This window comes from Serratia sp. NCCP-200 (assembly GCF_059697885.1).
The window spans coordinates 284711-342381 of sequence record NZ_BAAKUJ010000003.1 but is presented as its reverse complement, the minus strand read 5'-3'; the positions used below and the strand labels follow the sequence as shown (position 1 = coordinate 342381).

The 57671-nt window shown below is 54.1% G+C and carries 56 protein-coding genes and 1 other annotated feature (1 of these 57 cut by a window edge); of the genes, 26 read left to right on the top strand and 30 right to left on the bottom strand.

Features of this window, described 5'->3' with window-relative positions; translation table 11 throughout:
• The first annotated feature begins 400 nt into the window (after positions 1-400).
• The 9 genes from ppsR (at position 401) to AC6HVW_RS11705 (ending at position 9898) form a co-directional block, all read left to right on the top strand.
• Positions 401-1222 (top strand): posphoenolpyruvate synthetase regulatory kinase/phosphorylase PpsR, encoded by an 822-nt coding sequence (gene ppsR, locus AC6HVW_RS11745; RefSeq protein ID WP_021804571.1) that lies wholly within the window; start codon positions 401-403, stop codon positions 1220-1222.
• A 169-nt stretch (positions 1223-1391) separates the two neighbouring features.
• Positions 1392-2438, top strand: a complete 1047-nt coding sequence (locus AC6HVW_RS11740) for a 3-deoxy-7-phosphoheptulonate synthase (RefSeq protein WP_497569440.1) — start codon at positions 1392-1394, stop codon at positions 2436-2438.
• Between the two features lie 745 nt (positions 2439-3183).
• The gene (locus AC6HVW_RS11735) at positions 3184-3669 is read left to right on the top strand and encodes a glutathione peroxidase (protein WP_071683664.1); all 486 of its coding nucleotides are present in this window, start codon (positions 3184-3186) and stop codon (positions 3667-3669) included.
• 155 nt (positions 3670-3824) lie between these two features.
• A complete protein-coding gene (gene hemP / locus AC6HVW_RS11730; RefSeq protein ID WP_081367109.1) occupies positions 3825-4019 on the top strand; it encodes a hemin uptake protein HemP in 195 nt (64 codons plus the stop codon).
• Positions 4020-4114: 95 nt separating this feature from the next.
• Positions 4115-6187: a TonB-dependent hemoglobin/transferrin/lactoferrin family receptor gene (locus AC6HVW_RS11725; RefSeq protein WP_071683665.1), complete on the top strand. Its 2073-nt coding sequence runs from the start codon at positions 4115-4117 to the stop codon at positions 6185-6187.
• Positions 6188-6254: 67 nt separating this feature from the next.
• Positions 6255-7289, top strand: coding sequence for a hemin-degrading factor (locus tag AC6HVW_RS11720; RefSeq protein ID WP_071683666.1), 1035 nt, complete (start codon positions 6255-6257; stop codon positions 7287-7289).
• Positions 7286-8116: a heme/hemin ABC transporter substrate-binding protein gene (locus AC6HVW_RS11715; RefSeq protein WP_071683667.1), complete on the top strand. Its 831-nt coding sequence runs from the start codon at positions 7286-7288 to the stop codon at positions 8114-8116. Before AC6HVW_RS11720 ends, AC6HVW_RS11715 begins: the two co-directional genes overlap by 4 nt.
• Complete coding sequence (locus tag AC6HVW_RS11710) at positions 8116-9120, top strand: FecCD family ABC transporter permease (RefSeq protein WP_071683668.1); 1005 nt, start codon at positions 8116-8118, stop codon at positions 9118-9120. The genes AC6HVW_RS11715 and AC6HVW_RS11710 overlap by 1 nt, the downstream gene beginning before the upstream one ends.
• A gap of 7 nt (positions 9121-9127) precedes the next feature.
• Positions 9128-9898, top strand: coding sequence for a heme ABC transporter ATP-binding protein (locus AC6HVW_RS11705; RefSeq protein WP_175415658.1), 771 nt, complete (start codon positions 9128-9130; stop codon positions 9896-9898).
• A 27-nt stretch (positions 9899-9925) separates the two neighbouring features.
• On the opposite strand, the gene AC6HVW_RS11700 is transcribed toward AC6HVW_RS11705, so the two are convergent.
• The 22 genes from AC6HVW_RS11700 to thrS form a co-directional block, all read right to left on the bottom strand.
• Positions 9926-11368, bottom strand: a complete 1443-nt coding sequence (locus tag AC6HVW_RS11700) for a protein adenylyltransferase SelO (protein WP_497569439.1) — start codon at positions 11366-11368, stop codon at positions 9926-9928.
• Positions 11369-11652: 284 nt separating this feature from the next.
• A complete protein-coding gene (locus AC6HVW_RS11695; RefSeq protein ID WP_021804581.1) occupies positions 11653-12390 on the bottom strand; it encodes an EAL domain-containing protein in 738 nt (245 codons plus the stop codon).
• A gap of 301 nt (positions 12391-12691) precedes the next feature.
• The gene (gene lplA / locus AC6HVW_RS11690; protein ID WP_071683717.1) at positions 12692-13705 is read right to left on the bottom strand and encodes a lipoate--protein ligase; all 1014 of its coding nucleotides are present in this window, start codon (positions 13703-13705) and stop codon (positions 12692-12694) included.
• 57 nt (positions 13706-13762) lie between these two features.
• Entirely contained in the window at positions 13763-14221 is a 459-nt protein-coding gene (locus tag AC6HVW_RS11685) for an NlpC/P60 family protein (RefSeq protein ID WP_021178133.1), read from the bottom strand.
• Positions 14222-14388: 167 nt separating this feature from the next.
• The gene (arnF, locus tag AC6HVW_RS11680) at positions 14389-14778 is read right to left on the bottom strand and encodes a 4-amino-4-deoxy-L-arabinose-phosphoundecaprenol flippase subunit ArnF (protein ID WP_024486712.1); all 390 of its coding nucleotides are present in this window, start codon (positions 14776-14778) and stop codon (positions 14389-14391) included.
• Positions 14775-15119, bottom strand: a complete 345-nt coding sequence (arnE, locus tag AC6HVW_RS11675; RefSeq protein WP_071683671.1) for a 4-amino-4-deoxy-L-arabinose-phosphoundecaprenol flippase subunit ArnE — start codon at positions 15117-15119, stop codon at positions 14775-14777. Before arnE ends, arnF begins: the two co-directional genes overlap by 4 nt.
• Positions 15116-16780 carry a lipid IV(A) 4-amino-4-deoxy-L-arabinosyltransferase gene (gene arnT / locus AC6HVW_RS11670; protein WP_071683672.1) on the bottom strand — a complete coding sequence of 555 codons (1665 nt, stop codon included), beginning with the start codon at positions 16778-16780 and terminating at the stop codon, positions 15116-15118. The genes arnE and arnT overlap by 4 nt, the downstream gene beginning before the upstream one ends.
• Positions 16777-17688, bottom strand: coding sequence for a 4-deoxy-4-formamido-L-arabinose-phosphoundecaprenol deformylase (gene arnD, locus AC6HVW_RS11665; RefSeq protein WP_497569438.1), 912 nt, complete (start codon positions 17686-17688; stop codon positions 16777-16779). Before arnD ends, arnT begins: the two co-directional genes overlap by 4 nt.
• Entirely contained in the window at positions 17685-19667 is a 1983-nt protein-coding gene (gene arnA / locus AC6HVW_RS11660) for a bifunctional UDP-4-amino-4-deoxy-L-arabinose formyltransferase/UDP-glucuronic acid oxidase ArnA (RefSeq protein ID WP_071683718.1), read from the bottom strand. The genes arnD and arnA overlap by 4 nt, the downstream gene beginning before the upstream one ends.
• On the bottom strand, positions 19667-20647 hold the full coding sequence (arnC, locus tag AC6HVW_RS11655; RefSeq protein WP_071683674.1) for an undecaprenyl-phosphate 4-deoxy-4-formamido-L-arabinose transferase: 981 nt from the start codon (positions 20645-20647) through the stop codon (positions 19667-19669). The genes arnA and arnC overlap by 1 nt, the downstream gene beginning before the upstream one ends.
• A complete protein-coding gene (gene arnB, locus AC6HVW_RS11650; RefSeq protein WP_021804589.1) occupies positions 20634-21788 on the bottom strand; it encodes a UDP-4-amino-4-deoxy-L-arabinose aminotransferase in 1155 nt (384 codons plus the stop codon). Before arnB ends, arnC begins: the two co-directional genes overlap by 14 nt.
• A gap of 396 nt (positions 21789-22184) precedes the next feature.
• Positions 22185-22940: a vitamin B12 ABC transporter ATP-binding protein BtuD gene (btuD, locus tag AC6HVW_RS11645; protein WP_059200702.1), complete on the bottom strand. Its 756-nt coding sequence runs from the start codon at positions 22938-22940 to the stop codon at positions 22185-22187.
• Positions 22941-22956: 16 nt separating this feature from the next.
• Positions 22957-23508, bottom strand: a complete 552-nt coding sequence (locus tag AC6HVW_RS11640) for a glutathione peroxidase (RefSeq protein WP_071683675.1) — start codon at positions 23506-23508, stop codon at positions 22957-22959.
• Positions 23509-23578: 70 nt separating this feature from the next.
• Positions 23579-24586, bottom strand: coding sequence for a vitamin B12 ABC transporter permease BtuC (gene btuC, locus AC6HVW_RS11635; RefSeq protein WP_071683676.1), 1008 nt, complete (start codon positions 24584-24586; stop codon positions 23579-23581).
• Positions 24587-24834: 248 nt separating this feature from the next.
• The gene (gene ihfA, locus AC6HVW_RS11630; protein WP_004943604.1) at positions 24835-25131 is read right to left on the bottom strand and encodes an integration host factor subunit alpha; all 297 of its coding nucleotides are present in this window, start codon (positions 25129-25131) and stop codon (positions 24835-24837) included.
• Positions 25132-25135: 4 nt separating this feature from the next.
• Positions 25136-27523 carry a phenylalanine--tRNA ligase subunit beta gene (gene pheT / locus AC6HVW_RS11625; protein WP_186486048.1) on the bottom strand — a complete coding sequence of 796 codons (2388 nt, stop codon included), beginning with the start codon at positions 27521-27523 and terminating at the stop codon, positions 25136-25138.
• Between the two features lie 14 nt (positions 27524-27537).
• Positions 27538-28521: a phenylalanine--tRNA ligase subunit alpha gene (gene pheS, locus AC6HVW_RS11620; RefSeq protein ID WP_021804595.1), complete on the bottom strand. Its 984-nt coding sequence runs from the start codon at positions 28519-28521 to the stop codon at positions 27538-27540.
• 138 nt (positions 28522-28659) lie between these two features.
• Positions 28660-28784 (bottom strand) — a sequence feature (Phe leader region).
• On the bottom strand, positions 28734-28778 hold the full coding sequence (gene pheM / locus AC6HVW_RS11615; RefSeq protein ID WP_121608962.1) for a pheST operon leader peptide PheM: 45 nt from the start codon (positions 28776-28778) through the stop codon (positions 28734-28736). Its footprint overlaps the feature before it by 45 nt.
• 113 nt (positions 28785-28897) lie before the next feature.
• Positions 28898-29254 (bottom strand): 50S ribosomal protein L20, encoded by a 357-nt coding sequence (gene rplT, locus AC6HVW_RS11610; RefSeq protein ID WP_004963673.1) that lies wholly within the window; start codon positions 29252-29254, stop codon positions 28898-28900.
• 43 nt (positions 29255-29297) lie between these two features.
• Entirely contained in the window at positions 29298-29495 is a 198-nt protein-coding gene (gene rpmI, locus AC6HVW_RS11605; protein ID WP_004931418.1) for a 50S ribosomal protein L35, read from the bottom strand.
• Between the two features lie 97 nt (positions 29496-29592).
• Positions 29593-30144 carry a translation initiation factor IF-3 gene (infC, locus tag AC6HVW_RS11600; RefSeq protein WP_071683678.1) on the bottom strand — a complete coding sequence of 184 codons (552 nt, stop codon included), beginning with the start codon at positions 30142-30144 and terminating at the stop codon, positions 29593-29595.
• Between the two features lie 3 nt (positions 30145-30147).
• Complete coding sequence (gene thrS, locus AC6HVW_RS11595; RefSeq protein ID WP_024530019.1) at positions 30148-32076, bottom strand: threonine--tRNA ligase; 1929 nt, start codon at positions 32074-32076, stop codon at positions 30148-30150.
• A 305-nt stretch (positions 32077-32381) separates the two neighbouring features.
• Here thrS and AC6HVW_RS11590 point away from each other — a divergent pair, with 305 nt between their 5' ends.
• The 3 genes from AC6HVW_RS11590 (at position 32382) to AC6HVW_RS11580 (ending at position 35187) form a co-directional block, all read left to right on the top strand.
• Positions 32382-32972, top strand: coding sequence for a DUF2239 family protein (locus AC6HVW_RS11590; RefSeq protein WP_071683679.1), 591 nt, complete (start codon positions 32382-32384; stop codon positions 32970-32972).
• Positions 32973-33063: 91 nt separating this feature from the next.
• On the top strand, positions 33064-34428 hold the full coding sequence (locus tag AC6HVW_RS11585) for an MATE family efflux transporter (RefSeq protein WP_071683680.1): 1365 nt from the start codon (positions 33064-33066) through the stop codon (positions 34426-34428).
• Positions 34429-34500: 72 nt separating this feature from the next.
• Positions 34501-35187, top strand: coding sequence for a MarC family NAAT transporter (locus tag AC6HVW_RS11580; RefSeq protein WP_021178152.1), 687 nt, complete (start codon positions 34501-34503; stop codon positions 35185-35187).
• Between the two features lie 34 nt (positions 35188-35221).
• On the opposite strand, the gene AC6HVW_RS11575 is transcribed toward AC6HVW_RS11580, so the two are convergent.
• From AC6HVW_RS11575 to AC6HVW_RS11550, 6 genes are all read right to left on the bottom strand, one after another.
• Positions 35222-36505, bottom strand: coding sequence for an SLC5/6 family protein (locus AC6HVW_RS11575; protein ID WP_071683681.1), 1284 nt, complete (start codon positions 36503-36505; stop codon positions 35222-35224).
• A gap of 230 nt (positions 36506-36735) precedes the next feature.
• Positions 36736-37620, bottom strand: a complete 885-nt coding sequence (locus tag AC6HVW_RS11570) for a PHP domain-containing protein (protein WP_497569437.1) — start codon at positions 37618-37620, stop codon at positions 36736-36738.
• A 753-nt stretch (positions 37621-38373) separates the two neighbouring features.
• Positions 38374-39714, bottom strand: a complete 1341-nt coding sequence (locus tag AC6HVW_RS11565; RefSeq protein WP_368436646.1) for a c-type cytochrome — start codon at positions 39712-39714, stop codon at positions 38374-38376.
• Between the two features lie 11 nt (positions 39715-39725).
• A complete protein-coding gene (locus AC6HVW_RS11560) occupies positions 39726-41510 on the bottom strand; it encodes a GMC family oxidoreductase (RefSeq protein ID WP_071680431.1) in 1785 nt (594 codons plus the stop codon).
• A 2-nt stretch (positions 41511-41512) separates the two neighbouring features.
• Positions 41513-42238, bottom strand: a complete 726-nt coding sequence (locus tag AC6HVW_RS11555) for a gluconate 2-dehydrogenase subunit 3 family protein (RefSeq protein WP_071680432.1) — start codon at positions 42236-42238, stop codon at positions 41513-41515.
• 307 nt (positions 42239-42545) lie between these two features.
• Positions 42546-43208, bottom strand: coding sequence for a transglycosylase SLT domain-containing protein (locus AC6HVW_RS11550; protein WP_021178197.1), 663 nt, complete (start codon positions 43206-43208; stop codon positions 42546-42548).
• A gap of 109 nt (positions 43209-43317) precedes the next feature.
• Here AC6HVW_RS11550 and ghoS point away from each other — a divergent pair, with 109 nt between their 5' ends.
• From ghoS to AC6HVW_RS11520, 6 genes are all read left to right on the top strand, one after another.
• The gene (gene ghoS / locus AC6HVW_RS11545; RefSeq protein ID WP_071680433.1) at positions 43318-43617 is read left to right on the top strand and encodes a type V toxin-antitoxin system endoribonuclease antitoxin GhoS; all 300 of its coding nucleotides are present in this window, start codon (positions 43318-43320) and stop codon (positions 43615-43617) included.
• A gap of 129 nt (positions 43618-43746) precedes the next feature.
• Positions 43747-44685 carry a metal ABC transporter substrate-binding protein gene (locus AC6HVW_RS11540; RefSeq protein ID WP_071680434.1) on the top strand — a complete coding sequence of 313 codons (939 nt, stop codon included), beginning with the start codon at positions 43747-43749 and terminating at the stop codon, positions 44683-44685.
• Positions 44682-45572, top strand: coding sequence for a manganese/iron ABC transporter ATP-binding protein (locus AC6HVW_RS11535; protein ID WP_021178200.1), 891 nt, complete (start codon positions 44682-44684; stop codon positions 45570-45572). The genes AC6HVW_RS11540 and AC6HVW_RS11535 overlap by 4 nt, the downstream gene beginning before the upstream one ends.
• Positions 45572-46435 (top strand): iron/manganese ABC transporter permease subunit YfeC, encoded by an 864-nt coding sequence (gene yfeC / locus AC6HVW_RS11530; protein WP_071680435.1) that lies wholly within the window; start codon positions 45572-45574, stop codon positions 46433-46435. Before AC6HVW_RS11535 ends, yfeC begins: the two co-directional genes overlap by 1 nt.
• Positions 46435-47292 carry a metal ABC transporter permease gene (locus tag AC6HVW_RS11525; RefSeq protein ID WP_071680436.1) on the top strand — a complete coding sequence of 286 codons (858 nt, stop codon included), beginning with the start codon at positions 46435-46437 and terminating at the stop codon, positions 47290-47292. The genes yfeC and AC6HVW_RS11525 overlap by 1 nt, the downstream gene beginning before the upstream one ends.
• A 438-nt stretch (positions 47293-47730) precedes the next feature.
• Entirely contained in the window at positions 47731-48600 is an 870-nt protein-coding gene (locus tag AC6HVW_RS11520) for a fructosamine kinase family protein (RefSeq protein WP_071680437.1), read from the top strand.
• Between the two features lie 39 nt (positions 48601-48639).
• Here AC6HVW_RS11520 and AC6HVW_RS11515 read toward each other — a convergent pair whose 3' ends face one another.
• Entirely contained in the window at positions 48640-49200 is a 561-nt protein-coding gene (locus AC6HVW_RS11515; protein WP_021178205.1) for a YniB family protein, read from the bottom strand.
• Positions 49201-49413: 213 nt separating this feature from the next.
• On the opposite strand from AC6HVW_RS11515, the gene hxpB reads away from it, so the two are divergent.
• From hxpB to AC6HVW_RS11480, 7 genes are all read left to right on the top strand, one after another.
• Complete coding sequence (gene hxpB, locus AC6HVW_RS11510; RefSeq protein ID WP_021804612.1) at positions 49414-50079, top strand: hexitol phosphatase HxpB; 666 nt, start codon at positions 49414-49416, stop codon at positions 50077-50079.
• 211 nt (positions 50080-50290) lie between these two features.
• Positions 50291-51052 (top strand): 2-dehydro-3-deoxy-D-gluconate 5-dehydrogenase KduD, encoded by a 762-nt coding sequence (kduD, locus tag AC6HVW_RS11505; protein WP_071680438.1) that lies wholly within the window; start codon positions 50291-50293, stop codon positions 51050-51052.
• Positions 51053-51276: 224 nt separating this feature from the next.
• Entirely contained in the window at positions 51277-51825 is a 549-nt protein-coding gene (locus AC6HVW_RS11500; RefSeq protein WP_071680439.1) for a metal-dependent hydrolase, read from the top strand.
• Between the two features lie 184 nt (positions 51826-52009).
• On the top strand, positions 52010-53401 hold the full coding sequence (locus AC6HVW_RS11495; RefSeq protein WP_071680440.1) for an L-cystine transporter: 1392 nt from the start codon (positions 52010-52012) through the stop codon (positions 53399-53401).
• Positions 53402-53516: 115 nt separating this feature from the next.
• Complete coding sequence (locus AC6HVW_RS11490; protein ID WP_071680441.1) at positions 53517-54431, top strand: LysR substrate-binding domain-containing protein; 915 nt, start codon at positions 53517-53519, stop codon at positions 54429-54431.
• A gap of 89 nt (positions 54432-54520) precedes the next feature.
• Positions 54521-55399 (top strand): SDR family NAD(P)-dependent oxidoreductase, encoded by an 879-nt coding sequence (locus tag AC6HVW_RS11485; RefSeq protein ID WP_217497047.1) that lies wholly within the window; start codon positions 54521-54523, stop codon positions 55397-55399.
• The gene (locus AC6HVW_RS11480; protein ID WP_071680443.1) at positions 55392-56285 is read left to right on the top strand and encodes an SMP-30/gluconolactonase/LRE family protein; all 894 of its coding nucleotides are present in this window, start codon (positions 55392-55394) and stop codon (positions 56283-56285) included. Before AC6HVW_RS11485 ends, AC6HVW_RS11480 begins: the two co-directional genes overlap by 8 nt.
• A gap of 99 nt (positions 56286-56384) precedes the next feature.
• Here the strand turns inward: AC6HVW_RS11480 and kdgR are convergent, their stop codons facing one another.
• Positions 56385-57176, bottom strand: a complete 792-nt coding sequence (gene kdgR / locus AC6HVW_RS11475) for a DNA-binding transcriptional regulator KdgR (protein WP_059200604.1) — start codon at positions 57174-57176, stop codon at positions 56385-56387.
• Between the two features lie 228 nt (positions 57177-57404).
• On the opposite strand from kdgR, the gene AC6HVW_RS11470 reads away from it, so the two are divergent.
• Positions 57405-57671: the start of an MFS transporter gene (locus AC6HVW_RS11470; protein WP_071680444.1), read on the top strand. 1125 nt of this gene lie beyond the right edge of the window; the window shows 267 of its 1392 coding nt (coding positions 1-267); it begins with the start codon at positions 57405-57407; its stop codon lies beyond the right edge, outside the window.

Here is a 57671-nt window from a genome sequence, read left to right as displayed (position 1 = left end):
CACACTAGCACAATGATCCATAGACAATGGACAGGTGAATCGATCAAGCCAATGAAGAAAATAGCAATTAAGAGAATTCCAGCGAACGCAATTTTATTAGGGATCGTTCCCTAACTGGCTAAAAGCTTACAATTCAACAAATTATGTATTATTTAAACTTTCGCTTAAATACCCGTATTTTTAGTGTTTAATTTGACGAAAATAGCGCCAATTTACGTCGGAGCAGGTAGTTAAAATAGCACCATTCATTTTATTAAAAATGAAATCTAGTTTTATTAAATATATTCAATTGCCGCGAATGATCCCCAGCGTCACAAAATTTCTGTCCTCCTCTTTACCGTATGTGGGTATGCAGACCATGATGTTGCTATCAGTCGTTTCAGGCATTAAGGAGTTCTGGGTGGAAAGAAGCGTTTTTTATATCTCGGATGGCACGGCCATTACCGCCGAAGTTTTGGGGCACGCGGTGCTGTCACAGTTTCCCGTCAAGGCCACCACTTTCACTCTGCCCTTTGTGGAAACCGAAGCGCGTGCGCGGGGCGTATGCCAGCAGATCAATGATATTTACCAGCAGACCGGGGTGCGCCCACTGGTGTTCTATTCGATTATCTCGCCGGAAGTACGCCAAGTGATCACTCAAAGTGAAGGATTCTGCCAGGATATCGTGCAAGCCCTGGTCGGCCCGCTACAGGGGGAATTAGCGGTGGATCCAACGCCGGTACCTAATCGCACCCACGGACTGACGGAAAACAACCTGGGCAAATATGACGCCCGGATCGCGGCTATTGAATACACTCTGGCCCATGATGACGGCATATCGCTGCGCAATCTTGATCAGGCGCAGGTGATCCTGCTCGGCGTATCCCGCTGCGGTAAAACCCCCACCAGCCTTTATCTGGCGATGCAATTTGGTATCCGCGCGGCCAATTATCCGTTTACTGCCGATGATATGGATAATTTGCAACTACCCGCCGCGCTAAAACCGTTTCAACATAAATTATTTGGGTTGACCATCAACCCAGAGCGGTTAACGGCGATCCGCGAAGAACGGCGCGAAAACAGCCGTTACTCTTCCCCGCGCCAATGCAGGATGGAAGTTGCCGAGGTGGAAGCGCTGTTTCGCAAAAACCAGATCCGCTATCTCAATACCACCAACTATTCGGTGGAGGAGATCTCCACCAAAATCCTCGATATCCTCGGTATGAGCCGGAGGATGTTCTGATACTAGGGGCTGGCGGATAGTCGTCTATGCCCCCTCTTTTGTGCTTTTTTACCGGTTTTAATCAGCCGATCACAATCTCTACGGTTGAAATCAGCCGTTTTTGCGTTATTGTGATCGCCATCACTTCCCGGTATTCCTGCCGTCGCGAAGAACAGTTTTAGAGACAATCATGCACAAAACAGATGAACTGCGGACCGCGCGCATCGACAGCTTGGTCACGCCTCAGGCGTTGGCAGAAAAGTTGCCGATCTCAGCATCGGTAGCCGATAACGTGACAGCGTCACGTAAACGTATTGAAAAAATCCTCACCGGCGAAGACAAGCGCCTGTTGGTAGTGATTGGCCCCTGCTCCATTCACGATCTGGATGCGGCAATGGACTATGCCACCCGTCTTAACGTACTGCGCGAGCGCTATCAGGATCGCCTGGAAATCGTGATGCGCACCTATTTTGAAAAACCGCGCACCGTAGTGGGCTGGAAAGGCTTGATTTCCGATCCCGATCTGGATGGCAGCTATCAGGTCAACCGTGGTATTGAGATGGCGCGCAAGCTGCTATTGTCAGTAAACCAGCTTGGCCTGCCAACGGCGACCGAGTTTCTGGATATGGTGATCGGCCAGTATATTGCCGACCTGATCAGCTGGGGCGCGATTGGCGCTCGCACCACCGAAAGCCAGATCCACCGTGAAATGGCCTCGGCGCTCTCCTGCCCGGTCGGTTTCAAAAATGGTACCGACGGCAACACCCGCATCGCCATTGATGCCATCCGTGCCGCGCGCGCTGGTCATATGTTCCTGTCACCAGACAAAACTGGCCAGATGACCATTTACCAGACCAGCGGTAATCCTTATGGCCATATCATCATGCGCGGCGGCAAGACGCCAAACTATCACGCGACCGATGTGGTAGCCGCCTGTGATAGCCTGCGTGAGTTCGATTTACCTGAACAACTGGTGATCGACTTCAGCCACGGCAACTGCCAGAAATTGCATCGCCGCCAGTTGGAAGTGGCAGAAAACGTCTGCCAACAGATCCGTGCAGGCTCGGTGGCCGTGGCTGGCGTGATGGCTGAAAGCTTCCTGGTGGAAGGTACGCAGAAAATCGTGGCTGGCCAATCGCTAGCCTACGGCCAATCCATTACCGACCCTTGCCTGAGCTGGTCGGACAGCGAGCAGTTGCTGGCTATGCTGGCCGATGCGGTAGATACCCGTTTCTGATTATTTTAGCCAGCATGCTTTTGGCCTGCTGGCTCTCATTTATCCGTTCACGCAGTATCACTTTCGTGATGGGATTGAAAACTCAATAATTCATCCACTCAATCATAAAAACCCAAAAAGGTATGAAAGAAAGCGTTACGTACAACATACCTATGTTATCAATTTCTTTTAGACGTTTCTTTCCTTTAACCCACCGTATTGCACAAGCCAATAGCATGAGAATAATGCAAAAATTTGCAGTAAAAATCTTATAGCCACTAGATACCCCTGCAAAAAAAAGCATCAAAGAGGCAAGTATCATTGTATTCATCTTAACGTCTGGAAATACTCTCGAACCCACAAGGAAGTGGCAACACACTGATAATATAAGAAAAATAACACTTAACACATTCATATCATCTCCCTATGCAACAACTAGCTCATACTTCCCTATTTACGTAGATACCACAAAAAAAAATAATATTACACATTCAAAAACCCAAGCGTCAATACCTGTAAAATAAAAGCTGAACACCTATTATTACTCACTTAATTAAATATTTTAAATATAAAATGACATTTGCATATGATGCTGGCTTTAATTTAATTATTGCTTTCCAACGAGTAAGTGGGGCTCTTAAACACTGTATTATCGGATCTTCATCACCTAAATCAGGTTATTGATGCCATATTCTACGAAGTATTCTTACGTCATTCCGCTATACTTGCCAAACATCTGAACTAAACCGATCTGGAGCCCTCTTCCGTGAACCATTCACTGCTGTCCATTCCCTGTATCACCCTGAAAGGGGAACATAAAACGCTGGCCGACTTCCCGGCGCGAGCCTACCTGGTGGTCAATACCGCCAGCAAGTGTGGCTTTACCCCGCAGTATGCAGGCTTGGAAAAGCTGTGGCAGTATTATCGCTCACGCGGGTTGATGGTGCTGGGCTTCCCCTGCAATCAGTTTGGCGGGCAAGAGCCGGGTAACCCACTGGAGATTGCCAACTTCTGCACCCTCAACTATGGCGTCAGCTTTCCGCTGTTCAGCAAGATCGACGTCAATGGCGCGCAGGCGCATCCCCTGTTCAGCGAGTTAAAACGCCGTGCTCCCGGTCTGTTAGGCAGCCAACGCATCAAGTGGAACTTCACCAAATTCCTGCTCACCGCCGATGGCGAGCGCATCACACGCTTTGCCCCCATCACCAAACCTGAGCGCCTGTTCAACCGTATCGAAACCCTGTTGAAATAGTCGTTTTATCAGCAAATTGATTGCAATCAATCTAGCCCCGGTAAGCATGACGACAAAAAGGTTCCATCGGTAAGAAAATTTCCCTTGATGTAACCTTTCGTTCACATGATAATGATTATCAATTTGATATTAATTACCATTTACCGGTTGAATTTATGGACAATCTCAATAATTACCAACAGTCCAACAACGCTTTGGTTACTCCTGACGGCAGTGCTCCTGCCGCTTTACCGCCCTGCTTCGACAGTGCCGAGCTGCTGGGCACCGATGGGCTGGCGGTGATCATCCATCAAGGGCAACGCTATCAACTTCGCCAAACCAAAGCGGGAAAATTGATCTTAACCAAATAACGTCTTAGTTCCTTTTAACGCCAGCCACCCCGATCTTGCGATCCAGGCAGCCAGCAAATCTATTGATATGTTTAAAACATACGGAGAGTTGCCACATGCCTGCCATTTTTGCCTCCCGGCTGCGTTTATCCGCATTAAGCCTGGCCATTGCCTGCGCTTTGCCTACGGTGGTTTTTGCCCAGACCGACACCAGTGTTTCCGCTGCCACCAAGGCACAAGAAAAAAACAAAGATGAGACTATGACCGTGGTCGCCACCGGTAATCAGCGCAGCAGTTTTGAAGCGCCGATGATGGTGACGGTGATCGACGGCAACAGCCCTCAGAGCCAAACCGCCACCACCGCCGGCGATATGCTGCGTCATGTGCCTGGGGTTACTGTGACCGGTACTGGCCGGAGCAATGGGCAAGACATTATGATGCGGGGTTACGATCGCCGTGGCGTGTTGATCCTGGTTGATGGTATTCGTCAGGGAACCGATACCGGCCATATCAATGGCACCTTCCTGGATCCTGGCTTGGTAAAACGGATTGAAGTAGTGCGTGGCCCATCGGCACTGTTGTACGGCAGTGGCGCATTAGGTGGGGTTATCTCCTATGAAACGGTGGATGCCGCCGATCTGCTGTTGCCCGGCCATAACACCGGCTATCGCGTGTTCGGCACAGCGGCTACCGGCGATCATAGCCTGGGCATGGGCGCCAGCGCTTACGGTAAAACTGACGTTCTCGATGGTCTGATCTCTTTCGGCACCCGCGATATTGGCGATATTCGCCAGGGCGATGGCTTTAATGCACCGAACGACGAGACCATCAGCAACGTTCTGGCCAAAGGCACCTGGGCCATCGATGACAACCAGTCCCTGAGCGGTAATCTGCGTTATTACAACAACCGGGCGCAAGAACCTAAGAATCCGCAAACGCCTGATGTTTCCAGCAGCAATGTGTTAACCGACCGTTCCACCATTCAGCGTGACGCACAGCTCGGCTATAAGCTCAAGCCCACAGGCCAGGATTGGCTGGATGCCGATGCCAAGCTCTATTACTCCGAAGTAGAGATCAATGCGCATACCGACGGCAGCACGGATGAAGCTCGCAAACAAACTACCAAAGGTGGCAAGCTGGAAAACCGTACCCGCCTGTTTGCTGACAGCTTCGCTTCGCACCTGTTTACCTATGGTAGCGAAGCCTACCGACAGGAACAGACGCCAGGGGGGGCAACAGAGAGCTTCCCGCAGGCCAAAATCAACTTCGCTTCCGGCTGGTTGCAGGATGAGATCACTCTGCGTGACCTGCCCGTCTCTTTCCTGGCCGGGACGCGTTATGACAACTACAAAGGCTCTAGCGACGGTTATGACGACGTCAATGCCAACAAGTGGTCATCCCGTGGTGCGATGAGCGTTACCCCTACCGATTGGCTGATGATGTTCGCCTCCTATGCTCAGGCGTTCCGCGCACCAACCATGGGCGAGATGTACAACGACTCCAAGCACTTCTCGATCCCGATGGGCCCGACCACCATCACCAACTATTGGGTGCCTAACCCGAATCTAAAGCCGGAAACCAACGCTACGCAGGAATACGGCTTCGGCTTGCGCTTTGACGATCTGCTAATGGCCGATGACAGCCTGCAATTCAAGGCCAGCTACTTCGATACCAAAGCCAGAGATTATATTACTACCGGTGTCACCATGGAGTTAGGCCGTGGCCCACGCGGTATGTACTGCATCAGCTGTACCACCTTCTCAACCAACATCGATCGCGCCAAGATTTGGGGATGGGATGCCTCGCTGAACTATAAAACCCAGTGGTTCGGTTTGGATCTGGCCTACAACCGCACACGTGGTAAAGATGAAGCGACGGGTGACTGGCTCTCCAGTATCAACCCGGATACGGTCACCAGCGTGTTGGATATTCCTATTGCCGAGACCGGCTTATCCACCGGCTGGGTGGGAACCTTTGCCCAGAGTGCGCACCACGTGGCTACCGGCTACAGCAAGCAAGCCGGGTATGGCGTGAACGATTTCTACCTCAGCTATAAAGGCCGCGAAGACCTGCAGGGCGTCACCACTACCGTGGTACTGGGGAACGCTTTCGATAAAGAATATTACTCACCACAGGGCATTCCGCAGGATGGTCGTAACGCCAAACTGCTGGTCAGCTATCAGTGGTAACCCTTTGAACCACAGCGGGCAGACCGTTTTTGCCCGCTCCTCACCCACCAGCACAGGAAACAAATTAATGAGCGAGACCCTATACCAACGTTATGAGCAGGCGAAAATTGATCACCCAGGTAAATATGCCCGCGATCTGGCCGAGCTGTTGGGTATCAGCGAAGGCGAACTGACCCATGCCCGCGTCGGCCACGATGCTCGTCGCCTGCAGGCCGATGCCCGTACGCTGCTGACCGAACTGGAACAGGTTGGTGTCACCAAGTCCATCACGCGTAACAGCTATGCGGTACACGAGCAGGTTGGGCGTTATCAGAATCAGCACCTCAATGGCCATGCTGGGCTGATCCTCAATCCGCGCGAGCTGGATCTGCGCCTGTTCCTCAACCAATGGGCCAACGTTTTTGCCTTGAGTGAAACCAACAAGCGTGGCGTGCGCCACAGCATTCAGTTCTTTGATCATCAAGGCGACGCGCTGCATAAGGTCTACACCACAGACGAAACCGATCTCGCCGCCTGGTTCGCCCTGGTCGAGCGCCATCAAAGTGCGGAAAACCCGACACTGGAGCTGCAACCGGCCGAAATTAAAGAGAGCAACAGCGCGCCAGATGCCGCCAAAATCGATGCCGACTGGCGAGCCATGACCGACGTCCACCAGTTCTTCCAACTGCTGAGCCGCAATAATCTGACCCGCCAACAGGCCTTCCGCGCCGTGGGTAACGATCTGGCCTATCGTGTGGACAACAGCGCGCTGACGGCGCTCCTGGAAGCCGCCAAGTCTGCGCAGAACGAAATCATGATCTTCGTCGGCAACCGGGGCTGTGTGCAAATCTTTACCGGCCAGATTGAGCGCCTGATGCCGCAGGACGGCTGGGTCAACATCTTCAACCGCCACTTTACCCTGCACCTGATTGAAGGGGCGATCGCCGAAAGCTGGATCACACGTAAACCAACTAAAGATGGCATGGTCACCAGCCTGGAGCTGTTTGCTGCCGATGGCACCCAGATCGCGCAACTCTACGGGCAGCGTACCGAAGGCCAACCGGAGCAGCTGCAGTGGCGTGAGCAGGTTGCTGCCCTTGAATCGAAGGAAGTTGCCGCATGATAGCTTCATTGCCCCGTCGCCTGGCGCTTTGCATTGCGCTGGCGTTTCCATTAGCCACCGTGGCGGCCGAGAGGATTGTTTCGATAGGTGGTGACGTGACCGAAATTGCCTTCGCGCTGGGCGCGGGCGATGAAGTTGTGGCACGAGACAGTACCAGTTTGCACCCTGCTGCGGTGCAGAAATTGCCCGACGTAGGCTATATGCGCCAGCTGAATGCCGAAGGTATTCTGGCGCTGAAACCCACCCTGATCCTGACTACCGAGTTGGCTGAGCCAGCATTGGTGCTCAAGCAATTGGAAGACAGTGGCGTCAAGGTGGTGCGTATCCCCGGGGATACCACCGTGCAGGCGGTGCCCAAAAAAATCAGCGTGATAGCCGATGCCATCCATCGCAGTAGCCAAGGCAAGCAGTTGGCCGAACGCTATCAGCAACAGTTGGCAGCGGTAGCCAATACGCCGCTACCGGTGAAAGTGCTGTTCGTGATGAGTCACGGAGGTATCACCCCCATGGCCGCGGGCCAGCAAACCGCGTCAGATGCCATTATCAGAGCGGCTGGGTTGAAAAACGCGATGCAAGGTTTCAGCCGATACCGCCCGCTCTCGCAAGAGGGCGTGATTGCCAGCGCACCAGACTTGCTGTTGGTGACTACCGATGGCGTCCGCTCCATCGGTGGCCAGGAAAACCTGTGGCTGTTGCCCGGCATGGCTCTGACACCGGCGGGGAAAAATCGCCGCGTGCTGATCGTTGATGATATGGCGCTGCTCGGTTTTGGTCTGGAAACGCCGCAGGCGCTGGGCCTGTTGCGTAAAGCGGCGGAGCAAAAGTAATGCGTTGCCGAACCTCACCCCGCCTGGCGATCGGCAGCCTGCTGATCCTACTGACGATCCTGGCGCTTGGGGCCGCTAACCTTGGGGCGTTGACACTGTCATTTCGCACCCTGTGGCAGGCTCCTTTCAGCGATGCCTCCTGGCATATCTGGCTGAATATTCGCCTGCCACGCGTGCTATTGGCCGTGGTGATCGGCTGCGCGTTGGCGGTTTCCGGGGCGGTGATGCAGGGATTGTTCCGCAACCCCTTGGCCGATCCCAGCCTGTTGGGGATCAGCAGCGGCGGCGCACTGTTCGTCGCCCTGGTGATCGTCATGCCGCTGGCCCTGCCCCCGCTCATCGCTCTGTATAGCCATATGCTGGCGGCGTTTCTTGGCAGCCTGCTGGTTTCAATACTGATTTACGGCATCAGCCGCAGCGGACACGGCAGCCTGTCGCGGCTGTTGCTGGCCGGTATCGCCATCAATGCGCTGTGCATGGCAGCGATTGGCGTGCTGTCGTACCTCAGTAGCGACCAGCAATTACGTCAGTTTTCGCTGTGGATGATGGGCAGCCTTAGCCAGTCACAGTGGCCTACCCTGGTGGTATCCGCTTCGCTGATCCTGCCAGCCGCATTGCTGACGCTGTTACAGGCTCGTCGTTTGAATCTGCTACAGCTGGGCGATGAAGAGGCGCATTACCTTGGGGTCAATGTGCAACGCGCCAAGCTGCAGTTGCTATTACTCAGCGCCCTGCTGATTGGGGCCGCCGTAGCGATGAGTGGCGTGATCGGCTTTATTGGCCTGGTGGTCCCCCACCTGGTGCGTATGCGGCTTGGGGGCGATCACCGCTGGTTGTTGCCAGCCTCTGCCCTCGGCGGTGCCTGCCTGCTGTTGGTGAGCGATACGCTGGCACGTACGCTGGTCGCTCCGGCAGAAATGCCGGTAGGCCTGATGACCAGCCTGATCGGTGGTCCCTATTTTCTGTGGCTGGTGATGCGCCAGCGGGAGCGCTCCGGTGGATGATTCATCAATGCTGACAGCACGGCAGTTGCGTTACAACCTGGGTGATCGCCGGCTGATCACCGATGTCTCCCTCAGCATCGCCAGCGGTGAGATGGTGGCGATTATTGGCCCCAACGGCGCGGGGAAGTCGACCCTGCTTCGCTTACTTACCGGTTATCTGGCCGCAGACTGTGGCGAGTGCCGTCTGCAAGGTAAACCGCTTGAGCAGTGGCAACCTCAGCAGTTGGCCAAGGTCCGGGCGGTAATGCGTCAACACAGCGAGCTGGCCTTTCCGTTTACCGTGGAAGAAGTGGTTGCCATGGGACGCTCTCCGCATAGCGGGCGCGATGCCAAAAGGGCGATCCAACAGGTGATGGAGCAGACCGATTGCACCAGCCTGGCCCAACGTGATTACCGCCAGCTTTCCGGCGGGGAACAGCAGCGGGTGCAACTGGCCAGAGTATTGGTGCAGTTGTGGCAGCCACAACCCGCACCATCCTGGTTATTCCTTGACGAACCCACCTCGGCGCTTGATCTGTATCATCAACAACATACCTTACGCCTGCTGCGCTCCCTGACGCGTCAGCAGCCGTTGGCGGTCTGTTGCGTATTGCACGATCTTAATCTGGCCGCGCTGTACGCCGATCGCATTCTGCTGTTGCATCAGGGCCGCCTGGTCGCTTCCGGTACCCCGCAGCAGGTATTACAGACGGATATCCTGACGCGTTGGTATCAGGCAGATCTCGGTGTCGCCGCCCACCCAGAGACCGCACTGCCGCAGGTGTTTTTACGTCAGTAACGGTAAGCCATGGAGGGCTTGCTGCATTCAGCTCGAACAGGAAATTTCCAGATGCTTGCCCCAATCCGGTGGCAAGGCCGCCAGATCGTCATACTGGGCATCATCGGCAAAAGGTTGCAGCAATGCCTGGTGCAAACGTGCCAGCTTAGTGACATCGTCCTGCTCTGCCGCTTCGATGGCCTGCTGCGCCAGATAATTACGCAAGATCAGTTTAGGATTCGCCAGCTTCATCGCTTGCTGGCGCTCGGTATCACTCACCTGTTCAAGCTGTAAGCGCTGGCGATATTTTTGATACCAGCCGTCAAACGCCTCGCGATCGATAAATTCGTCGCGCATTGACGTTTGCGACCGCTGCTGCTCAACATCGCTTAATAAACGGAAGGTACGGGTATAATCACGCCCCTCTTGCGCCATCAGGCTCAATAAACCGGTCAGCAGATCGTTATCCTGTTTTGACTGGGTGAAAAAGCCCAGTTTGGCACGCATTTGCTCGCCATAAGCCTGCATCAGCGCCGGTTCATAGGCGGCTAGCGCCTGCTGTAACTGCTCGGCACTCAGCAAACCGGACAGCGTTTGCGCCAATCGATGCAGATTCCATAGCCCCACGGCTGGCTGGTTATCGAACGCATAACGGCCCTGATGATCGGAGTGATTGCAGATATAGTCTGGCTGGTAGTCATCAAGGAACCCATAAGGCCCATAATCCATCGTCAGGCCGAGGATCGACATATTGTCGGTATTCATCACCCCGTGGGCAAACCCCACGCACTGCCAGTGAGCAATCATACGTGCGGTACGTTCCACCACATCGGTAAACCACAGCAGATAGCGATCTTGTTCATCAACCCATTGCGACCAATGGCGCGCAATAACGAAGTCCGCCAGTTGCCTGACCTGTTCCGACTGTTTGCGGTAATAGAAATGTTCGAAATGACCAAAGCGAACATGGCTTTCCGCCACTCGCAGCAGCATTGCTCCGCGCTCCGGTTGTTCACGGAACACCGGATGCTCGCTGGTGACAATCGTCAGGGCCCGCGTCGTCGGGATCCCCAAATGGTATAGCGCCTCGGAGGCCAGGAATTCACGGATCACCGAGCGCAGCACCGCCCGCCCATCGCCCATGCGGGAATACGGCGTTAACCCAGCGCCTTTCAGATGCCAGTCCATACTACGGCCGTCCGCGAGCCGCTGTTCCCCCAGCAGGATCCCCCGGCCATCTCCCAACTGCCCCGCCCAGGAACCAAACTGATGGCCGCTGTAAACCTGCGCCAAAGGCTGCATGCCGGGTAACAGGGTTTCACCTGCCCAGATAGGCATTTTCTCTGGAGTAAACCAGCTAGCGTCCAACCCCAGTTCCTCAGCCAGCGGCTGGCTGTAATACAGCAAACGGGCCGCTTTAAGCGGTGTCGGCTGCAGTGCGGTATAAAAACCGGGCAGCTGTTGGTAATAAGCGTTTTCAAATTGCGGCATAGGCCCTCCGTAACGCTTAGTGTAGAGCCTGGAGGAGCGGATTAACACGGAGGATTTACAAGGGATTCGCCCCTGGCCGGAAACCAGCAGGGGCGTGGTAGACTAAAAAGCGGTGGTGAACCCTGTTAGCTTGGTTATTTAGCGCCGGCGACGTGAGTCTTTTAATGACCTACTACGCGCATGGCTAAAGTGCTTTATCAAAGATAAAGCGACAATAATTATCAGTACTGGGATCACGGTAAAAATCATCCAGTCCACTATTTACCCCGGTGTGCAAGCAAAAATCAGTTATTATTATCGAACTCTTCAGCAATCCTGCGTAGAGACCGCAGATTATCCACACTGATGGCAGGCCATAAAAATCCCTGTAGCCCTAAAACACCGGTGTTGGTCAGTTTATTGAAATACTCATGTTTCTCAATGCCGCAAACAATAACTCCCTTACAAAGTTGATTGATATTCTTAAGCAGTGAATCGATAACCAGGTCATATCCCTGTTGGGTAACCAATTGCCAATAAAAACGTTTGTCGATCTTCACAACATCAAATAAACCATCGTACAACGCGGTCAACGTCGCTTTGCCCGAACCGAAGCCATCGAGCCACAGCGAAAAGTAAGCACTTAACAAGCGGATTTTCCCGTTGTCTTTCCCCGCGGAAAGGTTGGGGAAACTCTCATTGATTTCAAAGGCAATAAACGGCAACTGCTGAACTCGTTGACGACGCTCTTCGCTGCCAAGCAGCCAATCGACAACTGTTTCTTCGATATTAATGGTCAACAGCACCTTGTTGGCAACAAACCACGAGGCCTGCTTTTCGGCCAGCATTAACTGGTCGTTGAATAACTCAATCCTTTGTTCCGGGGTTAATAACCGCAGGCCGATTTCCGTAGGCATCGCCAGGTTATCGCCCGAGCCAGTAAAACGGGTGAGAAGTTCCACCGCCAGTAATCTTCCCGTCATGGCGTAAATCGGCAGGAAGACATACTGACTAATAAAATCAACGTCAGATTGAATATTCATTTTAATGCCAGAGGCTTAATGGCGTGCAAAACATCCTATAACAATAAGTTATACCGATCAATCCCTGGGAGATAGTTCAGAAATAGTAATGCGATTAGCCAGGCATTGCCAAGTAATTGATAGTTTTAGCGATGTTTTTTTGTGCAGGCAGTCAGATGCGTTAATTTACTTTGCGGCAGCTATCGTTACAAATTAATAGCCTTATGCAAGGTGTGAATTCATTTTTGATGTTCAACGATCAGGTGATGCGGCGACCACCTGATTTTATTAATAAAATTCCTAATTTATTTACCACACAGCACTACTTGATGGTTTCCAACAGCCAACGCCGCAACTCACTAAGCTCGCTCTCCTGCTGTGGATATTGCTCCACCAGCTGTGCACAGCAGTCTGCCAACGCCTCGCTGCGATAGGCACAGCCCACCAGCTTTTCGGCCAAAGTCTGTAAGGGGGCAGGGTTGAGGCTGTCGGTGAAGATCTGCGCGCGTACAATCGCGCCCTTCTCCACGTCAAAGAAGATATCCACCCCACCCCAGGTAAAGCGCTCATTCAGCAAGTGGCTAAACGCTGGCGCTTTGCCAAAATTCCATTCCCAACTGCTCTGCTTGGCAAATTGCTGGGCAAAATCAGGCAGGTCTGGGAAGACATCCGGGGAGATCACTTCCGGCTGTGCCGTTTCACCATAATGGGCGAAGAAAGCCTGAATGACGGCGTCACAAACCTGCTGATGGTCGATTTCTGGCACAAACTCGGCCAGGTTGGCGACCCTGGAACGCACGGAAGTGATGCCTTTCGCCTGCAATTTTTTCGGATCGGGATTGAGATAGTCTGCCAGGCGATTGAGATCGGCATTCAACAGCAGCGTACCGTGATGAAAACCGCGATCCTGAGTTTCGCGGTAGGCTGAGCCGGAGATCTTGCGCACTCCGTCGGCCGTTTCGACCACCAAATCGTTACGTCCGGAAGCCGAAGCATCAACACCCAGCTGTTTCAGCGCCGCCAGAATAATGCCGGTAGAGACGGTTTTATCATAACCGGGCTTACCGGCCATAAAGGTAAAGCAGGTATTGCCCAGATCGTGAAACACCGCCCCGCCGCCGCTGCTGCGCCGTGCCAGACGAATGCCATCCTGCTCCATCCGCCGGGTATTGCACTCTTTCCACGGGTTCTGCGACTGGCCGATCACCACGGTTTCGGCATTACGCCACAGGAAGAGGATTTTTTGCGTGGTCATTTCGCGGAAGATGCACTCTTCTACCGCCAGATTAAACCAGGGATCGTAGGAGTCGGAAATCAATAAACGTAAGGAATTCATGGCAGTCACCTCATCATGCAGTGCTGCCATAATACACCAGATAGCGGGTTTGGGGCGTTAAATCCGGCGCGCCTGCCAGTACACCTTGCGCCAGTAAACGTTGTTGAGTGAGGAGCGCGTCACGCCTTTGCTGGTAGAAGCATGAATAAACTCGTCGTTGGTATCGTAGATCCCCACATGCAGGCCATTCTCTCCGCTGCCGGTTTTAAAGAACACCAGATCGCCCGGCATCAGCTCGTCGCGCGAGACTTTGGTCCCCAGCCCGGTTTGCTGCGCCGTGGATCGCGGTAATTGCATATCAAAACGATCGCTGAAGGTGCGATAGACAAAGCCGGAACAGTCGACACCGCCGCGATCTAGCCCACCATAGCGATACGGGGTGCCATACCATTGACGCAGTTGCTCGTTCAATTGCGCTACCACCACGATGGAATCGGACAAACGGCCACTCGGCGGCGGCGCATGGCTGCTGCAACCGGCGAGAATTAAACTGGCTAATAGAAACCACACACGCATCGCATTTTACCTTTCACTTGAACACCGAAGCGGATCAACCGCCTGCGATATTTCACCACGCCACCCCAGGTAAGGAGAATGCTGTTTGGCATTAATTTATCGCTCAAGATAATAAAAAGGCAAGTTTTGTCCATGAGATATTCGAATCGACTGCGTTTTTTTCGCTATTAACGATTTTTTGCCGCCCGATGGCTGTTAATCAACCAGACGCCAAACAGAATAAACAGCGTCCCCAGCGTTTTGAGCAAGGTGGCCGATTCATTAAACCAGGGCAGGATCACCGCCGCCAGGTAAACCAGCGCGTAGCTGACGCTCAATAGCGGATAAGCCCGGTTCAGCGGCAGATAATGTAGCGCGAAGAACCAGCACAGCATTGATAATGCATAGCCGAAGATGCCAACGGCCACCGCTATCAAGGCCATTCCGTACTGGTTGAGTAACGGCCAGGTAACATCGGCAAAGGACAACAGCGGGATTTGCCCCATGCCCCATTTCATCAGCAACTGGGCCAACGTCACTAACAGAACGCTGCCCGCCCCCCAAAGATAACCTTTCATGATTGCAGACTCATCAGCAAGATCCCCAGCATGATCGACGCCACGCCGCACCAATGACGCACCGTAGTCGGCTCGTTAAACAACCAGCGTGCCGCCAGCGTCACCAGGACAAAATTGAGGCTCAGCATCGGATAGGCCAGGCTGAGCGGCAGGCGCTGCAACACATTTAGCCACACCAGCATACCCAGCCCTAATAGCAGCACCGCCAGCGCCAACCAGCGCAGCGTTAAAGCCCGCCGCCGATCGCCAGCCTGTTGCCAGGTAAGGGCAGCCTGTTTCTGACACAGCTGCCCCACACAGGTGAACAGGCTAACCAGGATCACCAATAAATACGCCATCATGGTTGCTGCTTATACCATACCAATGCCATGCGATGCATCTCGACCACGCTGTCTGGCGGTGGCAAATCTGTCGGTACGTGCTCACCACGTGAGAGTTGCATTACCAGTGACACATCCCCCTGTTTGCGAGCCTGAGCCAACCAGTCAGCAAAATCTTCTTCGCCGATATAGTGGCCACGTGCATCGGGATACGCCAAGCCATAACTGAGCTCTCCTTTTTCACCGTACATCAGCACATCGCTGCGTTTCAGTTCCCAAGCCAGGCCAGCGGCGATACCCACACGATCGGCCAGCACAAACTGGCTCTGGCTGAGCGTGGCGATATTGTCACGAATGAAGTTTTGCGGCTGCTTGGAGTCGATCACCTGCTGCGGAATAGCGTAGCCGATCAACAGACAAAGCAGCAGCGGGCAGGCGGCCGCCCAGGTCCAGCGTTTTGCGTTATCACGAGCGGAAATCACGGCAAACAACAGCCAACCACCAAAGGCAATCAGGCCGAGCACGATTTTTGGCCACTCATCGGCGGTAAACAGATGCACTTTATGTAACACACCAGAGCCGATGAGCAACAACGCGATAATGCCAATCAGACCAAACAGGCCATTCAGTAGGGCATTCACCTTAAAGACCCGAGTACGTAACTGCCCCGCGCAATCCTCGGCGTAAGCCGCCATCAGCAGTGCCAACGGCGCCATGCAAGGCAGAATATAGGTCGGCAGCTTGCCTTTGGCGATGCTGAAGAAGATCAGCGGCATCACCACCCAGCTCAACAGGAAAAACAGCTCCGGGCGCTGCACACGCTCACGCCATCCCTTAAGCAGGGAACCTGGCAACAACCCCAACCACGGCAGTACCGCAGCAATCAGGATCGGGATGTAATACCAGAAAGGTGCCTTATGCTGGGCATTCTCTTCGGCAAAGCGCTGAATATGCTCCACCCAGAAGAAGTAGTTCCAATAATCCGGCTCTCGTTGGGCCACTGCCAGCGCCCACGGTAGGCTGAGCAGTACCGCCACCACGATCGCCACTGGCCCATAGCAGAACAGATCTTTGACCTTACGCTGCTGAATAACAATGGGGATAACGGCAATCACCGGCACTGCCAGCGCCAGAAAGCCTTTGGTCATAAAACCCATGCCACAGGCCAGCCCGAGCAACACATAGCCACCCAGCTTACCTTTGGCTGTGGTGGCTTTCAGCGTCAGGTAATAGCTGACCATAGCTGCCGTCAGCCACAGCGAGATCATCGGATCGAGCACGCTATAAGTACCGATACTGAAAACCAGCACCATTGACAGGAAAATCAGCACCGCCAGGTAGGCACGACGCGCATTTTTCCACATCAGCCAGGCCAGAGCAAAGACCAGCAAGGCGGTCAGGCCAGTGCTGAATATCGAGCCAAAGCGCACGGCAAAGTTGCTATCGCCGAACAACCACTGGCTAATGTTGTTAAACCAGTAACCGGCGACCGGCTTTTCAAAATAGCGCAGGCCGAGTAGATTAGGCACAACCCAATCTCCGCGCGCCAGCATTTCACGGCTGATTTCGGCGTAGCGGGTTTCATCCGGCTGCCACAGCAGCCGCCCATTCACCGGCAGCAGATACACCAGGGCAAAAAAAATGGCCAATACGATGGCCCAGGATCCTTTCAACGCTTTCATGAAACCTTTTCTCCCCCAACTTCGGTTTGATAACCCAACCAGCCTTCTCGGCCAGGAAATGGTGCGCGTATAATGCGGCCTAACGGCAATGATGACAGGTCTCGGGGCAGCAATGCGCTCAGCGGGCAGAACTCGATGCCTTGCTGTTTTGCGCGCTGTAACAGCTGTTCGAACATGGCCGACTGCGACATACCTTCCACCTCGGTATGTATGGTGTACACCGGCACCCCACCATCGTTTTCTATCGCTCGCAGAATATAATCATTGAAATCCGCCATGCTGGTTTCACGGCCAATCACCTCATCAAAGGTGGGGAGCGTTACGGGGATTTGCACCGTGCCCGGCTGGCCGTTCTCTAATAGCGGACGGAACGGGTGGGTGCCACGGCAATCGCTATTATACTCGAAACCAAAACCTTGCTTAACCTCCACGACGCGCTGATCGGCACGCCACCCCGCCACCGCCGAAAATCGGACCGGCTGGCCGATCGCATTGGCCAGCGCATCAACGCCCAACTGAACCTGACGCGTCAACTCGGATTTGGACCACTGCCCCACCTTGGCCTGCCACCCTTGATGATCCCAGGCATGCAACCCCACTTCGTGGCCCATCTCCAACGTGCGCTTCATCAACGGCCCCAAAGGTCGGGAAATATTCCGCCCAGGCCACGCGGTCCCCGCCAGCAGGATATCCCAACCGTACAGAGACGCCGCCTTGGAACGCAGCATTTTCAGCAGGAATTGGGGACGAAGCAGGCGCCACAAGTGGCGCCCCATGTTGTCCGGCCCGACGCTGAAGAAGAAGCTGGCCTGAATATCGTATTTGGCAAACAGTTCCAGCAGGCGCGGCACCCCTTCACGGGTACCGCTAAAGGTGTCTACATCAACTCGCAGGCCGACCTTCTTCATGCACCATCACCTTCCTTTACCGTGGTACGCAGGAAGTAGTCCAGCGTCTCGGCAACGGTTTGCTGCATGGCGATGGTCGGCTGCCAGCCCAGCAGGCGGCGTGCATTCTTGATGCTTGGCGTACGGTGCTCAACGTCCTGATACCCTTTGCCATAATAGCTGCTGCTTTCCACGTCCTTGAAACCGGCAAACGGCGGGAAATTGCCGCGCAGTGGATGCTCATTGAAGCTGGCCAGCAGCATTTCCGCCAGCTCACGAATACTGGCTTCGTTGGTCGGGTTACCGATGTTGACGATCTGACCATCGCATTGACCATCACGGTTTTCAATAATGCGGTACAGCGCTTCAATACCGTCGTTGATATCGGTAAAGCAACGTTTCTGCGCCCCACCGTCCACCAGCTTGATCGGTGAACCTTCAACCAGGTTCAGGATCAACTGAGTGATCGCGCGCGATGAGCCGATACGCGCCGCGTCCAGGTTGTCCAGGCGTGGCCCCATCCAGTTAAACGGACGGAACAACGTGAACTTCAGGCCTTCTTTGGCCCCATAGGCCCAGATCACCCGATCCAACAGCTGTTTGGAAACCGAATAGATCCAGCGTTGTTTATTGATTGGCCCGACGATCAGACGCGAGGTGTCCTCATCAAACTCTTTATCATCGCACATGCCATACACTTCTGAAGTGGACGGGAAGATGATGCGTTTGTTGTATTTCACGCAGTCGCGAACGATTTTCAGGTTTTCTTCGAAATCCAGCTCGAATACGCGCAGCGGATTACGGGTGTATTCGATCGGTGTGGCGATCGCCACCAGCGGCAGTACCACGTCGCACTTCTTGATGTGATATTCGATCCATTCGGAATGAATGCTGATATCCCCTTCCACAAAGTGGAAGCGTGGGTTATCCAGGAAACGGCTGATAGCATCGGAACCGATATCTAGGCCATAGATATCGTAACGATCTTCGCGCAGCAGGCGCTCGGTGAGATGGTTACCGATAAAGCCGTTAACGCCCAGGATCAGCACACGGGTCCGGCGCTTCATCACAGCGTTTGGCTTGGCAGCCAGACGTACGTCACTCACCATGCCCATTTCCGCTGCCAGGCGGCTGCCTTGCACATACAAACCAGACTCGCTCTGGCCAGCCACGATTTCCAGCGCGCCTTCACCACAGGCAATCACCAATGGGGTGGTGCTCAGCACCGTGCCAGGCTGCTTGTCATGCGCGGTATCCAGCACGCGTGCGCGCCAAACGATTACTTTGCGCTGGCCCAGATAGCTGAAAGCACCGGGATAAGGTTCGGTGACAGCACGTATCAGGTTGTTGATTTCATGAGCAGACTTGTGCCATTGGATCTCACCGTCGGCAGCGGTACGGCGGCCAAAATAGCTGGCCTCCGCTTCGTTTTGCTCCGTCAGGCTGGCCGTACCGTGTTTCAGTTTCGGCAACTGTTCTTTCAAGACAATCTGCGCCGCTTCCAACACTTTTTTGTGCAGCGTCAGTGCGGTGTCCTGTTCCGAAATCGCCACTTTATGCTGACCAACGATAGCGCCGGCATCCGGGCGTTTGACCATCTTGTGCAGCGTAGCGCCGGTTTCGGTTTCGCCGTTCACCAGCGCCCAGTTGATCGGGGCGCGGCCACGGTAGCGTGGCAACAGTGAACCATGCAGGTTAAACCCGCCTTTAGGAGCCAGAGAAAGGATCTCATCGCTCAACATATTGCGGTAGTAGAAAGAGAAAATGATATCCGGCTGCAGCTCGCGGATACGCTCCACCCACAGCGGATGATTGACATCTTCCGGCGCGTACACCGGTAGCTCCAGTTCGGCACCCTGGCGAGCAACGGAAGAGAAGAAGTTGTTTTCACCTGGATCATCGGTATGGGTAAATACGGCCTGTACGTCATAGCCCGCTTCTGTCAGCGCTTTCAAGCCTGCGCAGCCGATATCATGGTAAGCAAATACTATAGCTTTCATCATTCTTCTTCCTGAGTATTTTGGGTTGGTTTGGCACCGACCACTTTCTGGACAAAATAGCGGGGACGAGCGCGGACGTCGTTATAAATCCGGCCGATGTACTCCCCTAACAATCCCATACCGACAAACTGTGCACCGATAAAGGTGAATAACACCGCAAACAGCGTGAACACGCCGCCTGCCGCCCATTCCGGCCCCAGAACCAAGCGCAGCACGATCAACAACACCGCCAGCACGAAGCCTGACAGCGCAATCACGCTGCCTACCACGCTGAGCAGACGCAGCGGCGTGGTGGTCAGGCAGGTGATCAGGTCATACATCAGGTTGATCAGCTTCATCAGGCTATATTTGGAGTCACCGAACTCGCGTTCAGCGTGACGCACCTCAATCTCCGTGGTACGGCGAGCAAAGGTATTGGCCAGGATCGGAATAAAGGTACTGCGCTCATGGCAGTGCAGCATCGCCTCAATGATATGGCGGCGATAGGCACGCAGCATGCATCCATAGTCGCCCATGGATTTACCGGTCGCGCGCTGGATCATCATATTGATCATGCGGGAGGCCGTCTTGCGGAACCAGGAGTCCTGACGGTTGGCACGCACGGTACCCACCACGTCATAACCCTCTTCCGCAACGCTAACCAGACGAGGGATTTCCTCCGGCGGGTTTTGCAGATCGGCATCCAAGGTGATCACCAGATCGCCGCTAACCTGATTGAAACCCGCCATGATGGCGGAGTGCTGGCCGTAGTTACGGTTCAGCAGCACGGCAATAATGCAACTGCCTGGCTGTTCCGCGGCGGCTGTCAGCATGGCGGCAGAGTTGTCGCTGCTGCCATCGTCAATCAGAATAATTTCATAAGGTTGCAATAGTTGTTTACAGGCGGCGGTGGTGCGCTCCAACAAGGCAGGTAAACTCTCCTGCTCGTTGTACACCGGGATCACCACCGAAACTTTGCTAATAGGTTCAGCGCGAGACACGGGAAGACTCCAATACGGAAGACAAGGCATTGACCACGCGATCGACATCGGCTTCGGTCATATCTGGGAACAGCGGTAAAGTGCACAGGCGTGCCGAGTTCCATTCGGTATTGGGCAGTGACAGCTGTGGGTAACGTTCGCGGTAGAATTTTTGCGTATGGGCGGCGCGGAAATGCAGACCGGTGCCGACCCCAACTTCTTTCAGCCGTTCCATCAGTTGATCGCGCCCAATGCCGCAACGTTGTTCATCAACACGCACCATAAACAGGTGCCAGGCGTGATCGTGCGGATAATCTGGTAACCCCAACGGCTGGAAAGGCGAATCTTGCAGCGCGGCCAGGTAACGTTCCGCCAGCACCTTGCGCCGGGCGTTCAACTCTGGCAAACGCGCCAGCTGCACCACAGCAATCGCCGCATGAATATCTGACAGGTTGTATTTGTAGCCAGGTTCAACCACTTCTGCCTGCGGCTTACGCCCCTGCAGTTGGCGGTCAAAAGCGTCAACGCCCAGGCCGTGGAACTTCAGGCAGCGGACGCGATCGGCCAGTTCATCGTCATCGGTCGCGATCAGGCCGCCTTCAGCACAGGTCAGGTTTTTGATGGCGTGGAAAGAGAAAATGGCAGTACCCCGCGCGCCCACCCATTCACCATCGAAACGGGTGCCTACGGCGTGAGCCGCATCTTCAATCAGGGGGAGGTTGTGGCGTTCAGCCACTGCGCGCAGTTCATCCATCGGTAATGGTGCGCCCGCATAGTGAACGGGAATAATCGCTTTGGTACGTGGGGTGATGGCCGCCTCAACATCGGCTGCACTGACCATCAAAGTGTCCCGGTCAACATCGATCATCACCGGCGTAGCGCCAAGCAATTCGATCATGTTGAGGGTGGAAACCCAGGTTTGTGAAGGGGTAATGACTTCATCCCCTGGCCCGATATCCAGAGCCATCAGAGTGATGTGCATCCCCGCCGTTGCAGAGCAGACGGCAACCGCATGCTTGCAGCCGAAAGTTCGGCAAAACTCGCTTTCCAACTGCTGATTTTGCGGCCCGGTGGTGATCCAGCCAGAACGCAACACCTTTTCTACCGCCGCAATTTCTTCATCCCCAATGGCCGGGCGTGAAAAAGGCAGGAATTGATCCATAATTAAACCCCAAACGTCTCGATTTTCTTTAAACTACTGTAAGACTTTTACATTTAACGAATAGTAAACGTCGCAAAGAATGATCACTGGTGGATTAACTGCCAATGTACTTGAGCAAGCTTAACTAAACCTTAAGGGAGAAATTATTATCAGGAAACCTTCTGTAAAACTTCTTCATCAAAGAACTTATAATTAGTTGAATAATCATTGAGTTATGCAGTTATATTTTTTTACTTATTTTTTTCAACCCGATTAGCGTAGCAGGTAATCGTGGATTATCCATCTTATTTTGTGAGCTTAACCAGAGAATTTGTCCCCATGCAGGGGAATTATATCGAGCACGTTTACTTTCCGTTTAACTTCTAATTAATCGATTAAAATAGCAGCTAAACATCGCTAGGCCGTTTTGGTCATAATCCAGCGCTGTTCCCCTACCGCCTGCAGATGAAAATCCACGTCATAAACCTTGGATAATAACTCCGGCTCCATGACCTCGTGGGTTCCCCCCTCGGCGACCAACCTTCCGGCTTGCAGCAACCAGACCCGATCGGCCTGTTGCAAGGTATGATTGAGATCGTGAGCGCAAACCAGGGCGCTGCGGCCACTTTGGCAAAATTCGCGCAACAGGCGATCGAGCGCCACCTTTTGCGCCACATCCAGGCTGTTGGTCGGTTCATCCAGCAGCAGTAATTGGCTTAGCGGGTTAACCGTTGGCCAAACCTGTAACAATACTGCGGCCAGCCGCACCCGTTGCCATTCCCCCCCAGAGAGTTGAGTCAACATGCGGGATAATTTATCTGCCAGCTTTAGGCTACGTGCCAAATACAGGATGGCTTTTTCCAGGTCACCTTCGTCCGCCCCGGCGGGCTGATGTAAGGCGAGATATTGAAATACCGGCATCAGCGCAACCGGAGGCTGCTGCTGGCACAGATAAGCCCGGTGTTTTGCCAGTTCATTCCCCGTATACGCTTCCAGCAAACGCCCAGACAGCCGAACTTCGCCAAGCCCTGGCAGCATACCCGCCAATCTGGCCAACAGAGTACTCTTACCCGCTCCGTTTGGGCCGATCAGGTGCACCTGCAACCCAGCGGCGATCTGCCCAGAAAACGGCATCAATCGCCCTTCTACCCCTACCTCACTGAGCTGCAGCATGGTTCTGATCGCTCCTTTACTTGGCCAAAGCCTGTTTGATGGCCTCGGACACCAGTGGATCTTCCGGCGTCATATCCGGCGAGAAGCGTTGGATCACCTGACCATCGCGGCCAATCAAGAATTTCTCAAAGTTCCACAGGATATCGCCGGTGTGCTTCGGCGCACGGCCTTTGCTGCTCATCCGCTCCAGGAAACCACTGCCTTCTGGTGCGACGGCCTGTGGCTGTGCGGCAATCAGTTCCCGATACAGCGGATGACGGCCCTCACCATTGACTTCAATTTTGGCAAACATCGGGAACTGGACGCCAAAGGTGCCACGGCAGAACGCCAGGATCTCCTCATTACTGCTCGGTTCCTGGCCAAGAAACTCATTGGAAGGGAAGCCCAACACCGCAAAACCCTGCTCACGCCAGGTTTCATAAAGCTTTTCCAGACCTTCATATTGCTTGGTCAGGCCGCATTCCGACGCTACGTTGACCACCAGCAGTACTTTGCCGGCATAGGCGTTCAGCGTGGTAGATTGGTTCTCAATGGTTTGCAGGGGAATGGCATAAATGGGGTTGCTCATCAGATGTTTTCCTTTGGTTTTATTTGCAGGTGAGACAGAAAAACGCCGCCGAACATTACCGGCAGCCGGTTTACCTTACGCTTTTTGTCCGCGCCAGTAACCAGATAAAAAGAGGCGCTCCCAGCGTTGCAGTGACCACGCCGATGGGTAATTCCGCCGAAAACAGCGCAATTCGCGCCACCACGTCCGCCACTAACAATACGCCCGCGCCTGCCAAGGCGCAGCCAGGCAGCAGGTAACGTTGGTTGGTCAAACCGCTGAGGCGCAAAATATGCGGGATCACCAGGCCGATAAAGCCAATCACGCCCGCCAAGGCCACACTGGTGCCCACCAGCCAGCCGATGGCCAGCACCAGCAGATTACGCCATACGTGCAGGGAAAGACCCAACTGCCGGGCCTGCATTTCGCCAAGCGCCATCAAGTTCAGCACCTTGCCTTGCGCGCATAGCCACAGCAGCATCGGCAACAGGGCTAGCAGCAGCCATTTCTGCCGCCAATCCACCCCGCCGAAACCACCCATCATCCAATACATCAGTTGCCTCAGGTCGAGGCTCGAACTGAAATACACGGCCCAAGTCATGATCGCGCTGCACACAATCCCCAGCGCTACCCCCACCAGCAGCAAACGTGCGTTGCTCAAGCGGCGACGGCGGGCAAACATCAGCAACAGGAAGGTCATCACCAGGGCGCCTGCGATGGCGTTCATGCTCATCAGCGCCACCGGCAGCAGGCCGTTGCCGAAAAGAACCGTCAGCACCAGCGCTACCCCAGCACCGTTGGATACGCCAAGCAGTCCAGGCTCCGCCAATGGGTTCTCAAACAGAGCCTGCATCGCCGCCCCGGCCACCGCCAGGCTTGCCCCCACCAGCATCACCGCCAGCGCTCGTGGCAGGCGCAGTTGCCAGACAAACAGCTGTGCAGGCTCCCCCAACCACTGCGCAGGCCAGATCCACAGATCTCCGGCGCTCAGGCTGAAGGCAAACGCCAGTACGACGCCCAGCGTCAGCCAGGTCAAATAGCGTTTATCACGGCGGTGTTGATGCTGTTGTAACAAAGTGAAGGTCTGACTGCTCGGCATAACTACACAACTTCCCTACTGGCCGATAGCGGCCTGAAAATAACGTCTTGCAGCAAATAGTAGGAGGTTCGGACGTTTAGGGGAAGGACTGAGTGAACGAATGATGGGGAAAGCAGCGGCTGGCACGGCCAGTCATCGAGGCGATAATGGTAATAGATGGGAACAGCATGCAGTGCTGACCAGTTGAGGTTTGTAAACCGCTTCAAAAGAAAAAGGCCGCTTGCGCGGCCTTTTTGGCGTTGTGTAACCTACTCTTTCGGGCTGGCGTTCTCCACCCGGCTTTTCAGTTTCTGTCCCGGACGGAAAGTGACCACGCGGCGCGCCGTAATCGGAATGTCCTCACCGGTTTTCGGGTTGCGTCCCGGACGTTGGTTCTTGTCTCGCAAATCAAAATTGCCAAAACCAGACAGCTTGACCTGTTCTCCGTTCTCCAAAGCTCGACGGACCTCTTCAAAGAACAGTTCTACCAGGTCTTTGGCATCCCGTTTGCTAAGCCCTAGCTTCTCAAACAGATGTTCTGACATTTCAGCTTTAGTAAGCGCCATAGGTTCAATCCCTCAAGGATGCTTGGAATCGCTGTTTTAGAGCCTCTACACATTTTGCAACGGTAGCGGCAATCTCCTCTTCTTCCAGTGTACGGGCGGTATCCTGCAACACCAGACTGATAGCCAGGCTCTTATAACCCTCAGCTACGCCCTTGCCACGGTACACATCAAACAAGTTTACGCCAACTACCTGATTTGCGCCAACTTTCTTACACTCTGCCAAAATATCTTCTGCGGCGACGTTTTCAGCCACTACAACGGCGATATCGCGGCGGTTTGCAGGGAAGCGAGAAACCTCACGGGCCTGAGGCACGGCGCGGCTTGCGAGCTTGTTCCACTCCAATTCAAATACCACAGTACGGCCGTTAAGATCCAGTTTACGTTCAAGTTCTGGGTGAACCACACCGATGAAACCGACACGTTCGCCGTGTAAATAAATGGCCGCACTTTGCCCAGGATGCAGGGCGGGATTGGACTCTGCCTTGAACTGAATTTCGGATAATTTACCGGTCAGCTCCAATACCGACTCCAGATCCCCTTTCAAATCATAGAAGTCCACCGGCTTTCTTGCCAGATCCCAATGCTCATCATGGGTATGCCCGGCAATCACGCCAGCCAGCATGACATCCTGACGGATACCCAGATTTGCCGCAGTATCAGGCACAAAGCGCAGTCCGCTCTCAAACAGGCGCACCCGAGTTTGCTGGCGATTCTGGTTGTAAACCACCGCCGAAAGCAGGCCTGTCCACAGTGACAGACGCATTGCAGACATCTCTACCGAGATAGGGCTTGGCAGGATCAGGGCTTCTTCACCTGCGTGCAGCAACGCTTGCACTTTCGGGTCGACAAAACTGTAAGTAATTGCTTCCTGATAGCCATGATCGACCAACATGGTCTTCACACGCTTGAGGGTCAGATCGGATTCGCGGTGTTTGGTCATCACCAGGTCGGCGCGCACTGGCACATCCGGGATGTTGTTGTAGCCATAGACACGGGCCACCTCTTCCACCAAATCCTCTTCGATCTCCATATCGAAACGCCAGCTTGGCGCCACCGCCAGCCAGTTGTCGCCCTGCTCGGTAACCTGGCAACCCAAGCGACGCAGAATATCGCTCACCTGCTCGCTTGGCACCACGTGGCCAATCAGTCGGTCCAGCTTTTCACGGCGCAGCGCAATGGTGGCACGTTTCGGTAAGGTGCTCTCATCGCTAACGTCAATGATTGGACCAGCCTGACCACCGCAGATGTCGATCAGCAGGCGTGTGGCACGCTCCATCGCTTTATGTTGCAGTGCCGGATCTACGCCACGCTCGTAACGATGTGAAGCATCGGTATGCAGGCCATGACGGCGAGCACGGCCAGTAATCGACAGTGGGCTGAAGAAAGCACACTCCAGCAGCACATCCTGGGTTTCGTCATTCACGCCAGAGTGTTCACCGCCAAAGATGCCGCCCATGGCCAGCGCTTTTTGCTGATCGGCAATCACCAGGGTGTCTGCCTGCAGTTTGGCTTCGTTGCCATCCAGCAGACGCAGGGTTTCACCTTCGCGAGCCATACGCACCACGATACCGCCCTCAATGCGATTGAGGTCAAAGGCGTGCATTGGCTGGCCCAGTTCCATCAGCACGTAGTTGGTCACATCAACCACGGCATCAATCGAGCGAATACCCGCGCGGCGCAGCTTCTCGCGCATCCACAGCGGTGAAGGTGCCTTCACGTTGATGCCTTTCACTACGCGGCCAAGGTAACGTGGGCACGCCTGAGGGGCTTCGACACGGATTGGCAGGGTATCGGGGATAGTGGCAGCTACCGGGCTCATATCCGGCTCGGTCAGCGGCAGTTGGTTCAGCACGGCAACGTCGCGCGCGACGCCAATGATGCCCAGGCAATCGGCACGGTTCGGCGTGACGCTGATTTCAATCGCGCTATCGTTCAGTTGCAGATAGTCACGGATATCGGTGCCGATCGGTGCATCTACCGGCAGCTCAATGATGCCATCATGATCGTCTGAAATCGCCAGTTCGGAGAACGAACACAGCATGCCTTCAGAAGGCTCGCCACGCAGCTTGGCAGCCTTGATTTTAAAGTCACCAGGCAACACGGCACCGACGGTAGCAACGGCTACTTTCAGGCCAGCACGGCAGTTTGGCGCACCACAAACGATATCTAACAGGCGTTCACCGCCCACATCGACTTTGGTTACGCGCAGTTTGTCGGCGTTCGGGTGCTGACCGCACTCCACCACATGGCCCACGACCACGCCGTTGAACACGCCAGCCACCGGCTCAACGCCGTCTACTTCCAGGCCGGCCATGGTGATTTGATCGGATAATGCTTCGCTGCTGATGGCCGGGTTTACCCACTCGCGCAACCAGAGTTCACTGAATTTCATGTGATATTCCCGCCTTACTTAAACTGTTTGAGGAAACGCAGATCGTTTTCGAAGAACGCACGCAGGTCGGTGACGCCGTAACGCAGCATCGTCAGACGCTCCATACCCATACCGAAGGCAAAACCGGAATAGATTTCCGGATCGATGCCCACGTTGCGCAGTACGTTCGGGTGCACCATGCCGCAACCCAACACTTCCAGCCACTTGCCGTTTTTGCCCATGACATCCACTTCGGCAGAAGGTTCGGTGAACGGGAAATAGGAAGGACGGAAACGAACCTGCAGGTCTTCTTCAAAGAAGTTGTTCAGGAAATCGTGCAGCGTCCCTTTCAGGTTGGTGAAGCTGATGTCCTTGTCGACGATCAACCCTTCCATCTGGTGGAACATCGGGGTATGCGTCTGATCGTAGTCGTTACGATACACGCGGCCCGGCGCGATGATGCGGATCGGTGGCTGCTGGTTCTTCATGGTGCGGATCTGTACGCCAGAGGTTTGGGTACGCAGCAGGCGCGTCGCGTCAAACCAGAAGGTATCGTGATCTGCACGGGCCGGGTGATGTCCTGGGATATTCAGCGCGTCGAAGTTATGGTAATCATCTTCGATTTCCGGGCCGGTCTCTACCGAGAAGCCCAGTTCGCCAAAGAAGGTTTCGATACGATCGATGGTGCGAGTAACCGGGTGCAGGCCACCGTTCTCCAGGCGACGCCCCGGCAGCGAGACGTCGATGGTCTCCGCCGCCAGACGAGCGTTCAGCACCGCAGACTCCAATGCGTTCTTACGCGCGTTCAGCGCATCCTGAACTTCCTGTTTTGCCTGGTTGATCACCGCCCCGGCTGCCGGGCGATCTTCCGCTGGCACTTCACGCAGGGACTGCATCTGTAAGGTAAAATGACCTTTCTTGCCAAAATATTCGACGCGTACCAAATCCAACGCGGCAACATCTTGGGCATCTTCTACGGCTGCCTTGGCGTTGGCAACCAGCTCTGCGAGATGTGACATTGCTTTCCTCTTCCTCTGGCCTTGTGGCCCTAAGTAATTGTTATCTATTATTCCAACACGCCTTTGGTTGATCTTCAAAGAATTTCAAGCCGAAGCCAAGCAAGTGCCGTGGGCCTGAAGGCGCAGAAGGTGGCCAAAAACAAAAAAGCCTCCACTTGGGAGGCTTGGGCGCTACTTTCCGTTTCTTTTCTTACGCGCAAAGCCTCCTAAAATCAGGCGCTAAAGTAAAAAAAGAAGCGGAAAATAACAGCGTGCATGTTGGTAGTACCTTGTCGATGGATTGGCAACCAGTGTGATAGCGCCAGCCGATAAATGTCAATATCCGTATTGGGAACAAACAGTAAAAGAGGGAGCAAGCTCCCTCTTTTCAACTAGCTTACGCCAGTGCTGCTTTCGCTTTTTCAACCAGTGCGCCAAAGGCCACTTTGTCGAATACTGCGATGTCAGCCAGGATCTTACGGTCAATTTCAATAGAAGCTTTTTTCAAGCCGTTAATGAATTTGCTGTAAGACAAGCCGTTCTGACGAGCAGCTGCGTTGATACGTGCAATCCACAGCTGACGGAACTGACGCTTACGTTGACGACGGTCACGGTAAGCATACTGACCTGCTTTGATTACTGCCTGGAAGGCAACACGATAAACGCGCGAACGGGCACCGTAGTAACCTTTCGCTTGTTTCAGTATTTTCTTGTGACGTGCGCGTGCAATTACACCACGTTTTACGCGAGCCATATGCTCTCTCCTAAAGTCTTATTCTAGATTCAAAAAATATGGCTTATGCGTACGGCAGGCACGCAGTAACCAGGACCAGATCGTTTTTAGACACCATGCCTTTCGGACGCAGATGACGTTTACGCTTGGTTGCTTTTTTGGTCAGAATATGACGCAGGTTAGCATGTTTGCGCTTAAAACCACCGCTGCCGGTCTTTTTGAAGCGCTTGGCTGCACCACGTACAGTTTTAATCTTTGGCATGTTAATTAAATCCACTTCGCATTGTTAAACAACGAATCAGTGAGGCGAATAAAACCCACGCACGCTTGCACGGCGTGGGTTCGATTACTTGGAAGCCTTACTGTTTCTTCTTGGGTGCGAGCACCATAATCATCTGACGGCCTTCGATCCTTGTTGGGAAGGATTCGACCACTGCCAGATCAATATCTTCACACAGGTCTTTACGGACGCGGTTAAGCACTTCCATACCGATCTGCTGGTGCGCCATTTCACGCCCGCGGAAACGCAGGGTGATCTTGGCTTTATCGCCGTCTTCCAGAAAGCGAATCAGGTTGCGTAGTTTGACCTGATAGTCGCCATCATCGGTGCCAGGACGGAATTTGATTTCCTTAACCTGGATAACTTTTTGCTTCTTCTTTTGTTCTTTGGTCGACTTGCTCTTCTCGTAGAGGAATTTGCCGTAATCCATGATCCGGCAAACTGGCGGTTCGGCATTTGGGCTGATCTCTACTAAATCAACACCCGCTTCCTCAGCTTTTTCAAGAGCTTCATTCAGACTGACAATACCAATCTGCTCGCCATCGACGCCGGTTAGGCGAACTTCTTGCGCGCGAATTTCTTTGTTAATGCGATTTGGACGCGCCGGTTGAACTCGTTTTCCGCCTTTAATACTTTATTCCTCCAGTTGATGAAGACTTCGGCTGCGTATCTCATGTAGCAGCTTGTCTACGACTTCTTGTACGTCCAGGCTCCCCAGGTCTTTGCCACGGCGGGTACGAACGGCAACTTTGCCTGATTCGACCTCTTTATCACCGCACACCAACATGTATGGAACCCGTCGTAAAGTATGTTCGCGAATTTTAAAGCCAATCTTCTCGTTTCTCAAGTCCGCTTTTGCCCGAATGCCTGCATCTTGCAGTTTTTTGGTCAATTGCTGGACGTAATCAGACTGGCTGTCGGTGATATTCATCACCACTACCTGCACTGGAGCAATCCAGGTCGGGTAGAAACCGGCATATTCTTCGGTAAGGATACCGATGAAGCGCTCCATGGAGCCAAGAATAGCACGGTGTATCATTACCGGGACCACGCGTTCGTTGTTTTCGCCAACATACGACGCGCCTAAACGGCCCGGTAAGAAGAAATCGAGTTGCACGGTACCACATTGCCATGCGCGATCCAAACAATCATGCAAGGTAAATTCAATTTTTGGTCCGTAGAAAGCGCCCTCACCCGGCTGATATTCAAACGGAATCCCGTTTTCAGTCAGCGCAGCGGCCAGATCGTTTTCGGCTCGAGTCCACATTTCGTCAGTCCCGATGCGCTTCTCTGGACGGGTGGACAGTTTCACCACAATCTTTTCGAAGCCAAAGACACCGTACATATCGTAGACCATTTTGATGCAGTCGTTCACTTCGGAACGCACCTGATCTTCGGTACAGAAGATATGGGCATCGTCCTGGGTGAAGCCACGCACACGCATCAGGCCATGCAGCGAACCTGATGGCTCGTTACGGTGGCAGCTACCGAACTCGCCCATACGCAGCGGCAGGTCACGGTAAGACTTCAGGCCCTGGTTGAAGATCTGCACGTGGCCCGGGCAGTTCATCGGCTTGATGCAATATTCACGGTTCTCTGAAGACGTGGTGAACATGGCGTCTTTGTAGTTTTCCCAGTGGCCGGTTTTTTCCCACAGCACACGGTCCATCATAAACGGCCCTTTCACTTCCTGATACTGGTGCTCTTTGAGCTTCATGCGCACAAAGGCTTCCAGTTCGCGGAAGATGGTCCAGCCGTCGTTATGCCAGAACACCATGCCAGGGGCTTCTTCCTGCATATGATACAGGTCGAGCTGCTTGCCGATCTTGCGGTGGTCACGCTTGGCCGCTTCTTCCAGGCGTTGCAGATAGGCATTCAGCTGCTTCTTGTCTGCCCAGGCAGTGCCGTAGATACGTTGCAGCATTTTGTTTTTGCTGTCGCCACGCCAGTAGGCACCGGAGGTTTTCTGCAGTTTGAAATGGTGGCAGAAACGCATATTCGGCACGTGCGGGCCACGGCACATATCTACGTATTCTTCGTGATGATACAGGCCTGGGCGATCGTCATGGCTGATATTTTCATCCAGAATCGCCACCTTGTAGCTTTCGCCACGGGCTGCGAAGGTGTCGCGGGCTTCCTGCCAGCTCACTGTTTTCTTGATGACGTCATAATCTTTGTCGGCCAATTCATGCATCCGCTTCTCCAGCAGATCCAGATCTTCCTGCGTCAGGGTATGGTCGAGGTCAACATCATAGTAGAAACCGTTGTCGATCACCGGACCAATGGCCATTTTGGTATCGGGCCAGAGCTGTTTGATCGCATGACCCAGCAGGTGCGCACAGGAGTGGCGCATGATTTCCAGGCCTTCGGCATCTTTGATGGTAATGATGGCCAGTTGTGCATCGGATTCGATAGCATCGTTGGCATCGACCAGCTCACCGTTAACGCGGCCGGCGATACAGGCTTTGGCAAGGCCAGGGCCGATATCACGGGCAACATCCATCGGGGAAACGGCGTGGTCGTATTGACGCTGACTTCCGTCAGGAAGAGTAATAACAGGCATTCATAATTCCTTATCTACAGTGGTGACCCACACGACAGATCACATGCAGTACAGATATTTTGGTTAGTGTTGAGTCAGTTATGCGTCATATCTCGCCCACAATTGCCAGATTGACGCACAACTTGGTCCGTTAATCACACCCGAACCTCCAGCGGCTGTTCACAGCCTCGCGAATAGTAACATTAAAACTGTGGAGGATAAATAAAGTGCAGTTTACTCTGCAGCAGAATCGAACTGAACTTGACTTACCACGATGAACCGGTCAAATTACCCGGGTAAAATAATTTAACCCGGATATAAAACACATGAAAACCGTCAATACGCCAAGCTGTACCGCCTTCTTGCAGCATCAACGGGTAGCCACCGGGTCTTATGCCGAAGTTGCACAAGCACTGGCTGCGCTGGATCTCACTGCCGGGGGGCTGTTAGTGTTTGATGATGCTACCGGCTCCCAAGTGGATTACCCTTGGCCAGCAGGCTACGTTTGGCCTCAGCCTGATGGCGATGTCGCTGAGCTTGATGGCGAACCGGCAGCTCAGCCCTCGGTTGGGAGGCCCAAGCTCGGCGTGGTAGCCCGCGAAGTGACGCTTCTTCCCCGTCACTGGAAATGGCTGGCACAACAGCGTGGTGGAGCCTCTGCGGCACTACGTCGCCTGGTTGATGAAGCCCGGCGCACCACGGTCGAGCAGGATAATGAACGCCGTATCAAAGAGAACAGCTATCGCTTTATGAGCGCCATCGCCGGCTCTTTACCAGGCTATGAAGAAGCCACGCGCGCACTTTTTGGCCACGACGGCAAGCTGTTTGCCGAGCGAATTACGCACTGGCCTGCCGATATCCAGGCGCATCTGGCCTGGATGACTCGCGATGCGTTCCCCGTTCCCCCGGTGAGATAACCCGGCGGGCGCAGCATGTGCGCCCCTACATATGAGTTTCAGTAACACTAGAGCTCTCTACACGCCCTTTAGGCGCAGGAAAAACGATTAAATGCAAACCCGTCCGCAGCACAAGCAGCCACCGCTTTGGCGCATCTATCTGATCTTTTTGGTGCCCATGGTGCTGTCCAACTTCCTGCAAGGATTTTCCGGCACGCTGAACGGCATCTATATCGGCCAGATGCTCGGCACCCATGCGCTGGCCGCCATCTCCGGCATGTTCCCGGTGGTGTTCTTCTTTATCTCACTGGTGATTGGCGTTGGTGCCGGTGCCTCGGTGCTGATTGGGCAGGCATGGGGCGCGAATGAAGCAGAAAAAGTCAAAACCATTGCCGGTACGGCCTTGATGCTGGGCGTAACGCTTGGCTTACTGGCGGCAGTATTTGGCAGTCTATTCGCCCGGCAAGCGCTACAAGCCCTAGGCACGCCAGCGGACGTGCTGGAAGAGGCGGTCTCTTACGCCCGCATCATGATGCTGATTATGCCCTTGCTGCTGGTATTTGTGTTGTTCACCCAGTTGTTGCGCGGCGTCAGTGACACGGTTTCACCACTCTTGGCCCTGCTGCTGTCTACCATCGTCGGCTTGCTGCTCACCCCGGCCCTGATCCGTGGCTGGCTGGGTTTTGCCCCCATGGGCATACAGAGCGCGGCTCTGGCGGGTATGGTCGGTAACGCACTGGCGATGGTGTATCTGACATTGCGCCTGCGCCGCAAAAAACATGTGCTAGCCCCCGACCGAGCCATGCTGGCGGCGCTCAAGCTGGATACGGTGGTGTTACGTAAAGTGTTACGTATTGGCCTGCCCACCGGTTTACAAATGGTGGTAATTTCTATCTCTGAATTGATCATCCTGACGTTGGTCAACCGACACGGTTCGGATGCTACGGCAGCCTACGGCGCCGTGACACAGATCGTTAACTATGTGCAATTCCCTGCCCTGTCGATTGCCATCACTGCCTCTATTTTGGGGGCTCAGGCCATCGGCGCTGGCAAAACCGAACGCATTGCCCCCATCTTGCGCACCGGGTTGTATATCAACCTCTGGCTGACCGGTTCGTTGATTATTCTGGTCTACCTGCTGTCACATTGGCTGTTGGGTCTGTTCCTGACCAGCCCAGTGGTATTGGCAGAAGCGGAGCATTTATTGCATATCATGCTGTGGAGCATGCTGGTATTTGGTTTCCAGGCGATTGTCGGTGGCATCATGCGCGCCAGCGGCGTGGTATTGGTACCGGTGACGATCTCCATTCTCTGCATCGTGGCCGTACAGTTGCCAGCGGCCTATCTGCTCAGCAATCACTTCGGATTAGAGGGGGTATGGATGGCGTTCCCTATCGCCTATTTGACAATGCTGGCATTGCAGACAACGTTTTATAGGTTGGTATGGCGACACAGAAAAATTGAGCGTCTGGTCTGACGCTGATAGTCACAATACTTTTTGGGCGTAGTGACTGCGCCCCCATTTCATTCTCTTGCTGGGGTTTGTTTTATGTCGAGTATTCTGCAGTTGTTTCAGGCCATAGGGCTGGGGCTAGCCCTACTATTGCCACTGGCCAACCCGCTCACCACCGTGGCGTTGCTGCTTGGTCTGTCGGGAAATATGACCAACGAAGAGCGCAACCATCAGTCGCTGATGGCTTCGGTCTACGTGTTCTGCATCATGACGGTGGCGTTCTATGCCGGTCAGCTAGTGATGAGCACTTTTGGGATTTCCATCCCCGGCCTGCGGATCGCAGGGGGGTTGATTGTCGCCTTTATCGGTTTTCGCATGTTGTTCCCTCAGCAAAGTGCCGATGAAGCACCAGAGGTAGAATCCAAAAGCAGAGAACTGCACAAGAAAACCTCGGCCAATATCGCCTTTGTCCCACTGGCCATGCCAAGTACTGCCGGACCGGGGACTATCGCCATGATCATCAGCACCGCATCCAGCGTCCACGAAAATACGCTGGGCTTTGCCCACTGGGTGCTACTGGCCGCACCGGTGGCCATTTTCCTGTCGATAGCGATCATTTTGTGGGTCTGTTTACGCAGTTCCACGGCGATCATGAAACTGGTTGGTGAAAGCGGTATTGAGGCCATTTCCCGCCTGATGGGCTTCCTGCTGGTGTGTATGGGCGTGCAGTTTATTATCAACGGCGTGTTGGAGCTGATTTCTACCTACGTACCAATGACCTAACCCTACCGGCCCCGCTGTTGCGGGGCCAACTTGCTTATGCCAAACCGTAAACCAAAGCGGAAAGCGCAATCAGCCCCATCACCAGCACAAAGACATTACTCAAAGCACGATAACGGCGCATAGCCGGAACCGCGCGCACCGCATACATCGGCAGAATAAACAGGATCACCGCAATCAGCGGACCGCTGATGGTTTCAATGATATGCAAGGCGCTCGGATTCCAAACGGTGGCCGCCCAGGTCAGCAAGAACAGCACCACGCCGGAGATACGATGGGTCGTGACGGCAGTCAGCGGCTTGCCAACGGCGCGTGTTAGCCCATCGATCAGACTGGTTGCCCCTTCGGTGACGCCTAATGAAGTGCCAAGATAGGACTTTGCCATCGCCGACATCGCCATCACCGGCCCAAGATAGGCAATCAGCGGGTTGGAAAATTTGTTGGCCAGGGTGGTCAGCACCGTGATGTTCTGTGCTTTCGCCTGCTCCATCTCCTGGTGCGAAAGACTCAGCACGCAGCTGAACACGAAGAACAGCACGGTGACGCAAATCAACAGGTAGCTGTAACGCATAATCCGCGCACAACGGCGCTCAGCGTTGTCACCATATAAGCTTTTCTGGGTGGAAGCGAACGACGAAATGATCGGCGCATGGCTAAAGGAAAACACCATCACCGGGACCGCCAACCACAACGAATGCCAGAGGTCGGGGCTGTCAAATTGGGTGTTGGCCAAACCACTAACAAAGTTTTCGGTCTGCCAAGTGGGTATCAGATACAGCGAAATTCCCATCAGAAACACCAGCAATGGGAATACCAGAACGCCCATCGCGGCCACGATCGTATCCTTTCCACGCAGCAGCACCAAATTGAGCACCACCACCACCGCCAAACTCAGCCAGATGCGGGGTACCGGGGCAAAGTGAAATTGATGGGTCAGGAAGCTGTCCAACGCGTTGGTGATGGAAATACTGTAGACCAGCACGATGGGGAAAAACGCCATCAGGTACAGCACCATAATGACCTTGCCGGCTAACACGCCGAAATGTTCGACCACCACGTCCTGAATGTTGCCATCGCGGCTCGAGCCGGAAAGGACAAAACGGGTTAGCGCCAAATGGGGTAAATAGGTCAGAGGGAAAGCGAACAGTGCCATCAATAGCAGCACCAATGGGCCATTCAGACCGGCATTGATCGGCAGAAACAGGGTGCCGGCACCCACGGCCGTGGCATAAAGCCCGAACATCCAGACGGTGTCGGTCTTGTTCCATTTGGCAGGTTGAGCAATGGCCAACCTGCCATGATCTGGAGAAATCGTACTCATGAGACAGCTTACCTTAATCTACAGCGCCAACGATTGCGCCCGACGGAAACTCCCTTCTCCGTAGAATGTTTATATAAAACAGGATATTAATGGCGAGAGAAATTCACCTACCTGATAAAAGGACGGCAAAGGATAAAGAAAATCTCTGGAATGGTCTATATTTCGGCGGTTAACTGCGCGCTTCGTGAGCAGCCTATGCCGCCCACGAGCCATAGGGAATGAAACAAAGCTTAGGCGTTGGCGGCGGCGACAAACCGGCGTATTTCGCCAATATGCTGCGGGCCGTAACTACATTGCCCTACTTCTATTTTTGGCTTGTTACGCCCATGGAAGTCGCTGCCACAGGTAACAAACGCCGAGCGGCTCAGGGCAAACTCATACAGCTGGCTGGCCAACTCCGGTGAATGATAGCTTGAGAACACCTCGACCCCCATCACGCCAATCTTCAACATGTCATCGATGACTTGAGTATGGTCCTGCTTAACGTTGGCACCGATATGCGCCAGGATCGGTATTCCCCCATTATGGCGGATCACCTCCACCATGCGGTTCATGGCGGGATAAGTGACTGGCATATAGCACACCTTCCCTGGTCCAAAGAAGTCCCAGTAGAAGTTGATTAGTGGCATATCGGCCCTTTCCCCCCCGGGTCGATAAGGCATCAGCAATGGATGCCCATCATTACGTGGATCGTCGAGTATCACCTCGCCCATCTGCTCTTCCTGCGGGATAGCGCCACCGCATACCTGCTCCAGGCGTTGCTCATCCAGATGGAATTTCAACCCACGCAGCTTGGCAAACTTCTGCGGCGTCAGTTCCCGTTGAATGCTGCTGAAATTGTTATAGATTTCAACAAAGTCATTGCTGGGGGTAAACCCGTAGCCCAACAGGTGGAAGTTGCGCCCAGCGAAGGTGCAGTCGATCTCGATACCAGACAGGACATTGAGGCTGGACGATGCCAGCGCCTTGGCTTCCGGCACCGAATTGGCATTATTATGGTCGGTCACCGCCAACGTACTGATGCCGTTGGCCAGGCAGCGTGCAATCAGCGTCTCAACCGGGAAGTCTGCATCATCGCTGTAGTTGGAATGCATATGCAGGTCGATTTTTTCCATGGCAATGTCCTTTGGCGAATGCTCAAACCAAGACCATACTAAAGCCGCCCTTGAATGCATACAGTGGATTTGACACTTTGTATCGTCAGGATCACAAAAGCGTGGGTCTGCTCACGGGATGTAGATCGACATGTTGACGAGATGGATAACGGTGCAGACTGTTAACAGGCATTGACGGTGCCAAATAGCTGTGGCTACTTGGTCATCCATCTAAAATGCCCCACTTTTCCAGGGCATTTCACCTGATGAAATCTGCTTTTTTGCCAAAGATGGCAAACCGCAACGCATCATGTTCGGAAAAGCAGCGTATCGATTAACCTCGCACATTTCCTTTTGAACTTGATGCGCTTTCTGTAGGTATATTTTCGACCAAGACTAATACAGATACGCTTACGCCTATCAACCTCAAAAGCGATGGAAATGTACACCACCATTAATAAAACTATTACCATCACGCCTATAGCCTCCCTTTAGTTTCAACGCTCCCTTGCGATTAACATTAATAACATTAATGAAATTTTTATTCACCAATAAATAAAATCACAACAAACCAATCAATAACAGCGACATAGCACAAATATGAAGTTTAATATCTCGCAAAAAGATAACAACATCAGATCAAATAGTTTAAAATCCCAGGAATGGGTCGTTAAAGGTGATTAAAAATCACACACAGCGAAATGATTAACAACTCTAACTTATTTAAGGATAATTGAGATAAATAAAGGGCCTCGAACGAGGCCCTTGGGAAGATTACTTGGCACCCACCGGCGCTGACTCTGGGACAGCAGAACTGCCCATCGCCTTCTCATCGCGGATGATTGAACGATCCTTACGCACGTCAGCCACATCGGAGGCACTGATGGCTTTGGCGTTATTACCCCAGCTGGAACGGATAAAATTCACCACGTCCGCTACCTGCTGGTCGTTCAAGCGCCAGCCAAACGGCGGCATGGTGAGGTTGGAAACCGCCCCCTTCACCGCTGGCGTGGTATTGCCGACCAGCACAATGTGGATCAGCGAGGTCGCATCTTCGGTCTGCACCACCGGGTTGCCCTTCAGCGCCGGGAAGGCACGCTTGTAACCAACACCATCGGTACGGTGGCAAGCGGCACAGTTATCGACGTACAGCGCGGCTCCGGGCTTGCTGTCGTTACCACGCCACAAATCTTTGGCGACGCTGTCTTCAACCGGAGCGGCCTGCTGTTTACCGTCTTTCGGCGGCAAGGTTTTCAGATAGCGGGCGATCGCGGTCAAATCCTCATCGCTGAGATATTGCAGGCTATGTTCGACCACGTCGCTCATGCCCCCAAATACCACCGACTTATCGTTGCGGCCGGTTTTCAGGAACTCGGTCAGTTCGCTCTCGCTCCAGGTGCCTAAGCCATCTTTATTATCGCCACGCAGGCTGGATGCTACCCAACCGTCGATCGGCGCGTTACTGCCAGACAGGTAGTCATCCCCTTCCGTGTTGCTCAACGCCTTCTCTTGCATGGTCAGGCTGCGCGGCGTATGGCATGCCCCACAGTGCCCAAGCCCTTCGACCAGATAGCGGCCACGTTCGATAACCGGATCGGCGTTGGCATTTGCCGCGAAATCGGCCGGTGTGGGTGCAAACATCGAACGCCAGATGTGAAGTGGCCAACGCATGGACAGCGGCCAGGGAATATCGGAGTCTTGGTTCGCTTGTTCGACTGGTTGCACGCCATGCATGAAATAGGCATACATGGCACGCATATCCTCCTCTTTCACCAGCGCAAACGAAGGATAAGGCATCGCCGGGTACAGGGTGCTGCCGTTCTTGGCGACGCCTTTGCGTACCGCATTGTCGAAATCTGCAAAACTGTAATCGCCAATGCCGGTGGTTTTGTCCGGGGTAATGTTGGTGGAATAGATAGTGCCAATCGGCGTTTCCATCGCCAAACCACCAGCAAAGGGCACGCCGCTTTTGCCATTGGTGTGGCAGGCCACACAGTCACCGGCTCGTGCCAGATATTCACCCCGTTTGAGCAATTCGCTGCTGACCGCCGCGTCCTGCGCCAAAACGGAAAAACTCAGTGCACTGAGTACCAGTGCGGGAACCAAAGCTTTCATCACTCGCATCCTCATGCCTGCACCAATGGGCCTGGGTTTTTCAGATACTGCTCGCGTATGGCGCGGGCAGACCAATAGGCCAACGCGGCAACGGTGCCGGTCGGGTTGTAGCCCAGCCCCTGCGGGAAGGCCGATGCGCCGATCGAGAACACGTTATGCACGTCCCAGCTTTGCAGATAACGGTTTACCGCGCTGGTCTTGGGATCTTCTCCCATCACCGCTCCGCCGTTCATGTGCGTAGTTTGGTAGCTGGTGGTATCGAAATGGCTGTTGGCGTTTTTCGGGCTGCCGGAAATCAGTTTCGGGTTCATCGCCTTGGCGATCGGGGCCATCTTGTTGAACATAAACTGCGCCATCTTGATGTCATTTTCCTGCCAGTCGAAGGTCATGCGAAGCAGCGGTTGGCCAAAGACGTTCTTATAGGTCGGATCGAGATCGAGGTAGTTGCTACGATAGGACTGGTGCGCGCCATGCGCATCCATAGAGACATGGTGCGTATAGGCATCTGCCACCGCCGCTTTCCACTTGCTGCCCCAGGCTGGAGTGCCAGGAGGCGTCGGCAGGCCGGAGATAGGCTTGGTACCAGCCTGGTTAACCCAGAACGGTGAGCCACCGACAAAGCCCTCCTTGCCGTGGTCAAAGTTATCCGCGTTGAAATCATCTACGCCGACGCCGTTACCGCCCGCGCCAATAAACGGGTTGGTGTGGACGTCCTTATCAAAGAACGCCTTGATAGTAGTCATGTTCTGGTAGGCAAAATTACGCCCAACCACCCCTTCACCGGTCTGTGGATCGTAAGGTTTGCCAATGCCGGAGAGCAGCATCAGGTGCACATTGTGGAACTGAAAGGCACCGAGGATCACCAGATCGGCAGGTTGTTCAATCTCACGCCCCTGGGCATCGATATAGTTCACCCCGGTCGCCCGGCTTTTGTCGGCGGTCAGGTTAACCTTCAGCACGTTAGCGTTGGTGCGCAGCTCAAAGCGCTTCTCCATCCGCAGTGCTGGCAAGATATTGACGTTTGGCGACGCCTTGGAATACATGTAGCAGGCGTAGCCGCTGCAATAACCGCAGAAGTTACAAGGCCCCATCTGCGCGCCATAGGGGTTGGTGTAGGAATCTGACGTATTGGCAGAGGGCAGATTGTAAGGGTGATAACCCACCTCACGCGCGGCCTTTTCAAAAAGCTGCGCGGAGAAGGTGTTCTTCTGCGCTGGCAGTGGGAAATGGTCGGAACGGTCTGGTGCAAAGGGGTTTCCGCCTTTGCCTTTACCCACCAACTGCCCCTTCACCGACCAGGCAGTGCCTGAGGTGCCGAATACCTTCTCGGCCTTATCAAAGAACGGCTCCAGCTCGTCGTAGCTCACCCCAAAATCCTGGATCGTCATGTCTTTTGGAATAAAGCTTTTACCGTAGCGCTCTTCATAATGGCTGCGCATACGCAGCTCGATAGGATCGATACGGAAATGCACGCCAGACCAGTGCAGGCCAGCTCCGCCCACTCCGGTACCCGGCAGGAAAGCCGCCAACTGGCGATAAGGTACTGCGGTTTGGCTGGTGTTGTGACGGATAGTCACCGTACTTTTTGAAAGGTCCTGGAACAACTTGCGGCGGATATTATAGGTCAGTTCATCGATCACCTGCGGGTAGGAACCGTCTGGGTAGGTATCGCGCATCGGGCCACGCTCAAGCGCCACCACGTTTAGCCCGGCCTCGGTCAACTCCTTGGCCATAATGGCACCAACCCAACCAAAACCGACGATCACCACATCCTGCTTCTTCATTACCGTTGCCATAATTACCCTCTCTCCCCACGAATCGATACCGGTGGGAAGGGATAACGTTCCCCTCGCTCAACCCAGTCCATAAAGTCGGCGCGCGCGCCCGGAAAATTAATCAGCTTCCATCCCACCATTTCTTTGTTACCACCATGGATCGGATCGCTGAAAAATCCTTCACGGGTGTTCTGCAATAGATAAGAGAAGAACAGCTTGGCAGGCAATTGCGTAAACTCGGCCTCACCGGATTCAAACTTCTGCAACAGCGCATCCTGTTGTGCGCCATCCAGCTCGGCGAATGCTTTTCCTGCCGTTTTTTTGCTGTAGGCATCCGCGTCGCTGATACCCAGGTTATAAATCTGTTTCGGCACCAACGGCAGTTGATAGCCCATTTCCGGTGCGACATCGGGATTGAACGGCCCTTGCATGTACCAGATTGAACCGGTGGCATAAGGCGTATTCATCTGCCGATCGATAAACTCCGGTACGCCAGCTTCCAAAGCACCCGGGCCGCGCTCGTCTGCAGGGATCAAACGCGCGACCGCCGCCTGAACAAAGGCCCACTCTTCGGGGGTAAAGAAGGTCGGTTGATAGTCTGCCTGCTTGGGAGTATCGCTAGCGGCAAGCGCGGGGGTGGGCGCCGTCAGGGCACTCACACCACTGCCACCGATAACGGCTGCGGGGATCAGCGTCATCGACTTCAGTAAGAAATCACGCCGGGAGTTGTTGGTTTTATCGTTCGACATAGCACATTCCTTCCAAAAAAAATCACAACTATTTAACCTCAACCTCGCGTTCCATACGGAGTTTAAACATATATTGTTACGTAATTGTTTATTTTTTGAAGGTCAGAATGTGAGCTTTGGCAGCAATGTTACCGGTAACTATTTGATTGAACGTAAAGTTTTCTTTGTTAATGTAAAATTAACAATTTGTGCGGTTTTTTAGTTCAAAAGGCGGGAGAACAGCGAAAATGGGATACGGAGCACATTTTTACCGGAAATAAATAGCAAAACCGGCCCTTTATTGGGGCCGGCTGTAGGTAATCTGAGGCTAGTCGGCCATCGCTTGATAAGCAGTGGTAACCTTCCACAAGTAACGCGGCGCTTGCGGTGCCGGGTGTTTCTTCTGGATATGCTGATAAAACTCGTCCGGGCTCATCTGATTGATGCGGTTTACCGCCACACGTTTATCCGACGAGAAGGTCCGTAACATCGCGCCTGCCCCGTTCACATAGGAAACGATGGTGGCATAGCGTAACGTTTGTGGATTGGTGATCCCGGCTAGCTGCTGGCTTTGAAGAATATTGATATAGGCTGTTCCCAGATCAATATTGACCGCCGGATCCTTCAACTCACGTGAACTTGGCTGCCCGTTCTTTCCCTTCATACGGTAAGCATCGCGTCCAGCGGTTGAGGCTTTCAGCTGCATCAGCCCCACGGCATTCGAGGTGCTGACCACGTTCGGGTTAAACCCAGACTCCACCTGAATGATCGCCTTAATCAGCGTTTCGTCGACGCCATAGTTGCTGGCGGCCTGACGGATATAATCGTTATAAGCGACCGGTGTCCCGGTACGGTTGCTTGGTGTTTGCGGTGGGGTTTTTAGCCAACCGCCCGAAGTGCCACTGCCTGCCTGATTGCCGGTTGTTTGCGGATCTTTCGCACAACCGGCTAATAGTACGATTGCCATCAGGCAACCTATTTTTGTTTTCACAGAATCCCTCACTCCTTTCAATGAGTTGCGTAGCATATACAACTGGTAAGGATACCTGCATAACTTTTTTGGTCTATTCTCAGGCTATCCATATACCAAGAGGTGATTTATGAGTCAATCTTCGTCCATAGGATTTGTGGTGACTTTCACCTATCCGGAACAAAGCTTAACCGATTTAGCCAAATTAACCGGACAAATGACGCTGGCCGGTTTTTCCACCATGCTCAGCGACAGCAACGGCATTCCCCATGAGCTGGGGATCAACAGTTTTTCGCTAACAACGCCATTAAATCAAGAAGATGTCAAACAGTTGGCACAAGGCTTGGGCGAGGTGGCATTGGGGGCAAAACCCGAAGTGGAGATAGTCACTGGCAGTGACTACTTTAAGCGGTTACATCCCGATACATAAAATGTTATAACTCACATGGCGGTACTATTTCATTAACAACAACATAACCCCTTGGCAAAGCTTGGTGATGCTTGACTTCCGCTCAATTGATATTGATAATCATTTTCATTTGAATAAGGAGACGTCTTCATGCCAATGAAAAACAACGTATTTACTCGTCGTCGTTTTAGCTTGTCCCACTTTCGCCCCCTTGCCCTGCTCTGCCTATGCCTCAGCGTTGTTGGTGTGAGCCAACCGGCTTTGGCAAAGGAAAAGCTGCGCGTGGTGACCACCTTCACCATTATCCAGGATATCGCCCAGAACGTGGCAGGCGACGCCGCCGTGGTAGAGTCCATCACCAAGCCTGGGGCGGAAATCCACGACTATCAGCCCACGCCGCGCGATATCGTTAAGGCACAGCACGCCGATCTGATTTTATGGAACGGGATGAACCTGGAGCGCTGGTTCCAACGCTTCTTCGAAAATATCAAACAGGTGCCCGCCGCCGTGGTAACCGAAGGGATCACCCCAATGCCGATCCACGAAGGCCCGTATAACGGTAATCCAAACCCCCATGCCTGGATGTCGCCAAGCAATGCGCTGATCTACATCGAGAACATCCGCAAAGCGCTGGTACAGCACGATCCTGATAACGCGGAAACCTATAACCGCAATGCCAAAGCCTACGCTGAAAAAATCGCGGCGCTGGATGCCCCGCTACGCGAGCGTTTGTCGCGTATTCCGTCAGCCCAACGCTGGCTGGTAACCAGCGAAGGTGCCTTTAGCTATCTGGCCAAAGACTATCAGCTGCAGGAGGTCTATCTGTGGCCAATCAATGCCGACGAACAGGGCTCACCGCAGCAGGTGCGCCGGGTGATTGATACCGTGCGGGCCAACCACATTCCGGTGGTGTTCAGCGAAAGCACCATTTCGGATAAGCCTGCCAAGCAGGTGGCCAAAGAAACCGGCGCACACTACGGCGGCGTGCTGTATGTCGATTCGCTTTCTGCCGCCGACGGGCCAGTGCCCACCTATATCGATCTGCTCAATGCCACCGTGCAAACCATCGCCAAAGGATTCAATCAATGAGTGCAGAGACCTTTATCCGCCCCGAGCTCAGCGTGGATGACGTATCGGTCACCTATAACAACGGCCATACGGCAATCCATAACGCCAGTTTTACCCTTAGCGGCGGTTCGATCTGTGCGTTGGTGGGGGTTAACGGCAGCGGGAAATCGACCCTCTTCAAAAGCATCATGGGCCTGGTAAAACCGACATCTGGCCAGGTGATGCTGAGCGGGCAGCCGGTTGTCGCCGCGCTGAAGAAAAACATTATCGCCTACGTGCCGCAGACCGAGGAAGTTGACTGGAACTTCCCGGTGCTGGTGGAAGACGTGGTGATGATGGGCCGCTACGGCAAAATGAACTTCTTGCGCATTCCTACCAAGGAAGACCGACTGCGGGTCGATAAGGCGCTGGAGCGCGTTGGCCTGAGTGAGCTGCGTAGCCGACAGATTGGTGAGCTTTCCGGCGGGCAAAAAAAACGCGTATTCCTGGCCCGTGCCCTGGCTCAGCAGGGAACGGTGCTGCTGCTTGATGAGCCTTTTACCGGCGTGGATGTCAAAACCGAGAACGCCATTATCGAACTGTTACGTTCGCTGCGCGATGAAGGGCACCTGATCCTGGTATCGACCCATAACCTTGGCAGCGTACCGGAGTTTTGTGACCGGGTGATCCTGATTAACCGTACCGTGCTTGCCGCTGGCCCGCTCGAGACCACATTCACGCAAAGCAATCTGGAACTGGCGTTCGGTGGCGTATTGCGCCATATCAACCTCTCCGGGCCCGATCTGCACGATGACAACGATCCCCGCACCGTGACGGTAATCACCGATGACGAGCGCCCTGCGGTGTTTTATGGCCATACCAAGAGCGATCCTCCGGCGCAAAGCCAGCAAAAGGAGAATACCCCCTGATGCTCGAGATCCTGCTGCAACCATTCAACTACAACTACATGGTCAAGGCTATGTGGGTCAGCGCCATCGTCGGTGCGGCCTGCGCTTTTCTGTCGGCATATCTGATGCTGAAAGGCTGGTCGTTGATGGGGGATGCGCTTTCCCACTCCGTAGTGCCTGGCGTGGCCGGTGCCTATGCCCTCGGCCTGCCCTATGCAGCCGGTGCGTTTTTCACCGGCATGCTGGCCGCGCTGGCGATGACGTTGGTACGCCACGTTACCCGCCTGCGTGAAGATGCGATTATCGGTTTTATTTTCTCCACCTTTTTCGCCGTCGGCCTGTTGATCATTTCGCTCAATCCTACCTCGGTGAACGTGCAGTCGATCATCTTCGGCAACATTCTCGGTATCGCAGATGAAGACGTGTTACAGGTGGAGATTATTATCGGCGTTTCGTTAGTGATCTTATGCCTGGTGTGGAAAGACCTGCTGGCGGTATTTTTCGATGAAAACCATGCGGTATCGATCGGGCTTTCGCCACTCAAGTTGAAGATACTGTTCTTTACCCTGCTTAGCGCCTGCACCGTGGCCGCGCTGCAAACCGTTGGTGCCATTCTGGTGATCGCCATGGTGATCACTCCTGGCGCTACCGCCTATCTGCTGACCGACCGTTTTGGCCGGCTAGTGATTATCGCCATCGCGATCGGCGCCGTGACCAGCGGGTTGGGTGCCTACCTCAGCTTCTTCGTCGATGGGGCAACCGGCGGCGTGATCGTCACACTGCAAACGCTGGTGTTCCTGGCGGCCTTCCTGTTCGCACCGAAGCACGGGCTGTTAGCCTCAAAACGTCGCGTAAACCGTAGCAATTCTCCGGAGGGCAACTGATGGAACTCCTGTTGCAATGGCTCTCTGAGCCGTTCGCCTATCCCTTTATGCAACGAGCCATCATCGCGGCTATCGTCACCGGTGTCGTCTGCGCCGTGCTGTCTTGCTATCTGGTGTTGAAAGGCTGGTCACTGATGGGGGATGCCATTTCTCACGCCGTGCTTCCCGGCATTGTGCTGGCCTTTGTGTTCGGTATTCCGCTGGTGATTGGCGCATTTCTTTCCGGCATTTTCTGCGCAGTCGCGACGGGCTATCTGAAAGAGCATAGCCGGGTAAAGGAAGACACGGTGATGGGGATCGTATTCTCCGGCATGTTTGCCTTTGGGCTGGTGCTGTTTGCCCGCATCGATACCGATCAACACCTCAGCCATATCCTGTTCGGCAATATGCTGGGGATCACCGACGGTGAGCTACGGCAAACGTTGTGGATCGCCGGGATCACGCTGGCAATCGTGCTGCTCAAGCGCCAGGACTTCATGCTCTACTGTTTCGATCCCAATTATGCGCGCGTCATCGGCCTGCCGGTGAAGTTACTGCACTACGGCTTACTGTGCCTGCTGGCGTTAACCATTGTTGCCTCGCTACAGGCGGTGGGGGTGATCCTGGTGATTGCGATGCTGATCGCACCGGGGATTATTGCGTTCACGCTGTGCCGCAGTTTCAACCGGATGTTGATTGTTGCCACCATCGCTTCGGTTTTTTCCTGTGTGCTGGGTACACTGATCAGCTTTCATATCGACGGCGCAACCGGGCCGTGCATCGTGATTGTACAGGCGCTGCTGTTTGTCATCGCCCTGCTCTATAGCCACTTTAAACCCGTGCAACGCAACGAAATCACCGTAGTTAAAAACCATTAAGCCGCCCTCACCCTAACCCTCTCCCCCAGGAGAGGGAACAGAATGTGCCACTGTTGTGGTCTAGTAATATCGAACACCGATAAAGGTTTTTACGCCACCCGCTCCCTGTGGGAAAGAGAACAAAACGTGCCACAGACTGACTGCTGCCCCTACCCGCGGCTCCGCACCAGCTCCCTCGCCCTGTGGGAGAGGGTTGGGGTGAGGGGAAAATCCCTACTATGACGTTTCCCGTGTAACAAGGAACTCGGCAAGTTAGCCTGAACCAAGCAGCATTCAGCATAAGCGTACTTAAATTAATCAATAGCGTATATACTTTGACCAGACACGCGGCGATGATATTTTCGTCAATAGATGGCGCAGCTGTGCGCCACATCGTGTTTTCGCAGCAGGAAAGACGCTAACCTAATGAAATCGCAGGCAACACAGAAGGGGATTACTATGTGGCAAGCCGTTAGCCGTCTGTTGAGTGAACATCTTGGCAGCGCAGAAATCCGCGAAAGGACTGAACTGCCCGGGGGAGAAATCCACCCGGCGTGGCGCGTGAGTTACGGTGACAGCGAGGTGTTTGTTAAATGTGATACCCGCGAAATGTTGCCGATATTTACTGCGGAGGCCGATCAACTGGCCTTGCTGGCTCGCAGTAAGACCGTGCGCGTCCCCGAAGTGTATGGGGTTGGCAGCGATCGCGATTACAGTTTCCTGCTATTGGAGTATCAACCCCTTAAGCCGCTGGATGCGCACGGGGCACACTGCCTCGGGCAACAACTGGCCCGCCTGCACCAATGGAGCGAACAACCGCAGTTCGGCCTCGACTTCGATAACGACCTTTCCACCACGCCGCAGCCCAATGCCTGGCAACGCCGCTGGGCGGAATTTTTTGCCGAGCAACGCATCGGCTGGCAGCTACAGCTGGCGGCGGAAAAGGGCATGACCTTCGGTGATATCGACGAAATTATCGACGTGGTTTATCTGCGGTTGCAACACCATCAGCCGCAGCCTTCCCTGCTGCACGGCGATCTGTGGCCAGCCAACTGTGCTCAGGCCGCGGATGGGCCTTTACTGTTCGATCCAGCCTGCTACTGGGGCGACAGAGAGTGTGATTTGGCGATGCTGCCGCTTTATCCTGAATTGCCCGCCCAGATTTATGACGGCTATCAGAGCGTGTGGCCACTGGAGGCCGGGTTTATCGAACGCCAGCCGCTGTATCAGCTTTATTACCTGCTCAACCGCAGCAACCTGTTTGGCGGCCAACATCTGGTCATGACGCAGCGGGCCATCGACAAGCTGCTCCATCCAGAGACGCTGTAATGTCATGGGCGCCGCATAGGGCGCCCGTTCTTTGCAGATCTACGCCACTCCGGCCATTTGCCCTAGCAACTTGAGCACAAAATAAGCCACCACGGCGATCACCACCGGCAAGATATACAGCGGGAAGTATTGCAGCAAAATGGTGTGGTGTGGCAACGTCACCCGCTCTTCCAATTGCTCACGCGTGTGCCCTTCGCTGCCCTTGGCCTGTTCCAGGATCATCTGATCTTCCAATCCTTCACGGATAAACTTCACCTGACGCGACATGCGCGCACCGGAAGTCTGCAATGCCAGGCCGACAAAAATCAGGAAATAGATAATGATAAACATCAGATTAGCGCCGCTAAACAGGCTCTTATCCACGTCCGGTACCGGTGAGTTGTACCAGAAAATATTCAGGAATGGCGTATTGAAGCGCACCATGTCGACCATGACGTGGACAAAATCCAGCATCACGGCGTTGATCCCTCTGGACTTCTCACTGTGTTGATAAACAAAACCCAGCAGTGAAACCAGCGTTGACAGTAACGCCGGGATGAAAACGACCCATCCGAAAATGCGTTTCAGTATGGCAACGCGCCCAGCCTGTTGATACGTCATGTGTTCCCCTTGTAAGCGACGCAATCGTTGTTGCGCTAAGTCTACCTGTAGTTAATGAAACTCGCCCACCGTTTTCTTTATCTTCCCCCCAGTTCCAGAGAGATCCTGTACTTTGGGAAAACACCCCGGGCCCGAAGGGTGCAGGCGCCTGAACAAAAATGATAGAGTGGCGAAAACATTTTCTTTTACTGGTGCTGCAGGAGTTAATTGTTAATGGCTTATTCGCAACGCATAGCAACCGCAATTTTTGATATGGACGGTCTACTGATCGACTCTGAACCCCTGTGGTTACAGGCAGAAATGGATATCTTCAGCTCATTGGGGCTGGATCTGTCCGATCGTCACAACCTGCCGGATACGCTGGGTTTACGCATCGATCTGGTGGTACGAATGTGGTTCCAGGCCATGCCGTGGCAAGGACCGTCTCAGGAGGAAGTGGCTGGCCGCATTATCGAGCGGGCCATCGAGTTGGTACGGGAAAAGCGCCCGTTGCTGCCTGGGGTGCAACAAGCGCTGGAACTGTGCCGTAGCCTGGATTTAAATATTGGGCTGGCCTCCGCCTCTCCGCTACATATGCAGCAGCAGGTGCTGAAGATGTTCGATCTGGAGAGCTATTTCGATCAGTTGGTTTCAGCCGAATACCTGCCGTACAGCAAACCGCACCCGGAAGTCTATCTGATCGCCGCCGAACGCCTGGGCAGCGATCCACAGCACTGCATTACTCTGGAAGACTCCTTCAACGGTATGATTGCCACCAAAGCGGCGCGTATGAAATCGATCGTGATCCCTGCGCACGAATACAGCCAGGATCCGCGCTGGGCCTTGGCCGACCTTAAGTTGCAAAGCCTCGAGCAGTTGACTGCCGCCCATCTGGCCTGATCTTGACGGCATCGGCCCCGCCGGTGCCCTTTTCCCTGCCCTGCACTCGCAAATAAATAAAACACCATTTCATTTTTATTGAATTAAGACACCATTCAAATTATGCTAGTCGCATAAAGAAAACACCGGGCCATTAGGTGACACTGTCACTGCCACGCAGTTGCTATCGAAAACCCGGTGCTTTCTTCCCTCACGGCAAGAGAGCAACGCTATGATTCTGAATTCTTTCGACTTAACGGGCAAAGTGGCGCTGATCACCGGCTGTAATACCGGCCTGGGGCAAGGCATTGCGATTGGGTTGGCGCAGGCCGGTTGCGACATTATCGGCGTGAACCGCAGTCACCCCCTCGAGACCATGAGCAAAGTCACCCAGACTGGGCGTCGATTCCTGAATCTGAACGCCGATCTCGGCAATATCGACGCCATCCCTTCTCTGCTAGCCACCGCCGTTGAGGTGTTTGGCAGAATCGATATCCTGGTGAACAACGCAGGGATTATCCGCCGTGAAGACGCCCTGAATTTCAGTGAGCAAGACTGGGATGAGGTGATGGACGTCAATATCAAGACCCTGTTCTTTATGGCACAGGCGGTGGCCAAACAGTTCATCAGCCAGGGCAGCGGCGGTAAAATTATCAATATTGCTTCGATGCTTTCTTTCCAGGGCGGCATTCGCGTACCGTCTTACACCGCGTCGAAAAGCGCGGTACTCGGCCTCACCCGGCTATTGGCCAATGAATGGGCACAGTACCAGATTAACGTTAACGCCATTGCACCGGGCTATATGGCCACCAACAACACCCAGCAACTACGTACCGATGAAGACCGCAACCAGCAGATCCTCGAGCGCATCCCGGCAGGGCGCTGGGGAACGCCGGATGACTTGATGGGCCCGACCGTCTTCCTTGCCTCGGCAGCGTCCGACTACGTTAATGGCTACACGCTCGCGGTAGACGGTGGCTGGCTCGCTCGCTGATCTCCATAGCAAACATATCCTTCCTCCAAATTTGAGCGGGCGCAGCATTTGCAGCGCCCCTACATTACCAGTCTTCCTGTATACCTCGTCCGTCATAAACACCGTTTCAACCCTTTGTAAAACGGCGTTAAATTAACAACTCGTTACAGGGTAACCGCTTCCGTAACTGTAAAAATTCCCATATACTGGATAAATTAACAGTTTAGTGGCCGGAATTTAGCAACATGACCGCGGAAGGACATCTCATATTCTCTGTTGCCTGCGCGATCTTTGCCAAGAAAGCGGAGGTGACACCCGTGCTCGCCGCTGGCGATTGGTGGCACATCATTCCCGCCGCGCTACTGACGTCACTGCTACCCGATATCGATCACCCTAAATCCATCCTGGGCCAGCGCCTGCGCTGGATAGCCATCCCGATATCTCGCGCCTTTGGTCACCGCGGTTTCACCCATAGCCTGCTGGCGATCGTCGGCGGCATGTGGCTATTTCAGCTAGAAGTGCCGCGCGGTTGGCCCATCCCCGCGGACGTGCTGCACGCCATGATTATCGGTTATTTCAGCCACCTGCTGGCCGATATGCTCACCCCTGCCGGCGTGCCGTTGCTTTGGCCCTGCCGCTGGCGTTTCTGCCTGCCAATATTGAACTCACAAAAAGGCAACCAGCTGGAGCGGGTACTGTGTATAGTTTTGGTGGCTTTCGCCATCTTCTGGCAAGGGGATTACACCTTTCCCGTGCAGTCGTATTTTGAGCAAATAAAAAATATCCGGCTGTGATCACAAAAAACCGTCTATTTTCCCGCCTTTCCGCTCATTACATCGACGATTTCAAGCCAAAAGTTATATTAAATTCTTTTTAGATATAAGTGCGCTTCATCGCAAACTGTTACGATATTTACATCGCATTACATCGGTGCTTGGCACCTTTAATTATAAAAAAACAAGATTGGAGACATTGGGGATGAATCTACCGCTCGTATTAAACGTGCTGGTTTTTGCCGCCCTCCTTTTGCTGTTGGCGCAAACCCGCCATAAGCAATGGAGCCTGGCTAAAAAAGTGCTGGTCGGCCTGGTACTTGGTGTGGTGTTCGGTTTGGCACTGCAATTGGTTTACGGCGCGGACAACCCGGTACTGAAAGCGTCTATCGGCTGGTTTAACATCGTCGGTAACGGCTATGTACAACTGCTGCAAATGATCGTGATGCCACTGGTTTTCGCCTCTATCCTTAGCGCGGTAGCCAAGTTGCACAACGCTTCCTCGCTGGGCAAAATCAGCTTCCTGACCATTGGTACCCTACTGTTTACCACGCTGATCGCCGCACTGGTGGGCGTATTGGTCACCAACCTGTTCGGGCTGACCGCAGAAGGTCTGGTCCAGGGCACACAAGAAACGGCTCGTTTGTCGGCGATCGAAACCAACTACGCGGGTAAAGTGGCCGATCTGAGCGTACCGCAACTGATCCTGTCATTCGTGCCGAAAAACCCGTTTGCCGATCTGACCGGGGCTAACCCAACGTCAATCATCAGCGTGGTGATTTTCGCTGCCTTCCTGGGTGTGGCTTCGCTGCAACTGCTTAAAGATGACCAACCGAAAGGCCAGCGCGTGCTGGTAGCTATCGATACCCTGCAAGCCTGGGTGATGAAGCTGGTCCGTCTGGTGATGAAGCTGACGCCTTACGGCGTACTGGCGTTGATGACCAAGGTCGTTGCAGGCTCCAATATCCAAGACATTATCAAGCTGGGCAGCTTTGTGGTTGCTTCTTACCTTGGTCTGGCGATCATGTTCGTGGTTCACGGCCTGCTGCTGAGCTTCACCGGCGTTAATCCGCTGAAATTCTTCCGCAAGGCGTGGCCGGTGCTGACCTTTGCCTTCACCAGCCGCTCCAGCGCTGCCAGCATCCCGCTGAACGTCGAAGCACAGACTCGCCGTCTGGGCGTGCCGGAGTCGATTGCCAGCTTCTCGGCTTCATTTGGTGCCACTATTGGTCAGAACGGTTGTGCGGGTCTCTACCCGGCAATGCTGGCGGTGATGGTTGCGCCAACCGTAGGCATCAACCCTCTGGACCCACTGTGGATCGCGACGCTGGTTGGCATTGTTACCGTCAGTTCAGCCGGTGTTGCCGGTGTGGGCGGCGGCGCGACCTTTGCTGCGCTGATTGTACTGCCAGCGATGGGCCTGCCGGTGACCCTGGTCGCCCTGCTGATTTCGGTTGAGCCGTTGATCGATATGGGCCGCACCGCGCTGAACGTTAGTGGTTCGATGACCGCAGGTACCGTCACCAGCCAACTGATGAAGCAGACCGACAAAGCCATTATGGACAGCGAAGACGAAGCGGAACTGGCTCACCGGTAACCCTAGACTGATTTACAACTGAACCGGCGCCCAGGCGCCGGTTTTTTTTCGCCAGGACTACCAATGATATCTCATTAGTATTAGTGTGTAGCAAATAGGATCCGTGGAACCCATTATGATTGAAACCCGCCTGCTACATCAGTTCATCGCCGTCGCCGAGGAATTGCACTTCAATCGCGCAGCGCAACGGCTGCATATGGCGCAGCCCCCGTTGAGTCAGGCTATTCGTCGGCTGGAGCATGAGATCGGCGCTCCCCTGTTTGAACGCACCAATCGCAGCGTGTCGCTTACACCTGCCGGAACCGACTTTCTGGCAACGGCAAGAAAGGTGTTGCGCCTGCTTGATGAAGGCGTCGAACAGACCAGGCGGGTAGCGCAAGGCATCGAAGGCCATCTCACATTAACCTTCATCAATATCGCCCCCTATACCGCATTGCTAGGCGCATTGCAGCGGTTCCGCGCTGTATTCCCCGCCATCTCCTTCACTATGCGTGAGGCCACGACTCAAGAGCAGGTCGAGGCTCTGGAACATAGCCACGCCGAGCTCGGTTTCATGAGGCCTCCGGGCAGGACAGCTCCGGAGCTGCGCTTCGAGTGCATTCTGCGCGAACCCATCGTGATCGCTCTGCCAACCACACACCCTCTCGCGTGCCACGAAATCATTCCACTGATCGCACTACGCGATGACGCCTTCGTATCGTCACCACGACACCTGGGCCAGGGCTTTCATGACCAACTGGTTCAGCTTTGTGCAGCGGCGGGGTTCATGCCACGCATTGCCCAACAGGCGCGGCAGTTGCAAACTCTGGTTGCGTTAGTGGCCAGCGGCTTCGGCGTAGCACTGTTGCCCGCGTCACTGGCGCAGGAGGGTCGCAAAGACGTGGTATTCCGACCAATCCAGGTCAATGCACCAGACGCACTGCGGCATGTGGAATTGCTGATGGCTTGGAACCCACACTCGCCTTGTCCTATTCGAGACAAACTGATCGATGAGGTGCGAGATGCCATGGCATCGGGCGCCCTTGATTGAAACCTGATAAGTCTTGTTTCGGTACAAATAAGATATTTTACACTCAGGAGCGGTCACTCCATCATCGTGCCATTGCCAAACGGAGGTACATGATGACAGATCGACGCTTAGACGAGCTTTTCAAAGACAAGGTAGCTATCGTCACCGGTGCTGGCCGCGGGCTTGGCAACGCTTACGCCAAAGCCCTCTTGAAACGTGGTGCAAGGGTGATCGTTAGCGACCTGGGTACCGGCCTGACCGGCGATGGTGCTGACCCAGACGTAATGAGCGAGGCGGTTCATGACTTGCAGGCCGACCCTGGATCGTTCATCACCCACAACGGGCGCCTGGATAACGAGATGGGTTGCCAGCAACTCGTAGCACTGGCCATCGAGCAATTCGGCGCGCTGGATATCCTGATCCATAACGCTGGTTGGGTCGGCTATCAGCCCATTGAGAAACTGGAAGAGGAATTCCTTGAACGTTCCCTTGGCATCAACGTACGTACGTCGATCTGGTTGAGCAAGCACGCCTGGGTGCATCTCAAGCGTTCCCCATCACCTCGGATCGTGTTGACGACCTCTGATCGTGCCATGTATCAACGCTACGCGCAGCCAGGCCTGACGGCCTACGCCGCTGGCAAGATGGCCCAACTAGGCATCATGAATGCCCTGAGCATGGAAGGAAAACCGGACGGCATCCTGGTCAACGCCATCTCTCCGGTAGCCAAGACCCGCATGTGGGGGATCACGCAGCCTCCGACAGACCTCAAGCCCGAGTGGGTGGTGCCAGGCTTGCTGTATCTGGCCAGCTCGTTATGCCAAGACACTGGCGTGATCCTGCGCGCCAGCAACGGCCAGTTCACCGCCACCCGCTTTTGTGAAAACCCTGGCGTAACCTATCCTACGGATCTGGTGCGCATTGAGTGTGCCAGCGTGGAAGACGTCGCCCACAATTGGCAACGCATCAAGGAGTTTGGCGATGCGTGACGGGGGTCGTCTGCACAAGATCGCCGAAGTCCGCGCCGACCTTGGCGAGAGTCCAGTCTGGGATAAAGACAACAGCCTTTTGTACTTCGTCGATATCTCTGGTGGCAAGATTAACGTGATGACCCCGCAAGCACGGGTGGCAACCGTCTATCAATCAACGGCGCGCATCGGTGCTCTGGCCCTCACGGATAGAGGCAATCTGATCTTCACCGAAGACGCGCGGGTTGCCATTCTTGATCCCAAACAAGGAGTGGTCCGCACGCACTCTACCGCTGTCCATAACAAAACCAGCTATCGGTTCAACGATGGGGCCTGCGACCCGCAAGGACGCTTTATCACCGGCCTGATGCACGAGGGGCCGAACCGTGAGGCCGGAGCGCTGTACCGCTATGACAGTGAACTTAACGCCCAAGCGATCCAGAAGAATATCGCACTGCCTAATGGCCTGGCCTGGTCGGAAGATGGCCACACGCTGTTCTTTGTCGATTCCATCGCACGTTCAATATTTCGGGCCGCATACACTCCCAACGGGGAACTGGGGGCCGTGAGGCGCTTCGCCGAAACCCCAGCCGAACTGGGACGTCCCGATGGTATCGCCCTGGATCGTGCCGGAGGGCTGTGGGTCTGTATGTTCAACGGAGGATGTTTACTGCGCTACGACCGTAACGGCAGCTTGAGCGAGCGCGTCGCCATGCCCGTGCCGCGCCCCACAAGTTGCTGCTTTGGCGGGGAAGGTCTGGAAACCTTATTCATCACCACGGCGCGCTTTGCCATGACGGCCTCAGAACTGGCTGAATACCCTGATTCTGGGGATCTCTTTGCTATTCGTCCAGCCATTGCCGGTGTTCCACGTCACTTGTTCAAAGAGTACGAGATAGGCGCTTAGCATAGCTGTGGGATTTTATAAACCGTGGGGAGGTAACGAAGGCTGGGCGAGAAAGCGTAGGGGCGAAACTATGTTCGGCCCCCTACAACTACGGCAAGCTTAAAACGGGTAGTCGTGATAACCCATTTGCGCTGAAATCAGACGAGCGGCGGTGTGCAACTGCGCCACGTAGCCCTCTTTGCCTTCTTCGGAGAAGCGGATGGTCGGGAAAGAGATGCTCAAGCCCGCGATCACCACGCCAAAACGGTCAAACACGGGCACCGCGATGCAGCGCAAGCCTTCTTCCTGTTCTTCAATATCTTCACCAAACCCCTGCTCACGTACCTTATCCAACAACGGCAGTAACTCTGCAGTGCTGGCGATGGTGTGCGGAGTGCTGCGAGTAAACTCGATATGTGACAGGATTTCTTCCACTTCGCCGCGATCGCGCCAGGCTAGCAGGACTTTACCAATCGCGGTACTGTGCAGCGGGTTACGGCGACCAATGCGTGAATACATACGCAGGTTATACATGGAGTCGATTTTGTGGATATAGACGATGCTGTCTTCATCCAGCGCCCCCAGGTGGATGGTCTCACGCGTCTGGTTAGACAGTTCACGCATCTGGATGTCTGCACTGCGGATCAAATCGACGTTTTGCAGCGATTTGGCACCCAATTCAAACAGCTTGAGGGTCAGCGAATATTTCTCCGACTCCCCTTCCTGTGAGACATAGCCCAGCGACTTCATGGTTTGCAGGAAACGGTAAACGGTACTTTTGGACATCATTACCCGCTGTGAAAGCTCGGTAATGCCGATCTCGCGCTCATCACCCAGTGCCTGCAGGATGCCAAACACTTTCAGCACTGATGAAACGGAATCCGGTTGTTTGTCTAGATCTGCGTTAGCCATGGTTAATACCTTAACTTAACTATTTTTGTTTTAGGAAATTTGAACAAGAGTTTCAGTATAATCGGAACATTTCACCCCATGCAATGGAAGTTGCGCAATATTCGCCATTATTGATGGGATTAGCGGCAGACATCCCACTACTTTTACATTTAGCACAGAAACGGCGGGTGCATTCGGCGGGAAATATGATTAGCATTGTAATATTCCCCCTGTTTAATAACTACCTCCATGACAACGCTTGCAAATTCCGACGGCTTACCCGTCCCGCAACGCTACGGAGCAATCCTGGCCATTGCGCTAGGCATTACCGTTTCAGTGCTTGACGGGGCGATCGCCAACGTGGCCTTGCCGACCATCGCCCGCGATCTTAACGCCAGCCCGGCCAGCTCGATCTGGGTGGTCAATGCCTATCAGCTGGCGATCACCATTTCGTTGCTATCGCTGGCTTCCTTGGGCGATCTGATTGGCTATCGCCGTATCTATCAGGCTGGTCTG

Excerpts from the sequence above, each read along its gene's own strand:
- AC6HVW_RS11740 (WP_497569440.1), top strand. The coding sequence starts at position 1,392 with ATGCACAAAACAGATGAACTGCGGACCGCGCGCATCGACAGCTTGGTC.
- hemP (WP_081367109.1), top strand. The coding sequence starts at position 3,825 with ATGGACAATCTCAATAATTACCAACAGTCCAACAACGCTTTGGTTACT.
- AC6HVW_RS11725 (WP_071683665.1), top strand. The coding sequence starts at position 4,115 with ATGCCTGCCATTTTTGCCTCCCGGCTGCGTTTATCCGCATTAAGCCTG.
- AC6HVW_RS11720 (WP_071683666.1), top strand. The coding sequence starts at position 6,255 with ATGAGCGAGACCCTATACCAACGTTATGAGCAGGCGAAAATTGATCAC.
- AC6HVW_RS11715 (WP_071683667.1), top strand. The coding sequence starts at position 7,286 with ATGATAGCTTCATTGCCCCGTCGCCTGGCGCTTTGCATTGCGCTGGCG.
- AC6HVW_RS11710 (WP_071683668.1), top strand. The coding sequence starts at position 8,116 with ATGCGTTGCCGAACCTCACCCCGCCTGGCGATCGGCAGCCTGCTGATC.
- AC6HVW_RS11705 (WP_175415658.1), top strand. The coding sequence starts at position 9,128 with ATGCTGACAGCACGGCAGTTGCGTTACAACCTGGGTGATCGCCGGCTG.
- AC6HVW_RS11700 (WP_497569439.1), bottom strand. The coding sequence starts at position 11,368 with ATGCCGCAATTTGAAAACGCTTATTACCAACAGCTGCCCGGTTTTTAT.
- AC6HVW_RS11695 (WP_021804581.1), bottom strand. The coding sequence starts at position 12,390 with ATGAATATTCAATCTGACGTTGATTTTATTAGTCAGTATGTCTTCCTG.
- lplA (WP_071683717.1), bottom strand. The coding sequence starts at position 13,705 with ATGAATTCCTTACGTTTATTGATTTCCGACTCCTACGATCCCTGGTTT.
- AC6HVW_RS11685 (WP_021178133.1), bottom strand. The coding sequence starts at position 14,221 with ATGCGTGTGTGGTTTCTATTAGCCAGTTTAATTCTCGCCGGTTGCAGC.
- arnF (WP_024486712.1), bottom strand. The coding sequence starts at position 14,778 with ATGAAAGGTTATCTTTGGGGGGCGGGCAGCGTTCTGTTAGTGACGTTG.
- arnE (WP_071683671.1), bottom strand. The coding sequence starts at position 15,119 with ATGATGGCGTATTTATTGGTGATCCTGGTTAGCCTGTTCACCTGTGTG.
- arnT (WP_071683672.1), bottom strand. The coding sequence starts at position 16,780 with ATGAAAGCGTTGAAAGGATCCTGGGCCATCGTATTGGCCATTTTTTTT.
- arnD (WP_497569438.1), bottom strand. The coding sequence starts at position 17,688 with ATGAAGAAGGTCGGCCTGCGAGTTGATGTAGACACCTTTAGCGGTACC.
- arnA (WP_071683718.1), bottom strand. The coding sequence starts at position 19,667 with ATGAAAGCTATAGTATTTGCTTACCATGATATCGGCTGCGCAGGCTTG.
- arnB (WP_021804589.1), bottom strand. The coding sequence starts at position 21,788 with ATGGATCAATTCCTGCCTTTTTCACGCCCGGCCATTGGGGATGAAGAA.
- btuD (WP_059200702.1), bottom strand. The coding sequence starts at position 22,940 with ATGCTGCAGCTCAGTGAGGTAGGGGTAGAAGGGCGATTGATGCCGTTT.
- AC6HVW_RS11640 (WP_071683675.1), bottom strand. The coding sequence starts at position 23,508 with ATGAGCAACCCCATTTATGCCATTCCCCTGCAAACCATTGAGAACCAA.
- btuC (WP_071683676.1), bottom strand. The coding sequence starts at position 24,586 with ATGCCGAGCAGTCAGACCTTCACTTTGTTACAACAGCATCAACACCGC.
- ihfA (WP_004943604.1), bottom strand. The coding sequence starts at position 25,131 with ATGGCGCTTACTAAAGCTGAAATGTCAGAACATCTGTTTGAGAAGCTA.
- pheT (WP_186486048.1), bottom strand. The coding sequence starts at position 27,523 with ATGAAATTCAGTGAACTCTGGTTGCGCGAGTGGGTAAACCCGGCCATC.
- pheS (WP_021804595.1), bottom strand. The coding sequence starts at position 28,521 with ATGTCACATCTCGCAGAGCTGGTTGCCAACGCCAAGGCAGCCGTAGAA.
- rplT (WP_004963673.1), bottom strand. The coding sequence starts at position 29,254 with ATGGCTCGCGTAAAACGTGGTGTAATTGCACGCGCACGTCACAAGAAA.
- rpmI (WP_004931418.1), bottom strand. The coding sequence starts at position 29,495 with ATGCCAAAGATTAAAACTGTACGTGGTGCAGCCAAGCGCTTCAAAAAG.
- thrS (WP_024530019.1), bottom strand. The coding sequence starts at position 32,076 with ATGCCTGTTATTACTCTTCCTGACGGAAGTCAGCGTCAATACGACCAC.
- AC6HVW_RS11590 (WP_071683679.1), top strand. The coding sequence starts at position 32,382 with ATGAAAACCGTCAATACGCCAAGCTGTACCGCCTTCTTGCAGCATCAA.
- AC6HVW_RS11585 (WP_071683680.1), top strand. The coding sequence starts at position 33,064 with ATGCAAACCCGTCCGCAGCACAAGCAGCCACCGCTTTGGCGCATCTAT.
- AC6HVW_RS11580 (WP_021178152.1), top strand. The coding sequence starts at position 34,501 with ATGTCGAGTATTCTGCAGTTGTTTCAGGCCATAGGGCTGGGGCTAGCC.
- AC6HVW_RS11575 (WP_071683681.1), bottom strand. The coding sequence starts at position 36,505 with ATGAGTACGATTTCTCCAGATCATGGCAGGTTGGCCATTGCTCAACCT.
- AC6HVW_RS11570 (WP_497569437.1), bottom strand. The coding sequence starts at position 37,620 with ATGGAAAAAATCGACCTGCATATGCATTCCAACTACAGCGATGATGCA.
- AC6HVW_RS11565 (WP_368436646.1), bottom strand. The coding sequence starts at position 39,714 with ATGAAAGCTTTGGTTCCCGCACTGGTACTCAGTGCACTGAGTTTTTCC.
- AC6HVW_RS11560 (WP_071680431.1), bottom strand. The coding sequence starts at position 41,510 with ATGGCAACGGTAATGAAGAAGCAGGATGTGGTGATCGTCGGTTTTGGT.
- AC6HVW_RS11555 (WP_071680432.1), bottom strand. The coding sequence starts at position 42,238 with ATGTCGAACGATAAAACCAACAACTCCCGGCGTGATTTCTTACTGAAG.
- ghoS (WP_071680433.1), top strand. The coding sequence starts at position 43,318 with ATGAGTCAATCTTCGTCCATAGGATTTGTGGTGACTTTCACCTATCCG.
- AC6HVW_RS11540 (WP_071680434.1), top strand. The coding sequence starts at position 43,747 with ATGCCAATGAAAAACAACGTATTTACTCGTCGTCGTTTTAGCTTGTCC.
- AC6HVW_RS11535 (WP_021178200.1), top strand. The coding sequence starts at position 44,682 with ATGAGTGCAGAGACCTTTATCCGCCCCGAGCTCAGCGTGGATGACGTA.
- yfeC (WP_071680435.1), top strand. The coding sequence starts at position 45,572 with ATGCTCGAGATCCTGCTGCAACCATTCAACTACAACTACATGGTCAAG.
- AC6HVW_RS11525 (WP_071680436.1), top strand. The coding sequence starts at position 46,435 with ATGGAACTCCTGTTGCAATGGCTCTCTGAGCCGTTCGCCTATCCCTTT.
- AC6HVW_RS11520 (WP_071680437.1), top strand. The coding sequence starts at position 47,731 with ATGTGGCAAGCCGTTAGCCGTCTGTTGAGTGAACATCTTGGCAGCGCA.
- AC6HVW_RS11515 (WP_021178205.1), bottom strand. The coding sequence starts at position 49,200 with ATGACGTATCAACAGGCTGGGCGCGTTGCCATACTGAAACGCATTTTC.
- hxpB (WP_021804612.1), top strand. The coding sequence starts at position 49,414 with ATGGCTTATTCGCAACGCATAGCAACCGCAATTTTTGATATGGACGGT.
- kduD (WP_071680438.1), top strand. The coding sequence starts at position 50,291 with ATGATTCTGAATTCTTTCGACTTAACGGGCAAAGTGGCGCTGATCACC.
- AC6HVW_RS11500 (WP_071680439.1), top strand. The coding sequence starts at position 51,277 with ATGACCGCGGAAGGACATCTCATATTCTCTGTTGCCTGCGCGATCTTT.
- AC6HVW_RS11495 (WP_071680440.1), top strand. The coding sequence starts at position 52,010 with ATGAATCTACCGCTCGTATTAAACGTGCTGGTTTTTGCCGCCCTCCTT.
- AC6HVW_RS11490 (WP_071680441.1), top strand. The coding sequence starts at position 53,517 with ATGATTGAAACCCGCCTGCTACATCAGTTCATCGCCGTCGCCGAGGAA.
- AC6HVW_RS11485 (WP_217497047.1), top strand. The coding sequence starts at position 54,521 with ATGATGACAGATCGACGCTTAGACGAGCTTTTCAAAGACAAGGTAGCT.
- AC6HVW_RS11480 (WP_071680443.1), top strand. The coding sequence starts at position 55,392 with ATGCGTGACGGGGGTCGTCTGCACAAGATCGCCGAAGTCCGCGCCGAC.
- kdgR (WP_059200604.1), bottom strand. The coding sequence starts at position 57,176 with ATGGCTAACGCAGATCTAGACAAACAACCGGATTCCGTTTCATCAGTG.